The sequence below is a fragment of the Lactiplantibacillus modestisalitolerans genome, from assembly GCF_005405425.1.
Classification (GTDB): domain Bacteria; phylum Bacillota; class Bacilli; order Lactobacillales; family Lactobacillaceae; genus Lactiplantibacillus; species Lactiplantibacillus modestisalitolerans.
In genome coordinates this window covers 115,343-168,990 of sequence record NZ_BJEA01000011.1, presented here as the reverse complement: position 1 = coordinate 168,990, position 53,648 = coordinate 115,343, and the positions used below count along the sequence as shown (strand labels likewise).

The 53,648-nt window shown below is 48.6% G+C and carries 57 protein-coding genes, 1 other RNA gene and 1 other annotated feature (1 of these 59 cut by a window edge); of the genes, 49 read left to right on the top strand and 9 right to left on the bottom strand.

Annotated features, from left to right (window positions below; all coding sequences use genetic code 11):
- The first annotated feature begins 677 nt into the window (after nt 1-677).
- From FFM79_RS07780 to accA, 12 genes are all read left to right on the top strand, one after another.
- Nucleotides 678-1,652, top strand: a complete 975-nt coding sequence (locus FFM79_RS07780; RefSeq protein ID WP_137642906.1) for a mannose/fructose/sorbose PTS transporter subunit IIA — start codon at nt 678-680, stop codon at nt 1,650-1,652.
- A 34-nt stretch (nt 1,653-1,686) separates the two neighbouring features.
- Nucleotides 1,687-2,493, top strand: coding sequence for a PTS mannose/fructose/sorbose transporter subunit IIC (locus tag FFM79_RS07775; protein WP_137642905.1), 807 nt, complete (start codon nt 1,687-1,689; stop codon nt 2,491-2,493).
- 18 nt (nt 2,494-2,511) lie between these two features.
- Nucleotides 2,512-3,426, top strand: coding sequence for a PTS system mannose/fructose/sorbose family transporter subunit IID (locus FFM79_RS07770; RefSeq protein WP_137642904.1), 915 nt, complete (start codon nt 2,512-2,514; stop codon nt 3,424-3,426).
- A gap of 148 nt (nt 3,427-3,574) precedes the next feature.
- Nucleotides 3,575-3,964, top strand: coding sequence for a DUF956 family protein (locus FFM79_RS07765; protein ID WP_137642903.1), 390 nt, complete (start codon nt 3,575-3,577; stop codon nt 3,962-3,964).
- A 183-nt stretch (nt 3,965-4,147) separates the two neighbouring features.
- Nucleotides 4,148-6,976, top strand: a complete 2,829-nt coding sequence (locus tag FFM79_RS07760) for a sigma-54-dependent transcriptional regulator (RefSeq protein WP_137642902.1) — start codon at nt 4,148-4,150, stop codon at nt 6,974-6,976.
- A 53-nt stretch (nt 6,977-7,029) separates the two neighbouring features.
- Nucleotides 7,030-7,446 carry a PTS sugar transporter subunit IIA gene (locus tag FFM79_RS07755; RefSeq protein ID WP_137642901.1) on the top strand — a complete coding sequence of 139 codons (417 nt, stop codon included), beginning with the start codon at nt 7,030-7,032 and terminating at the stop codon, nt 7,444-7,446.
- A complete protein-coding gene (locus FFM79_RS07750) occupies nt 7,446-7,961 on the top strand; it encodes a PTS sugar transporter subunit IIB (protein ID WP_137642900.1) in 516 nt (171 codons plus the stop codon). Before FFM79_RS07755 ends, FFM79_RS07750 begins: the two co-directional genes overlap by 1 nt.
- A gap of 597 nt (nt 7,962-8,558) precedes the next feature.
- Nucleotides 8,559-9,530 carry a ketoacyl-ACP synthase III gene (locus tag FFM79_RS07745; RefSeq protein ID WP_137642899.1) on the top strand — a complete coding sequence of 324 codons (972 nt, stop codon included), beginning with the start codon at nt 8,559-8,561 and terminating at the stop codon, nt 9,528-9,530.
- A 10-nt stretch (nt 9,531-9,540) separates the two neighbouring features.
- Nucleotides 9,541-9,933 carry an acetyl-CoA carboxylase biotin carboxyl carrier protein gene (locus FFM79_RS07740; protein ID WP_137642898.1) on the top strand — a complete coding sequence of 131 codons (393 nt, stop codon included), beginning with the start codon at nt 9,541-9,543 and terminating at the stop codon, nt 9,931-9,933.
- 2 nt (nt 9,934-9,935) lie between these two features.
- Nucleotides 9,936-11,261: an acetyl-CoA carboxylase biotin carboxylase subunit gene (locus FFM79_RS07735; RefSeq protein ID WP_137642897.1), complete on the top strand. Its 1,326-nt coding sequence runs from the start codon at nt 9,936-9,938 to the stop codon at nt 11,259-11,261.
- On the top strand, nt 11,258-12,067 hold the full coding sequence (locus tag FFM79_RS07730) for an acetyl-CoA carboxylase carboxyltransferase subunit beta (RefSeq protein WP_137642896.1): 810 nt from the start codon (nt 11,258-11,260) through the stop codon (nt 12,065-12,067). The genes FFM79_RS07735 and FFM79_RS07730 overlap by 4 nt, the downstream gene beginning before the upstream one ends.
- Nucleotides 12,054-12,854 carry a carboxyltransferase subunit alpha gene (gene accA, locus FFM79_RS07725; protein WP_137642895.1) on the top strand — a complete coding sequence of 267 codons (801 nt, stop codon included), beginning with the start codon at nt 12,054-12,056 and terminating at the stop codon, nt 12,852-12,854. The genes FFM79_RS07730 and accA overlap by 14 nt, the downstream gene beginning before the upstream one ends.
- Before the next feature lie 452 nt (nt 12,855-13,306).
- Here the strand turns inward: accA and FFM79_RS07715 are convergent, their stop codons facing one another.
- Nucleotides 13,307-14,521, bottom strand: a complete 1,215-nt coding sequence (locus FFM79_RS07715) for an LCP family protein (RefSeq protein ID WP_137642894.1) — start codon at nt 14,519-14,521, stop codon at nt 13,307-13,309.
- Nucleotides 14,522-14,799: 278 nt separating this feature from the next.
- Here FFM79_RS07715 and FFM79_RS07710 point away from each other — a divergent pair, with 278 nt between their 5' ends.
- The 3 genes from FFM79_RS07710 (at nt 14,800) to FFM79_RS07700 (ending at nt 17,679) form a co-directional block, all read left to right on the top strand.
- Nucleotides 14,800-15,762, top strand: a complete 963-nt coding sequence (locus tag FFM79_RS07710; protein ID WP_137642893.1) for an AEC family transporter — start codon at nt 14,800-14,802, stop codon at nt 15,760-15,762.
- 81 nt (nt 15,763-15,843) lie between these two features.
- Nucleotides 15,844-16,869: a DMT family transporter gene (locus tag FFM79_RS07705; protein ID WP_225424401.1), complete on the top strand. Its 1,026-nt coding sequence runs from the start codon at nt 15,844-15,846 to the stop codon at nt 16,867-16,869.
- Between the two features lie 132 nt (nt 16,870-17,001).
- Nucleotides 17,002-17,679, top strand: a complete 678-nt coding sequence (locus tag FFM79_RS07700; RefSeq protein WP_137642892.1) for a 2,3-bisphosphoglycerate-dependent phosphoglycerate mutase — start codon at nt 17,002-17,004, stop codon at nt 17,677-17,679.
- Between the two features lie 422 nt (nt 17,680-18,101).
- On the opposite strand, the gene FFM79_RS07695 is transcribed toward FFM79_RS07700, so the two are convergent.
- From FFM79_RS07695 to FFM79_RS07685, 3 genes are all read right to left on the bottom strand, one after another.
- A complete protein-coding gene (locus FFM79_RS07695; protein WP_137642891.1) occupies nt 18,102-19,433 on the bottom strand; it encodes a C1 family peptidase in 1,332 nt (443 codons plus the stop codon).
- Nucleotides 19,434-19,508: 75 nt separating this feature from the next.
- A complete protein-coding gene (rpiA, locus tag FFM79_RS07690; RefSeq protein WP_137642890.1) occupies nt 19,509-20,192 on the bottom strand; it encodes a ribose-5-phosphate isomerase RpiA in 684 nt (227 codons plus the stop codon).
- 57 nt (nt 20,193-20,249) lie between these two features.
- Entirely contained in the window at nt 20,250-20,633 is a 384-nt protein-coding gene (locus tag FFM79_RS07685; protein WP_225424400.1) for a GNAT family N-acetyltransferase, read from the bottom strand.
- A 29-nt stretch (nt 20,634-20,662) separates the two neighbouring features.
- On the opposite strand from FFM79_RS07685, the gene FFM79_RS07680 reads away from it, so the two are divergent.
- The 17 genes from FFM79_RS07680 (at nt 20,663) to rplL (ending at nt 34,355) form a co-directional block, all read left to right on the top strand.
- Nucleotides 20,663-21,199 (top strand): dCTP deaminase/dUTPase family protein, encoded by a 537-nt coding sequence (locus tag FFM79_RS07680; RefSeq protein ID WP_137642889.1) that lies wholly within the window; start codon nt 20,663-20,665, stop codon nt 21,197-21,199.
- Nucleotides 21,200-21,313: 114 nt separating this feature from the next.
- On the top strand, nt 21,314-22,690 hold the full coding sequence (gene radA, locus FFM79_RS07675) for a DNA repair protein RadA (protein ID WP_137642888.1): 1,377 nt from the start codon (nt 21,314-21,316) through the stop codon (nt 22,688-22,690).
- 20 nt (nt 22,691-22,710) lie between these two features.
- Nucleotides 22,711-23,955 carry a PIN/TRAM domain-containing protein gene (locus tag FFM79_RS07670; protein WP_137642887.1) on the top strand — a complete coding sequence of 415 codons (1,245 nt, stop codon included), beginning with the start codon at nt 22,711-22,713 and terminating at the stop codon, nt 23,953-23,955.
- 192 nt (nt 23,956-24,147) lie between these two features.
- Nucleotides 24,148-25,638, top strand: a complete 1,491-nt coding sequence (gene gltX, locus FFM79_RS07665) for a glutamate--tRNA ligase (RefSeq protein WP_137642886.1) — start codon at nt 24,148-24,150, stop codon at nt 25,636-25,638.
- Nucleotides 25,639-26,016: 378 nt separating this feature from the next.
- A complete protein-coding gene (cysS, locus tag FFM79_RS07660; protein ID WP_137642885.1) occupies nt 26,017-27,429 on the top strand; it encodes a cysteine--tRNA ligase in 1,413 nt (470 codons plus the stop codon).
- Between the two features lies 1 nt (nt 27,430).
- Complete coding sequence (locus FFM79_RS07655; RefSeq protein WP_137642884.1) at nt 27,431-27,841, top strand: Mini-ribonuclease 3; 411 nt, start codon at nt 27,431-27,433, stop codon at nt 27,839-27,841.
- Entirely contained in the window at nt 27,813-28,604 is a 792-nt protein-coding gene (gene rlmB, locus FFM79_RS07650; RefSeq protein ID WP_170177412.1) for a 23S rRNA (guanosine(2251)-2'-O)-methyltransferase RlmB, read from the top strand. The genes FFM79_RS07655 and rlmB overlap by 29 nt, the downstream gene beginning before the upstream one ends.
- A gap of 1 nt (nt 28,605) precedes the next feature.
- Complete coding sequence (locus FFM79_RS07645; RefSeq protein ID WP_137642882.1) at nt 28,606-29,151, top strand: YacP-like NYN domain-containing protein; 546 nt, start codon at nt 28,606-28,608, stop codon at nt 29,149-29,151.
- A gap of 184 nt (nt 29,152-29,335) precedes the next feature.
- Nucleotides 29,336-29,905 carry a sigma-70 family RNA polymerase sigma factor gene (locus FFM79_RS07640; protein ID WP_137642881.1) on the top strand — a complete coding sequence of 190 codons (570 nt, stop codon included), beginning with the start codon at nt 29,336-29,338 and terminating at the stop codon, nt 29,903-29,905.
- Between the two features lie 55 nt (nt 29,906-29,960).
- Nucleotides 29,961-30,110 carry a 50S ribosomal protein L33 gene (gene rpmG, locus FFM79_RS07635; RefSeq protein ID WP_137642880.1) on the top strand — a complete coding sequence of 50 codons (150 nt, stop codon included), beginning with the start codon at nt 29,961-29,963 and terminating at the stop codon, nt 30,108-30,110.
- Between the two features lie 11 nt (nt 30,111-30,121).
- On the top strand, nt 30,122-30,307 hold the full coding sequence (gene secE / locus FFM79_RS07630; protein ID WP_137642879.1) for a preprotein translocase subunit SecE: 186 nt from the start codon (nt 30,122-30,124) through the stop codon (nt 30,305-30,307).
- 106 nt (nt 30,308-30,413) lie between these two features.
- Nucleotides 30,414-30,962, top strand: a complete 549-nt coding sequence (nusG, locus tag FFM79_RS07625; protein ID WP_137642878.1) for a transcription termination/antitermination protein NusG — start codon at nt 30,414-30,416, stop codon at nt 30,960-30,962.
- A 48-nt stretch (nt 30,963-31,010) separates the two neighbouring features.
- Nucleotides 31,011-31,892, top strand: a complete 882-nt coding sequence (locus tag FFM79_RS07620; RefSeq protein ID WP_137642877.1) for an alpha/beta hydrolase — start codon at nt 31,011-31,013, stop codon at nt 31,890-31,892.
- 114 nt (nt 31,893-32,006) lie between these two features.
- Nucleotides 32,007-32,432 (top strand): 50S ribosomal protein L11, encoded by a 426-nt coding sequence (rplK, locus tag FFM79_RS07615; protein ID WP_003640942.1) that lies wholly within the window; start codon nt 32,007-32,009, stop codon nt 32,430-32,432.
- Between the two features lie 101 nt (nt 32,433-32,533).
- Nucleotides 32,534-33,223, top strand: coding sequence for a 50S ribosomal protein L1 (gene rplA, locus FFM79_RS07610; protein WP_137642876.1), 690 nt, complete (start codon nt 32,534-32,536; stop codon nt 33,221-33,223).
- A gap of 54 nt (nt 33,224-33,277) precedes the next feature.
- Nucleotides 33,278-33,395: a sequence feature (ribosomal protein L10 leader region), on the top strand.
- Nucleotides 33,396-33,424: 29 nt separating this feature from the next.
- Nucleotides 33,425-33,928, top strand: coding sequence for a 50S ribosomal protein L10 (gene rplJ / locus FFM79_RS07605; RefSeq protein ID WP_137642875.1), 504 nt, complete (start codon nt 33,425-33,427; stop codon nt 33,926-33,928).
- Nucleotides 33,929-33,986: 58 nt separating this feature from the next.
- Complete coding sequence (gene rplL, locus FFM79_RS07600; protein ID WP_125070607.1) at nt 33,987-34,355, top strand: 50S ribosomal protein L7/L12; 369 nt, start codon at nt 33,987-33,989, stop codon at nt 34,353-34,355.
- Nucleotides 34,356-34,441: 86 nt separating this feature from the next.
- Here the strand turns inward: rplL and FFM79_RS07595 are convergent, their stop codons facing one another.
- Entirely contained in the window at nt 34,442-35,329 is an 888-nt protein-coding gene (locus FFM79_RS07595; RefSeq protein WP_137642874.1) for a LysR family transcriptional regulator, read from the bottom strand.
- 115 nt (nt 35,330-35,444) lie between these two features.
- Here FFM79_RS07595 and FFM79_RS07590 point away from each other — a divergent pair, with 115 nt between their 5' ends.
- The 3 genes from FFM79_RS07590 to mprF all read left to right on the top strand — a co-directional run bounded on the left by FFM79_RS07590 (nt 35,445) and on the right by mprF (nt 39,720).
- Entirely contained in the window at nt 35,445-35,990 is a 546-nt protein-coding gene (locus FFM79_RS07590) for a DapH/DapD/GlmU-related protein (protein WP_137642873.1), read from the top strand.
- 72 nt (nt 35,991-36,062) lie between these two features.
- Nucleotides 36,063-36,929, top strand: coding sequence for an aldo/keto reductase (locus FFM79_RS07585; protein ID WP_137642872.1), 867 nt, complete (start codon nt 36,063-36,065; stop codon nt 36,927-36,929).
- A gap of 211 nt (nt 36,930-37,140) precedes the next feature.
- The gene (gene mprF, locus FFM79_RS07580) at nt 37,141-39,720 is read left to right on the top strand and encodes a bifunctional lysylphosphatidylglycerol flippase/synthetase MprF (protein WP_137642871.1); all 2,580 of its coding nucleotides are present in this window, start codon (nt 37,141-37,143) and stop codon (nt 39,718-39,720) included.
- A gap of 65 nt (nt 39,721-39,785) precedes the next feature.
- Here mprF and FFM79_RS07575 read toward each other — a convergent pair whose 3' ends face one another.
- The 4 genes from FFM79_RS07575 to FFM79_RS07560 all read right to left on the bottom strand — a co-directional run bounded on the left by FFM79_RS07575 (nt 39,786) and on the right by FFM79_RS07560 (nt 44,040).
- A complete protein-coding gene (locus tag FFM79_RS07575; RefSeq protein ID WP_137642870.1) occupies nt 39,786-40,361 on the bottom strand; it encodes an LOG family protein in 576 nt (191 codons plus the stop codon).
- Between the two features lie 92 nt (nt 40,362-40,453).
- Nucleotides 40,454-41,473 carry a class 1b ribonucleoside-diphosphate reductase subunit beta gene (gene nrdF / locus FFM79_RS07570; protein WP_137642869.1) on the bottom strand — a complete coding sequence of 340 codons (1,020 nt, stop codon included), beginning with the start codon at nt 41,471-41,473 and terminating at the stop codon, nt 40,454-40,456.
- Nucleotides 41,474-41,498: 25 nt separating this feature from the next.
- Complete coding sequence (nrdE, locus tag FFM79_RS07565) at nt 41,499-43,664, bottom strand: class 1b ribonucleoside-diphosphate reductase subunit alpha (RefSeq protein ID WP_137642868.1); 2,166 nt, start codon at nt 43,662-43,664, stop codon at nt 41,499-41,501.
- 145 nt (nt 43,665-43,809) lie between these two features.
- Complete coding sequence (locus tag FFM79_RS07560) at nt 43,810-44,040, bottom strand: redoxin NrdH (protein WP_137642867.1); 231 nt, start codon at nt 44,038-44,040, stop codon at nt 43,810-43,812.
- A 226-nt stretch (nt 44,041-44,266) separates the two neighbouring features.
- Here FFM79_RS07560 and FFM79_RS07555 point away from each other — a divergent pair, with 226 nt between their 5' ends.
- The 14 genes from FFM79_RS07555 to galE all read left to right on the top strand — a co-directional run.
- Entirely contained in the window at nt 44,267-44,875 is a 609-nt protein-coding gene (locus FFM79_RS07555) for a class I SAM-dependent methyltransferase (protein ID WP_137642866.1), read from the top strand.
- A gap of 1 nt (nt 44,876) precedes the next feature.
- The gene (gene tadA, locus FFM79_RS07550; RefSeq protein WP_137642865.1) at nt 44,877-45,383 is read left to right on the top strand and encodes a tRNA adenosine(34) deaminase TadA; all 507 of its coding nucleotides are present in this window, start codon (nt 44,877-44,879) and stop codon (nt 45,381-45,383) included.
- A gap of 53 nt (nt 45,384-45,436) precedes the next feature.
- Nucleotides 45,437-45,523: signal recognition particle sRNA small type (gene ffs, locus FFM79_RS07545), an RNA gene on the top strand.
- Nucleotides 45,524-45,659: 136 nt separating this feature from the next.
- Nucleotides 45,660-47,351 (top strand): DNA polymerase III subunit gamma/tau, encoded by a 1,692-nt coding sequence (dnaX, locus tag FFM79_RS07540; protein WP_137642864.1) that lies wholly within the window; start codon nt 45,660-45,662, stop codon nt 47,349-47,351.
- A gap of 23 nt (nt 47,352-47,374) precedes the next feature.
- The gene (locus FFM79_RS07535) at nt 47,375-47,683 is read left to right on the top strand and encodes a YbaB/EbfC family nucleoid-associated protein (RefSeq protein ID WP_137642863.1); all 309 of its coding nucleotides are present in this window, start codon (nt 47,375-47,377) and stop codon (nt 47,681-47,683) included.
- Nucleotides 47,684-47,705: 22 nt separating this feature from the next.
- Nucleotides 47,706-48,305 carry a recombination mediator RecR gene (gene recR / locus FFM79_RS07530; protein WP_137642862.1) on the top strand — a complete coding sequence of 200 codons (600 nt, stop codon included), beginning with the start codon at nt 47,706-47,708 and terminating at the stop codon, nt 48,303-48,305.
- A gap of 14 nt (nt 48,306-48,319) precedes the next feature.
- Nucleotides 48,320-48,574 carry a YaaL family protein gene (locus tag FFM79_RS07525; RefSeq protein WP_137642861.1) on the top strand — a complete coding sequence of 85 codons (255 nt, stop codon included), beginning with the start codon at nt 48,320-48,322 and terminating at the stop codon, nt 48,572-48,574.
- 345 nt (nt 48,575-48,919) lie between these two features.
- Nucleotides 48,920-49,579 (top strand): dTMP kinase, encoded by a 660-nt coding sequence (gene tmk, locus FFM79_RS07520; RefSeq protein WP_137642860.1) that lies wholly within the window; start codon nt 48,920-48,922, stop codon nt 49,577-49,579.
- Between the two features lie 2 nt (nt 49,580-49,581).
- The gene (gene darA / locus FFM79_RS07515; protein WP_137642859.1) at nt 49,582-49,911 is read left to right on the top strand and encodes a cyclic di-AMP receptor DarA; all 330 of its coding nucleotides are present in this window, start codon (nt 49,582-49,584) and stop codon (nt 49,909-49,911) included.
- A 12-nt stretch (nt 49,912-49,923) separates the two neighbouring features.
- On the top strand, nt 49,924-50,946 hold the full coding sequence (gene holB / locus FFM79_RS07510; protein WP_137642858.1) for a DNA polymerase III subunit delta': 1,023 nt from the start codon (nt 49,924-49,926) through the stop codon (nt 50,944-50,946).
- Between the two features lie 24 nt (nt 50,947-50,970).
- Nucleotides 50,971-51,318: a DNA replication initiation control protein YabA gene (locus tag FFM79_RS07505; protein WP_137642857.1), complete on the top strand. Its 348-nt coding sequence runs from the start codon at nt 50,971-50,973 to the stop codon at nt 51,316-51,318.
- Between the two features lie 16 nt (nt 51,319-51,334).
- Nucleotides 51,335-52,231: a 16S rRNA (cytidine(1402)-2'-O)-methyltransferase gene (gene rsmI, locus FFM79_RS07500; protein WP_137642856.1), complete on the top strand. Its 897-nt coding sequence runs from the start codon at nt 51,335-51,337 to the stop codon at nt 52,229-52,231.
- Nucleotides 52,232-53,017, top strand: coding sequence for an acyl-[acyl-carrier-protein] thioesterase (locus tag FFM79_RS07495; RefSeq protein ID WP_137642855.1), 786 nt, complete (start codon nt 52,232-52,234; stop codon nt 53,015-53,017).
- A 173-nt stretch (nt 53,018-53,190) separates the two neighbouring features.
- Nucleotides 53,191-53,648 carry the 5' end (the start) of a UDP-glucose 4-epimerase GalE gene (gene galE, locus FFM79_RS07490; RefSeq protein ID WP_137642854.1) on the top strand. The gene runs 538 nt beyond the window's last position, so the window shows 458 of its 996 coding nt (coding positions 1-458); it begins with the start codon at nt 53,191-53,193; its stop codon lies beyond the right edge, outside the window.

The following is a 53,648-nucleotide window of genomic DNA, read 5'->3' as shown; positions in this document are numbered from 1 at the left end:
TTCCGGAACATAGGCCCTAAACTTCTTATCATAAAACATTGATTTAACAACATTCTTATTGACAAGACGTAGAAAAAAAGTTCAAAAAATGCATTTGACCAGGTTCGAACTTGAGAATTAAAATTTAAAACGTTGATATACCGGCGTTTACAAGGCCTAAAAATAAAATTGCATGCGGTGGAAGTTCGAATCTTCTTTGTTTTTTACCGCTAATAGATGGTAACTAAGGCCTCAGTTCAATGTGAATTGAGGCCTTCTTTATATCAGAAGTTGGTCCATACACTTGAACTGTGCATCTACTTTAGCTCTAAATTACACCGGCCTATAATAAAGCTAGCTAACAAACGTCGATCTTTAATAGAAGGGTGGCGGTGCGCGTTAATTTAGTGGGATTAATTTTTTAAAGAAAAGATACTGATTAATAAGTTTGTATTAAGAAATACGCTATTTGATACACAATTCAATATATTTAATACTGTATTATTGATAGTGTATTGACCAAAAGCCTATTATATTGGGACTTTATAAATAGTGTATTTTGGCACGGTAATTGCATGTATATAAGTGAGAGCAAAAAAGATTGCGCTTTCAGTATCAAACAAAATTAGTTACGGTTGTTTTTAGATATTATTTATTCAATTTTATATGACTGTAACGAATCAATAGGAGGTACAAAGATGGTAAGCATTATCATTGCTAGTCACGGCGAATTTGCTAAAGGCATCTATCAATCCGGATCAATGATTTTCGGCGAACAAGAAAATGTTCAACCGGTTACATTGATGCCTAGCGAAGGCCCTGACGACATCAAGGCTAAGTTGGAAAAAGCCATTGCTTCTTTCGACGATCAAGATCAAGTCTTATTCCTAGTCGACCTTTGGGGCGGCACACCATTCAACCAAGTTAACGGCTTGTTTGAAGCACACAAGGACAAATGGGCAATCGTTGCCGGTTTGAACTTGCCAATGCTCATCGAAGCCTACGCTTCACGGTTATCAATGGATACGGCGCACGAAATTGCGACCCACATCATTGAAACGGCCAAGGACGGCGTCAAGGTTCGCCCAGAAGCATTGGCTCCTAAGGAAACGAAGGCTGCGGCCGCAGCACCCGCTGCAAACAACGCTGGCCGTCCTGGGAAATTGGAATACGGTTTGGCCCGAATCGACTCACGGTTGTTACACGGTCAAGTTGCCACTGCCTGGAGCAAGACGATCAACCCAACACGGATTATCGTTGTTTCTGACAGCGTTGCCAAAGATGAATTACGTTCCAGCATGATTAAACAAGCGGCGCCAGCCGGAATCAAAGCCCACGTTATTCCAATCAAGCAAATGATTAAGATTGCTAAGGATGACAAACACTTTGGTGGTCAAAAGGCCCTCGTCTTGTTTGAAAACCCTGAAGACGCATTAACTGCGATTGACGGTGGTGTTCCGATTAAGACGTTGAACATTGGCTCCATGGCCCATTCAGTTGGGAAAGTTCAACCAAACAAGGTTTTAGCTTTCAGTCAGGAAGATATTGATACTTATAAGAAGTTAGCCGACAAGGGCATCGAATTTGATGTTCGGAAAGTGCCAACTGACAATAAGGACAACATGAACAACATTCTGCAAAAAGCACAAAACATGTTGAACGAACAAAAGTAATACAGTCTATCAGAAAAAATGGAGGATTATAATCATGAATTTGAATGCAATTCAAGTGATTTTAGTCGTACTTGTCTCATTTTTAGCTGGTATGGAAGGTATTTTGGATGAATTCCACTTCCATCAACCAGTTGTTGCATGTACGTTAATCGGTTTAGTTACCGGTCAATTAGTTCCTTGCATGATCTTGGGTGGTTCATTACAAATGATCGCCTTAGGTTGGGCAAACATCGGTGCCGCCGTTGCGCCCGATGCCGCTTTAGCCGCCGTAGCATCAGCTATTATTTTAGTATTAGGTGGCCAAGGCCGTGCCGGAGTTGACTCAGCGATTGCGATCGCGATTCCTTTGGCCGTTGCTGGTTTGTTACTTACGATTATCGCTCGTACGCTTGCTACTGGGATTGTTCACATCATGGACAAGGCCGCTGAAGAAGGTAGCTTCAGAAAGCTTGATTTCTGGCAATGGGTTGCCATCTGCATGCAAGGTGTTCGGATTGCCATTCCAGCCGCTTTAATCTTAGCCGTTGGTGCGGGTCCCGTTAAAGCCATGTTAAACGCAATGCCTGACTGGTTGACTGATGGTTTGTCAATCGGTGGTGGGATGGTTGTTGCCGTTGGTTATGCAATGGTTATCAACATGATGGCTTCTCGCGAAATGTGGCCATTCTTCGCCTTAGGGTTCGTTTTAGCAGCCGTTAGTGAAATCACTTTGATTGGTTTAGGTGCCATCGGTGTCTCCCTCGCATTGATCTACTTAACCCTTTCTAAGACTGGTGGTTCCAGCAATGGTGGCGGATCCAATACGGGTGATCCTGTCGGCGACATTATCGACAAGTATTAATAAGGGAGGAAACTAAAAATGGCTGATCAAGTTAAATTATCTAAAAACGATCGTATCCATGTTTGGTGGCGTTCGACGTTCCTCCAAGGTTCTTGGAACTACGAACGGATGCAAAACGGTGGCTGGGCTTATTCATTAATTCCAGCATTAAAGAAATTATATACGACTAAAGAAGACCGGGCCGCTGCTTTAAAACGGCACCTGGAATTCTTTAACACCCACCCATACTTGGCTTCACCCGTTATCGGGGTTACGTTAGCACTTGAAGAAGAACGTGCTAACGGGGCACCAATCGATGACGTTGCGATTCAAGGGGTTAAAGTTGGTATGATGGGACCGTTAGCCGGTGTTGGGGACCCAGTGTTCTGGTACACGGTTAAGCCAATCGTTGGGGCCTTAGCGGCTTCACTTGCGATGACTGGTAACATTTTAGGACCAATTCTGTACTTTGTAGTTTGGAACTTAATTCGGATGGGCTTCATGTGGTACACGCAAGAATTCGGTTATAAAGCCGGGTCAAAGATTACCGAAGACTTATCTGGTGGGATCTTACAAGACATTACTAAGGGTGCTTCCATCTTAGGGATGTTCATCTTAGCCGCCTTAATTGAACGGTGGGTTAACGTGGACTTCAGCCCGGTTAAAGTTTCAACGATCAAACAATCTGAAGGGGCCTACATTGACTGGGCTAACTTACCTTCAGGTGGTGAAGGAATCAAGAAAGCTTTAACTGAACAACAAGCTGGTTTGTCACTTGATAAGTACAAGACCACGACGTTGCAAGACAACTTGAATCAATTGATTCCTGGGTTGGCTGCCTTACTCTTAACCTTCTTATGCATGTGGTTACTCAAGAAGAAGGTTTCACCAATCGTCATTATCTTAGGCCTCTTCGTATTTGGGGTTGTTATGCATGTACTTGGTGTAATGTAAGCAATTGTTTTAATCTGAGTCACAGACTTAGACGCGAAAAGGATGGACTCGTGGAGTTCATCCTTTTTGTTCACGGTCCGGTTTTGCATCCGGTCCCGTAACGCCGTATAATCAGGGTAATCAAGCAAAAGAAATGGAGTCAAGTTAGATGGTTCAATCACTGAATACCAAAGTTGATTTGGTCATGGACGGCAATTCTCATCTGGGACTCACCGACTACGGTAAAATTATGGTCGGCGATAAGGGCTTTGAGTTTTACGATGACCGGAACGTTAAAAACTTCATCCAAATTCCTTGGACGGAAGTTGACCGGGTCGTGGTTTCCGTCATGTTTAAGGGCAAGTGGATTCCGCGGTTTGCCTTCCAGACGAAGAAGAACGGTCAGTTTACGTTTTCTTCAAAGGATCCGAAGCGGGTGTTGCGCGCGGTACGCGTGTACATTCAGCCCGATCACATTGTTAAATCGTTATCGTTTTTCCAAGTTATGGGTCGCATTTTTAAAGGCAAGGGCCGTAACAAGGATAAGTATTTGAAATAGGCGGTTAAGTTAACCGTTGGCGGGATTGAGTGACGGACTCAACCCGCTTTTTTTAAAGCACTTTGAAGCGCTCCCAGAAAAATTGACCGGCATTGATACACTGTGTGGTAGAATGTAGAGTATCAAAGTGTATTAATACACCGGTGTCTAACGCGAAGGGACTTATATAAAGGAGTGGCTAAGTTGTCCAGAAAATCCCGGATTTTTGAATATGTTTGTCAACACAGCGACGCTGCGGGGTTAACCACGGCGATGGTTGCCAATGCTATGGCGATTGCCCGCCCAAATGTTAGTAAGGAACTAAATACGTTAGTACGGGAGGGGCGGTTACGAAAACTGGATGGCCGGCCAGTGCACTACGTTCAAACGACGCTGGCGGCTAATGATTCGGTGGTGACGCCCGCTGCCAATCAGGCGACGCGTTCGCAAGTTGCACCAGTTACGTCGGGGGCGCCTGATATTTTTAGTAATATGATTGGGGCTCACGAAAGCCTTGAAAATCAAGTTGAGCAAGCAAAGGCTGCGATCTTATATCCACCGCGGGGGCTCAACACCCTAATTATCGGGCCAACTGGTTCGGGGAAAACGTACTTTGCCAACGCGATGTACCGCTTTGCCGAAACCCAAAAGGTGCTCACTAATCCGCAGGGGCTGATTACGTTTAACTGTGCCGATTACGCCCATAACCCGGAGCTGTTAATGTCGCACCTATTTGGGTACGTGAAGGGGGCCTTTACCGGCGCTAATGAGGACAAGGACGGCTTGATTCAGGAAGCGGATGGCGGCATGCTCTTTCTCGACGAAGTGCACCGCTTGCCGCCCGAGGGTCAAGAAATGATTTTCTACTTCATGGATCACGGAACCTATTCACGGTTAGGTGAAACGGCCAAAAATCACCATGCCAACGTTCGGTTGGTTTGTGCGACGACCGAGGACCCAGAAAGTACGCTCCTGCAAACCTTTGTCCGCCGGATTCCAATTACGATTCAACTGCCCGCGTTTAACAACCGTTCGGCTAAGGAACGTTTAGAATTGTTGAAAGCGCTCCTATCGATTGAAGCTAACCGAATCAATAAGCAGGTCCGGCTGACGGAAGACGTGGTGCAAGCCCTCCTTGGGTCGGTCACGTTTGGGAATGTCGGTCAGTTAAAATCAAATATTCAACTGGTTTGTGCGCAGGGCTTCGTTAACAGCATTGAAAACGACAGTGAAATCAACATTACAATGGACGACCTACCCCAAAATATTCGGAGTGGTTTAATGACGGTGGCGTCTAATCGGCACGAACTGGGCGCGATTTCTGAATTGTTGGACCCGGTTTTAATCGTGAAACCTAACGACGGGCCCGCGCCAATTCGGAATAAAAACGATAACTATGAGTTACCGTATAACTTATATGAAATTATCGGTGATAAGGCGGCCCTCCTGCGGCGCGAAGGGCTGGATAAGGCCCACATTAACCGGTTTATTACGACCGATATTAACTTACATTTAAAGTCGTTTTATAAACAGACGCAGATGGAAGTGTCACCTGAAAATAAGCTGGCCGAAATCGTTGACCAGGACGTGATTGACTTTACGAAGACCGCCCAGGAGACAATCCAAGAAATGTTGGGCTACAACTTTAAGGATAACTTTATTTATGCGGTTAGTTTGCACGTCAGTTCGTTTATTAAGCGGATTCAAGCTGGTAAACCGATGCGGCAAATGAGCTCGGATATGTTGGCGATGGTGAAGGAATATCCGGCCGAAATTAAAGCGGCCGAGGTTCTGAAGCACGGCTTAGAAGACCGCTACCACTTACCAATTCCTAAGTCAGAGGTGTATTACCTCGCAATTTTGCTGATTTCGCTGAAATCCATGCAACTAAATGGCAAGGTGGGCGTGTTGGTCGCGGCCCACGGGATGAGTACGGCCTCGTCGATGACCCAGGTGGTCGGCCAGCTGTTGGACGATTTTGACGTACGGGCCTTTGACATGCCGCTTGATATGGACCCAACCGTTGCGTACGCCCACGTTAAAAAACAAGTGCAAACGCTAGACGCCGGTAACGGGGTCTTGCTATTAGTAGACATGGGCTCGTTAACGACGTTTGGCGAACGAATTGAGCAGGAAACTGGCATTGCCATCCGGACGATTGATATGGTGACAACGCCGGTCGTCTTGGAAGCGGTGCGGAAAGCCAGTTTAATTGATAGCGATTTGGACTCCATTTACCAAGAACTGGTTGGCTTTAAGGGCTATTCACGGATTTCACGCAATTTACCGGTAACGGACCAGAAGAAAGCCGTGAAGCCAGCGGTTGCGAACCACGATGATACGGCGCAACGGGCAATCGTTGCGATTTGCTCGACCGGGGTTGGTACCGCGGAGCGCATCAAATCGATCTTGGACAGTTTGCTGGCGCAAAACTTTATTGAAGGCATCACGGTGTTCCCAATTTCAGTCGTTAACATGACGGCGCGGCTCAATCAAATTGCTCAGACTTACCAAATTATCGCCGCGACGGGGATCACCCAGCCTAAGCTAGACGTGCCGTTTATCTCGCTGGAGGAATTACTTCAGGGGGGCGGTGAAAAGTTTATTGATCAACTAGCGACCGGATTAGATGCGCCCCAAACAAGTGACGTTGAGGCCCAGGAATTGACACCGGAACTATGTGAGCGTTACTTGGGCGACTACTTTACGTTCCTGAATCCGCGGAAGTTAACGACAATTTTGTGGCAGTACAGTCAAACGATTGAACAGCACATGAACGCGCCGATGACCAATGCGTTTCGAATCGACCTGATCATGCACTTGGCGGGCGCGCTGGAACGAACCGCGATTAAGGATGAAATTACCGCCCCGGCCGAAGAATTGCCGGGCGTTAAGGATTCGGCTTGGTTCCCAGTAGTGCACCAAGCCAATCAACAAATTCAAAATCAATTGCAGTTAACATTTTCTGCCGCTGAAAATTATTACATCGTGCAGTTATTAGAAACGCATCAAGCCCAAGTAGTGGCGCAGTAATTTACTAGCTGATTTATAGGTGAAACTGTTTTAAATTAAGAGGAGGGTCATGCATGTTAGCGTTTGTCGTTGTTAGTCACGGCCAGTTTGCGCAGGGAATCGTGGAATCGTCGTTCATGATTTTCGGGGACCAACAGAAAGTTGCGACCGTGACGTTTCAACTGGATGAAGAACCGGAAGATTTAAACCGGAAGTTGGCTGAAGCGGTGCAGCAGTTTGATGCCACCGACCAAGTCTTGTTCCTGGTCGATCTGTGGGGCGGCTCGCCGTTTAACGCGGCTAGCCAAATTGTTGCCGAACACACTGAACGGATGGGGTTGGTCACTGGGTTAAACCTACCGATGTTGATTGAAGCGTACACGGTTCGGGATCGCCCACTCGCTGAAGTGATTGCCCACTTGGAGGAAACCGGAAAGATTGGGATTAAGCACTTGGAGTTACTCCAAGAACATGGAGATGATCAGTTGTAATGACCATGGATATTCGATTAGCGCGGATCGATAGTCGGCTCCTGCACGGACAGGTGGCGACGGTTTGGACGAAAACGGTGAATCCCAATCGGATTTTAGTCGTTTCGGACATCGTTGCGCACGATACCCTACGAAAGATGTTGATTGTTCAGGCAGCGCCCCCGGGTGTTCGCGCGAACGTCATCACCGTTGATAAAATGATTGAAATTTATCAAAATCCGCTGTTTGACGGGGTTAAACCGTTGTTATTGACGGATACGCCCCAAAATATGGCGCGGTTAGTGGCCGGCGGCATTGATTTAACCGCGACCGGCGTGGATATTGGTAGCTTAGCCTATTCCGCCGGTATGGTGATGGTCACCAATGCGATTGCGGTTGGGCCGGATGAAGCAGCGGCGTTGTACGCGTTATCCACTGCGGGGCTGAAGATTTTTGCCCAGAAGGTCCCAACGGATAAGCGGGTGGACGTGATGCCGTTACTGGCTAAAAACGGTTTTTCGGCACCACAAAGTTAAGTTACATTAATAATTGAAGGTCACGCGCCGGATACGTAAACGGCGCGTGACCTTCTTGACTTTTAGATTTTATAATATATGGTGCTAATCCGCTAAGAAGGTCGCCAGTTGAGTTTTCAATAAGCTCACTGTGACTAGTAAAATAAGCAATATTATGCTTCATTTGATTAAATTTAGTAGTCGTTCTGCAAGATTATCTTTATTGATTGAAACTTACTATAGTAGTCCGTCGAACTCAGTATAAAAGCCAATCTAGCCAGCGGCGGGTGTAACCACGGCTCAACTGCGAAATTATTCTTGGCCGGAAGTGGGCTGCTTCCGGCTTAGAATAAGGCTCGAATTTGAGATTGCTCAGTGCTTTTTCTGAGTGAGCTCAAATCGATGCCCGCAGTGTTCCAGCCACCCGGTTACACCCGCTGCTGGCGGCAACCTCAACACCAATTGGCACAGAACTGGCTTTTAAGGGAGCGGTTAGGAGTTCCTTTTCCGCGGAACAAAGCTTTTTATTAAAAAAGTGGCCGGAAACTTTTAACGGTGCGGGTTTATTGATAAAATTGATACAAATCAACTAATTGAAACGGAAAGTAGGGGCTTAGTATGCCAACTTATACAAAGCTAGCGGCCATGGGGCAGTATGTGCCTGACCGGGTCGTTGATAATGACGAATTGGCGGCAATTATGGATACGAGTGATGAGTGGATTCAAGCGCACACTGGAATTCAAACGCGGCACTACGCAATGAACGGCGAGAATACGTCCGACCTAGCCACGCAGGTTGCCCAGCAGCTACTCAGTAAGAGCGGGGTGGCGGCGAGTGCGATTGACTTAATCTTAGTGACGACCATTACACCCGATGCACTAACGCCGGCTACGGCCTGCATCGTTCAGGCTAACATTGGCGCGGACAACGCCTTTGCCTTTGATCTAAGTGCGGCCTGCGCCGGGTTTACGTTTGGGATGGCCACGGCTGATAAGTTCATTCGCAGTGGGCAGTACCGCAACGTCATGGTGATCAGTGCCGAGGTTAATTCTAAGATGATGGACTTTAAGGACCGGACGGCAGCCGTATTCTTCGGCGACGGTGCGGGTGGCGCCCTATTACAAGCTACCACGGATCCGCACGAAAATAATATTGTGGCCGAAAAACTCCAAACCCAAGGAAACGCGACCGTGATTCACTCGGGGCGGGTGGCACCAATCACCAAAATTAGTGCGGATAACTACCCGCAAACGGACGCCTTTTACCAAGCCGGACGGGAAGTTTTTCAATTTGCAACGACGGTCGTGCCCGAACAAATGCGCGGCTTGTTGGCACGTGAACACGTAGCGTTGAGTGACCTCCAGTTCGTGATTTGTCATCAAGCTAATTTACGAATTATCGAAAAAATTGCGGCAAACTTAGCGTTACCAATGGAAAAGTTTCCGCATAACGTGGAGCGTTTGGGGAACACGTCGTCCGCTGGTGTGGCCATGGCCTTAGCCGGTGTCTTTGACCAGTTGAACGGCCCAACTTTACTGACCGCGTTTGGCGGCGGGTTGGCCTATGGCTCGGTCCTGATTAAGAAGTAGGGGTGGCAAGATGGAATTAAAGGAAATTGATCGGTTAGTTGAAAAGTACGCCCGGCAAGGCTACCAACATATCCGGGTCAAGGCTGGTGAGCTTGAGGTGGAAGTGGCGCGAACCGCAGACCCGGCTACGGCGCCGCAAACGTCAGTAACGCCGGCTGCGGCCGCTAAGCAGGCTACCACTGAAACGGTGACGAGCCCAATGGTCGGCGTCGTTCATCTGGATCAAGATATTCAGGTTGGTCAACGGATTACCGCCGGCCAAGAGCTTGGTCAAATTGAAAGTATGAAGTTGTTTAACCCGCTTAAGAGCCCGGTTGATGGGCAGCTAGCGGCCATTTTGGTAAAGGATAATGCGGCGGTCGAATACCAGCAACCCCTCTTTACACTACGAAAGGACCGGTAAGCATGTTTCACAAGATCTTGATCGCGAACCGCGGTGAAATTGCTGTCCGGATCATCACGGCTTGTCATCAGCTGAATATTCAGACGGTTGCCGTTTGTTCAACGGCCGACCGCGGGGCGTGGTACACGCAGTTGGCTGACGAGGTCGTGTGTATCGGTCCGGCCGCTGCCAATGCATCCTATTTAAACGCCGAGGCCATTTTAATGGCCGCGATTAATACGCATGCGGATGCGATTCATCCCGGCTACGGCTTTTTAGCAGAGAACGCTGATTTTGCCACCATGTGTGCGGAATGCGGCATTACCTGGATTGGACCGCAGACGAGTCAAATTAAGCTGATGGGTGACAAAGCCCAAGCCAAAGAATTTGCCCGGCAACGGGGCGTTCCAGTATTAACCGGTCGTTCCATTCAGGGATTAACGTGGCCGGCGATTAAGCGGGTCGCGCTGCAGATTGGCTTCCCACTCGTTCTCAAAGCGAGTCACGGTGGCGGTGGTAAGGGGATTCGCGTCATCAGCGACGCCCACGATTTACACCAGCGCCTCCGAGTTGCGCGGCAAGAGGCCGCGGCCTCGTTTTTAAACGATTCAATGTATTTGGAACAGTATTTAGACCAAGCCCGGCACATTGAAGTTCAGGTGCTGGGGGCCGGCGCGCAACTGTACATTTTGGGCGATCGCGATTGCAGCTTACAGCTACATAAGCAAAAAGTAATTGAAGAGAGTCCGGCTAGCGTGCTCACGGCGGCCCAGCGGCAGCAACTTTACCGGCTATCACAACAACTACTGGCGGGAACGAACTATCAAAGTTTGGGTACGATTGAATACTTATTCGCGGACGGTGCATTTTATTTCATGGAAATGAATACCCGCTTACAAGTGGAACACGGGGTGACCGAGCTGACTACCGGGGTTGACATTGTTGTGGCCCAAATTCGGCAGGCGGCGGGACTACCGCTGCACTTTTCGGCGGACATTGGACTGCACCCGCGCTGCACCGCAATTGAAGCCCGGTTGACCGCGACGTTACCGGTGAAGCAAACGCGCATCGAAAAGTTAAATTGGCCCCGCGGCGTGCGCGTCGACACGGGTTATCGGACTGGCGATCAACTCGTCACGATGTACGATGGCCTGATTGCCAAACTGATGGTGACTGGACCGACGCGGGCCCAAGCGGTTAGCCACCTGCAAACGGCGCTCGGGCTCGTTCAAATGAGTGGTCCGGCAACGAACTTAGCGTTTTTACGGCAAACGGTGGCGCGACCGGCCTTTGAGCAAGACCGGTTAACGATTCACAGTTTGGCCCAGTGGGAAGGTGAGTACGAATGAGCCATTATCCAAAAAGCGGTACCTGGCAAACCTGCCGGGCGTGTGGCCGCCACGTGCATCAATCCCAGTGGGGTCAGTGGCGGCAGTGTCCGTATTGCCAACATTGGCAACGGCTAACGGCGCGCCAGCGGCTAACCCAGTTAGTTGATCCGGCGAGTTTTCAACCGTTACCGATGCCCGAACAAGCCCACGACGCCTTAGCGTTTCCCGGTTATCAAGAAAAACTCACAACCGCAAGCCACCAAAGTGGGGCTGACGAGGCCATCATCATCGGCACTGCCAAGATTGCGAAGCGACCGTGCGTTTTAGCGGTGATGGATAGTCACTTTATGATGGGGACTTTAAATACGGTCGTTAGTCGCCGCCTTCAACGGGCGTGCGCGGTGGCGCAACGGCGGCGATTGCCGTTAATCGTGGTGACCGCATCGGGGGGCGCCCGGATGCAGGAAGGATTGTACGCGTTGTTTGGGATGAACCTCATCTTGGCAGCCGTAGCCCGGTTAGCGGCAGCGGCCGTTCCGTTGATTACCGTCCTGACTGACCCTACCATGGGGGGCGTTTCTGCGAGCTTTGCTTTTAAGGGGGACGTTATCGTTGCCGAAGCTGGTGCTAAAATTGGCTTTGCGGGACCACGCGTGATTCAACAAACCATGCCGGCCCAACTACCGGCTGATTTTCAAAGTGCCGAGCAACTTTGGCGTCATGGAATGGTCGACGCCGTGGTGGCCCGGCCCGACTTACGGGCGTACTTACAAACAGTGTTAGCTAGTTATGCGATGGGGGGGAACGCGGATGCGATCGACTAAGCAGGAAGACCAACGCTTGACCCGGTTGCGTGCGGCGGATCGGATTAGTGCGCCGGAAATTATCCAAGCGCTCCTACCGACGCTGGTGCGCCAGCGGGGTGACCGCTTGCTCGGACAAGCGCCGGCGTTAACGGCCGGATTTGGCCGGACGACTGACGGTCTGGGCCTCGCCGTGCTCGGAATTGATCGCGGCCACGACCTGGCTAGTCGGCAGCAAAAAAACGGCGGGGCATTGACTGTCGCGGGTTATCGTACTGCGCTGCGGGTCGTGAACCACGCCCAGAAGTTTGGGCTGCCGGTCATTAGTTTGATCAACATGCCGGGTGCTGATGCGAGCCCCGAGTCAGAGCGTTGGGGCCAAAGCCAAGCCATCGCCGATTTGATCATGGCAATGGGGCAGCTGACCGTCCCGAACGTGGCTGTCTTTTTAGGTGAAGGCCATAGTGGGGGGGCGTTGGCGTTTGCCAATGCTAACCGGATCTTGATGCTCGACGATGCGCTCTTTAACGTGGCGTCGCCGGAAGCGGTCGCGGCAATTTTACACGGGCAACAGTCGGTGAGTGCCGCAATTGATTTATTACCAATGACGGCGCCCGAACTCCAGCAGCGCGGCTTAGTTGATCAAGTCGTTGCCCATACGGATGATCAGCTGGTTACCAAGGTCATTCAGGCGGTGCGTACGCAACTGGCACCATTAATGCCGGTGTCGGCCGCCCAACTAATAGCTGAACGGGAAGCTAAGTTTCAACGCTTCGTGGCGGCCTGGCCGCTGGAGAAATCTGAATAAAAAACGGTTTTATAAACATGTGCTGTTGATTTGCTAAGAGGGCTGCCAATTGAATTTTAAATTAGTTCACTGTGACTACCGAAATAAGCAGGCAAGATTACGTTAACTTTAATTAAATAGCCGTTCTGAATCATCTTCATTATTTGAAACTTACTGAAGTAACTCGTGGAACTCAGTATAAAAGCCAGTTTAGCCAGTAGCGGGTGTAACCATGGCTCAACTGCGAAATTATTCTTGGCCGGAATTGGGCTGCTTCCGGCTTAGAATAAGGCTCGAATTTGAGATTACGGGGTGGGTTTCCCCGTGAGCTCAAATCGATGCCCGCAGTGTTCCAGCCACCCGGTTACACCCGCTGCTGGCGGCAATCCTAACATTAAATTGGTACAGAGCTAAATAAACGACTAACCGCAATCATCGGTCAATACCAATGGTTGCGGTTAGTCGTTTGTTTTTTAATACTGGGTGGTGGTGCCTTGCGTGGTAGTGCCTTGATAAGTTGACGTGTCACCCTGGTAGGTCGTCGTCCCGTCGGTCGTGCCCGTCGTCCCCGTATCACTTTGATAAGTGGTTGTGTCGCTGGACGAGCTGCTCGAAGACGTGTCGCTGGAACTACTCGTGGAAACCGTCGCCGTTTCGGTAAAGTCGGCTTCAGATAAGTTGTCAGTTGACAGCTGCAACTGGGTGCGAATCTTTTTGGAAATCTTGTAGCGTTCGGCTGCCGAAGCAACTTGGTAGGATAAACCGTTAATGGTCGAATCGGTTCCTTGAAGGGTGTACGACTTAGCGTGGTGCGTCGCGTTTTTATACTTCGTATCTAACGCGACCATGTCGCCCCAAGTTAAGTCCGTCCGCATGTTATTGGACAGCTCCTTCGTGATCTTTTCAATGTTAGTTAGTGATCCTAACGAATTTGATTGACTGACCATTGACATGATCACTTGGCGCTGGCGTTTTTGCCGCCCGTAGTCGCCGAGCGGATCGTCGTAGCGCATCCGGGAATAGTCAAGTGCGGCGGCTCCGCTAAGAGTGGTTTTAACGCCCTTCTTCACGTTAGCGTGACCGTATTTAAAGGTCATCTTCGGCGTCAACGTGACGCCGCCCATTGCGTTGACGATTTGCTTCAACCCGCCCATATTGATGAGCACGTAAAAGTCGATTGGGAAGTTGAGTAGTTTTTCAACCGATTTAACGGCGCTGCTAGCCCCGTCAATCGTATAAGCGGCGTTGATCTTTTGTGATTGGCCGTCGATATTAACGAGGGTATCCCGTGGAATACTGGTCAGCGTCATGCTTTCCTTTTTCGGGTTGATCGTTGCCACGATCATGGTATCGGTTCGGGCGCTAAAGTCTTTGCCCCGACCAAGTGCCCCGTCATCCGTTCCGAGAAGCAGGATGGAGAAGGGGTTGCCCTTCTTTAAGACGGCGTCGACGTTGCGGGCCTTTTTGGTCCCGGTCGCCTGAAAAGTGGTATTCATCGTATTTTTGGCGTTGTTATAGGTTTTGATGCCCCACCAAGCACCACCGATGATGACCAGCCCCAAAATGACGAGCAGGGTCGTTAGCCACGGGCGCTTTTTGTGCGGACGTAGGTGTGGGTTCCGTTGATGTTGGCGTTCATACCGCCGCCGACGGGGGCCTAATGGTTCGTTATTATTATTCTCTGGCATAATCGTTCCTCATTATTGTTAAGTTTATAATCAAACCCATTGTATGACGGTTAATCCGGCGTGGGGGCTAAAAACAATTGATTTTACAAGAATTTAACAATCAAAATGGGTAGGTGCAGCACAATTGTTTAACTGACCCACAGTTATAAATCACTATAATGAAAATAATAGTGTTCGTCAAACGTTTTCAATTTCGGAAACGGTGCCGAGAGCTGAAAAACAGTGGTATACTTAAGTGATTCTCATCAAATTATTATTTTTCGAAAGGGGTACCGGTATTGCAAGTTTTAGACACCTTTTTACACAGTGTTCAGGGGGTCATGACAATTATTGTGATGATTGCCGTGGGCTACTTACTCGCACGCTGGGGGTGGTTTAACGAGGGAGCAACCAAGTTGATTGCGCGCTTGGTCACCCAAATTGCCCTGCCAGCGTATATGATTGCGACAATTACCGAGCGGTTTACGGCCGAAAAATTACTCGCAACGCTCCCAGGGTTGCGGTTCCCGGTCTTAAACATGGCGATTTTATTCGGCTTATCGTTTGGCGTGATGCGGGCCCTCAACATTAAACGCGAGCACCGGGGCTTGTTTTCCTCGATGTTTTTAAACTCCAACACCGTTTTTATCGGCTTGCCCGTTAACGAAGCGTTGTTTGGTCCCAGTGCGTTGCCATACGTGTTGGTTTACTACATGGCCAACACGACGATTTTTTGGACGCTTGGCGTTTACCTAATTCAACGCGACGGTACGGGTAGCGGTGAATTTAGTTTGAAGCGCACCCTGCAAAAGGTCTTTTCGCCACCGCTACTCGGTTTTATGATTGGGGTCGTCTTGGTCCTATTTAAGATTAAATTACCGCAATTTTTAATGTCCGATTTTTCCTACATTGGGGGCCTAACCATCCCGCTATCGATGATCTTTATTGGGATTTCGATGGCAAACGCTGGGTTGAGCAGTATGCGCTTTGACCGCGATAGCATTGGCATTTTGCTAGGTCGGTTCATTTTTGCGCCGGTGCTGATGACGCTGATGTTGATCCCAATGTCGATTCCGGTTGAAATGAAACAAGTCTTTATTTTACAATCCGCGATGCCGGTTATGACGAACGCGCCGGTTGTCTCCAAGTTATACGGTGCGGATGCCGACTACGCGGCGGTCATGGTGACGGAAACCACACTTCTGAGTTTAATCGTTATCCCAATTTTAATGGTGATCGTGCAGTCCAATTTAATAAGCTAATTTGAAAGCGGCTTGAAAATGGTGCTATACTGGACAGCGTGACTAATTTAACTTTTATATATGAGAGGGAAGCGAAATTTCGTGAAGAAAGCGTATCTTTACATTGCCATTTCCACGTTGATGTTTAGTTCCATGGAAATCGCACTAAAGATGGCCGGAAGTGCCTTTAATCCAATTCAACTAAACTTGATCCGATTTTTTATTGGGGCGGTGATTTTACTACCATTTGCCCTGAAAGCCTTGAAGCAAACGGGGCGGAAGCTGGTTGCGGCTGATTGGCGGTTATTCGCCTTAACTGGGCTGGTCTGTGTGATTATCAGTATGTCCTTATATCAGTTAGCCATTACCGTCGACAAGGCGTCGACGGTTGCGGTGTTATTCAGTTGTAACCCGGTATTTGCCCTGATTTTCTCCTATTTGATTCTCCACGAACGCTTAGGACGGGCCAATTTAATTTCGGTGATTATTTCCGTGATTGGGTTGCTGATCATTGTTAACCCGGCCCACCTGACGAACGGCTTGGGCTTAGTGTTAGCAATTAGTTCGGCGGTTACTTTTGGGTTGTACAGTATCGTTTCGCGTTACGGGTCCATTAAGCGGGGCCTAAACGGCATTACGATGACCTGTTTCACTTTCTTTGCGGGCTCGTTTGAATTATTAGTGCTGGCGTGGTTGACTAAAATTCCAGCCGTAGCGCACTCGCTTACGGCGGCGGGAATGCGCCAGTTTGCGGCGATTCCAATTCTAGTGAACGTCAATATGAACTATTTCTGGTTGTTATTCTTTATTGGCGTCTGCGTTACTGGGGGCGGTTTTGCCTTCTACTTCCTGGCAATGGAACGGACCGACGTGTCGACTGCGTCCCTGGTCTTTTTCATCAAGCCGGGTCTGGCTCCGATTTTAGCAGCAATTATTTTACACGAACAAATTGTTTTATCGACTATTATTGGGATTGTTGTGATTCTGATTGGATCTGTGGTCACCTTCGTTGGTAACCGGATCAAAGTTCGCGATAGTGCGATGGGGACCGTTGCACAGCCGGCGACGCCGGAAACAACGACCGAAACGCAAGCGGCAGTTCATCCCGTATCGGAACGGGACGATTAATTTAATATCGATGCTGAAAGGCGGTGGCTGGGAGTTTCCCATGCGACCGCTTTTTGATTGGCGATGGTCGGACTTTGAAAATGTGGATAAATCGATTATCATAAGAAGTATTAAATTGGCAGGTGTAGAGAAATGACAGAATTGGTATTGGTGCGCCATGGTGAAAGCACGGCTAACCGCGACAATACGTATACTGGGTGGAGTGACGTTCCCTTAACGGCAACGGGAATTGCGCAGGCGCACGCGGCGGGACAACGATTACGCGCGACCGGCATTCAATTTGGGGCGGTGCACACGTCGGTGTTGAAGCGGGCGATTGTGACGGCCAACATCTTAATGGCTGAGATTGACCAGGCGTGGCTGCCGGAATACAAAACGTGGCGGCTAAATGAGCGTCATTATGGGGCACTGCGTGGTCAAAATAAGGATGCGACCCGCCGCGAATATGGGAAGGCGCAGGTGCAACAGTGGCGGCGTAGTTTTTATACGGTGCCGCCGTTGTTGGCACCGTCTGAGCTGGCGCATGACCGGCGGTATTTGAAGTACGGGCCGGGAATTGAGCCGCGTGGTGAAAGTTTAAAGATGGCGTATGACCGGATTTTGCCGTATTGGACGGACCGGATTGCGCCGCAGTTGTTGGCGGGGCATAATCAATTGATTGTGGCGCATGGTAGCACGTTGCGGGCGTTAATTAAGTATTTGGAGCATATTAGTGATCAGGGGATTGATGGTGTTGAGGTAGCGAATGGCGTGCCGATTTGTTACCAATTGGATGAGCGGTTGAGGGTGGTGAAAAAGGAAAGAGTGTGAGGCCCGACGGGTTGGTATTGAGCATTGCCTAGCTAAGGCGTTATCGCGGGTTATGCGATGGCGCCTTAGCGTAGCAAGCGCAGATGCCAGTCGGGCCGAACACGTTTCGGCTATAAGGCAGTAAAGCGTTGCGGGTTTGGCAATAGCTGGTTAGCATAGCAAGCGCAGGTGTCAGCTGGACCGAACACGTTTCGGCTGTATTGCAGAGAAGCGTCGCGGGTTTTGCGTAGTGTCGGTGGCGTAGCTAACCGCAGGACCAAGCTGGGCCGAACACGTTTCGGCTATAAGGCAGGAAGGTGCTGTTGGCGTCAGCGCCCCCTCATCGAGACAGAATGAACTAAAAACAAGGGTAACCACGACGTCATTCAAGCGTCGTGGTTACCCTTGTTAATTTGTGCTAATCAGTGTGAATACTGAATAACTTAGGCTAGGGCTCCCATTGGATCCCATGGTGCCAAAACAGTTGGTGCTTCGGCTTGAGCCTTTTGTAAGTCGGCAGATAAGTACTTCTTGTTAACGACAACTTGGTAGCAGTATTCATCCATCCAAGCATCACTCATAACGAAGAAGCCCTTAGTTCCGACTTTGTCACCCCAGCTGTTTTCGACCTTCCACTTGGTTGGTTGGCCGTCAACTAGGTCGACCCCGGTAATGACCATCGCGTGGGTCATTAAGCTTTCACCATAGTCGAGGCGTTCCGCTTTGGACATGGCTAAGTCAACGTCGAATAATTGATCCTTATTGTAGACGTCGGTTGCCATGACACCCTTTTGCCGGTCTGAAGATTGACCAACGTCACAACCGAACCAAACGCTTTCGCCAGCTTGGAGTTGCTTGATTGCTAACTGTTTAAAGTCGGCCATGCTGACGTTTAAGTGTTTAACGGCCCGACCGCCAACCACGTTACCGAGCATTTCAATCGTGTAAGTGTGGTTGTAAGGTTTGTCATCAGTTGGGGCATTGATAATTGAAACGTAGTCGTCCAGGCTCCAGCCAACGTACTTCTTGAAGAAGCTTTGGGGCGTTAAGCCAGCGTCGCGATGGTATTCTTTGTTGTCATCGCGATATTCCCAGTCAAAGGTGGTGACGGGTTCGCCGAACGCGTAAGCTAACATCCGGTAAACTTCGTTCAACATCTTTTCCTTGCGGTCTTGAATCGCGTCAGCGGACTTGCCGGCGGCGACTAATTCCCGCAACTCAACGGCGTCTTTACGCAACTTTAAGTTTAAAGTGCTATTGATTTCAGCTGACTTAGAGCTGTTGTAAGTTTCGGGCATGACGCTCTTAGGCACGATGCCGTACTTTTGAATTAGGGCAACTAACATGTCCCATTGGCCCCCGTCTTGTTGTGGGGTGGTCATTAACCAAGCCACTTTCCGACTGCTGGTTGGTTGGTCGGCGGTTGCGAGGACGTTTTCATAAAAGTAGTTGGCCTTTTCGAACTTATCCCAGAAGAAAGTGTAGTTTTGGGAAAGTTCAAAGTGTTTTAAGTTAAACTTGTTGGCAAGGTCGTGGCGCATCGTGTTTAATGCGGCGAACATCCAGCAACGACCACTTTGCTTTTGGTTGGCAACGTCACCCGTGTCCAGGTCAATTGAAAAGACCGGGGTGGTTTGTGACATGGCTTGAATATCTTGACTACTTGCTAAAATACCGTTCTTGGTAACGCTCCGTTCGAGGACTTTGGCCTCTGGACGTTGATCTAAATCGGCTTGAAAATTGGCGATTTGATCCAAACTAATGGCTTTACTCAAAAAATCACGCTCCTTTAATCTAATTCTAATTGTATCTGTTAATCGTGGTTGCGACAAGCCGTTTGTTGCGAAAACTCACGGCCGGGCGGTGAGGACCTCGGGACCGTCCGCGTGCCCAACGATAACGGTGTTGACCATGTCTAAGAAGAGACCGTGTTCAACCACGCCGACCATGTGAATTAAATCTTCAGCGAGCACGTGCGGGTCGCTGATGGGGTCGAGGTGTAAGTCGATGATGATGTTGTTGGAATCAGTTCGAACGAGTTCCCCGGCGTGCCGCCGAAATTCTGGATGGTAACCGCGAGCAGCCATCTTTTCGAAAACGTGTTGGCTCCCGTAAGGAATGACTTCGACGGGGAGCCCGAACGCGCCGAGCTGGTCAACCATTTTGCTTTCATCAACGATCCAAATTACTTTATCGGAGTTAATGGCCACGATTTTTTCAAAAAGTAACGCGGCACCGCCCCCCTTAACCCCTTGAAAATCCTTGGAGATTTCGTCGGCACCATCGATGGTTAGGTCGAGGTGGTCAACGTCATCGACGGACTTCATGGGAATCCCTAAACTTTTAGCCTGAGCGGCGGTCCGTTCAGAGGTTGAAACGCCTACAATGTTTAAGTGTTCGTTTTTAACGCGTTCGCCAAGCGCATCGACCATGAACTTAACGGTTGAGCCGGTACCAAGGCCGACTTGCATGCCGTCGTGAACGTATTCAACGGCCTTTTGACCGACGAGTTGTTTCAATTGATCCTGATTCATTAAGTAAAGTCTCCTTATAAGTAAGAATAGCGCTTCCAATTTTTAAGTGCGCGCAAATTATGATACCAAAACGTCCGCAGCTTCTGGGTGGCGGTCAAAGTAACTTTTGGCATAAGTACAAAGGGGTTGAATTTGTTTGTGCTCTTTGCGTGCAGCTTCGATCACGGCCCGGGTGAGTTGGCCCGCAATGCCTTGATGACCAAAGTCTTCGCGAACAAAGGTGTGTTCAATGACCCAAACTTGGTCGTCACCGCGGGTTGGGAAGGTGATTTCACCCGCTAATTTGCCGTCAGCGTCGTTAAAATAAAACCGGTTTTCGTCACGTGTGAATTCCATGGTTGTCACCACCTTTAACTGGTTTGAGATCCTACCGTAATTAAACCGGGAAATCCCCGTTTTGTCAACGAAATCGCGGGTTGAAGTATGGTAAAATATGAACACGAAATTAAAGTAGAAAGTGGGAATTAATCATGGCCCGTGGATTTGAAATTGTCAGCGACTATGCTGACCAACAGTTACATCTGCCATACCGGACGACTAAGCAGGCGGCCGGGTACGATTTTGAGGCGGCAACCGACTTTACGTTGCCGTCAATTTGGAAACTAAACTTTGTGAAGGTCTTATGGCAAATTCGGCACCAGCAAACTAGCCAGCCAGCGGAGTTAGACGCGGCAGCCGCTGCTTTGAAGCCCTGGTTAGTGCCAACTGGGATTAAAGCTTATATGAACCCCGATGAATACTTATTGATTGCCAACCGTTCGAGCAACCCGTTGAAGCGGAACTTAATTTTACCTAACGGGATTGGTGTGATTGATGCGGATTATTATAATAATGCCAAAAATGAAGGCGCGATTTACGTCCAACTAATTAACATGGGGATTCGCGACGTGCACATCAAGAAGGGCGAGCGGATTGCCCAGGGAATTTTTACGAAATACCTCACAGCCGATAACGAAGCGACCGTGACGACGACCCGTTCGGGGGGCTTTGGTTCGACCAATCGATAAAAAAAGGTTAAAGTAAGGCGATTTAACGGCTTTAATTATTAATAATGGTAAAATAAGGATAGTTGTTCGCCCGGCGCACCGGCGTTTGGGCGACGTGGATGGGAGGCCATTTTAGTGGCGAAAGCAAAAACTCAGTTTGTTTGTTCAAATTGTGGCTACTCAACGCCACGGTATTTAGGGCGCTGTCCTAACTGTGGTGAGTGGAATACCTTAACGGAAGAACATTTTGATACGAAGCCGGATCGTAAATCCCGGGTCAGCTTTGCGGGGCAGTCTGCTAAACCGCAACGGCTAAAAGAAGTGACGATGACTAAAACGCCGCGGGTGCAAACGAAGCTCAAAGAGTTTAACCGTGTGCTGGGGGGCGGGGTCGTTCCCGGTTCGTTAGTTTTGATTGGTGGCGATCCCGGGATTGGGAAATCGACCCTACTGTTACAAGTTTCGGGGCAATTAGCCGAAACGGGGGGCTCGGTCCTTTACGTGACTGGTGAAGAAAGTGCGTCGCAGGTCAAAATGCGTGCTGATCGCTTAGCCGTCGATAGCGAGGACTTTTACCTGTATCCGGAAACCGACATGGCCAATATTCGGACGACGATTGAATCGATGAGTCCGCAGTTCGTGGTGATTGACTCGGTTCAAACGATGCAGGAACCCGACATGGATTCACCAATTGGCTCGGTCTCACAAATCCGTGAAATTACGGGTGAGCTCATGCAAATCGCCAAGACGAACGGGATTACGATTTTTATCGTCGGCCACGTGACGAAGGGCGGGGCCATTGCGGGTCCTAAAATTTTGGAACACATGGTGGACACCGTGCTGTACTTTGAAGGTGACTTGCACCACACGTACCGCATTTTGCGGGCGGTTAAAAATCGGTTTGGTTCGACTAACGAGTTGGGAATCTTCGAAATGCGGACGGGCGGCCTATTTGAAGTGGCGAACCCGTCGGAAATCTTCTTGGAAGAACGGCTCAAAGACGCGACCGGTTCAGCTATCGTGGTCTCAATGGAAGGCACCCGGCCAATCCTAGTTGAAGTGCAGGCCCTCGTGACGCCCACCGTGTTTGGAAACGCCAAGCGAACGGCGAGCGGTTTGGACCATAACCGGGTCTCGCTCCTGATGGCGGTGCTCGAAAAACGAGCCAACTTAATGTTGCAAAACCAGGACGCCTACTTAAAGGCGGCGGGTGGCGTTAAATTAAACGAACCTGCGATTGACTTAGCGATTGCGGTTTCGGTCGCTTCTAGTTATCGCGATCAACAAACTCGACCGACCGACTGTTTTGTAGGCGAAGTGGGTCTAACCGGTGAGATCCGGCGCGTTAACCGCATTGAACAGCGGGTCGGCGAAGCCGCCAAGCTCGGGTTTGAGCGCATTTTTATCCCGAAAAATAATTTGCAGGGATGGGACGTGCCTAAAAACATTCAGGTTATTGGGGTGGCGACCCTTAAAGAGGCCTTACAATTGGCCTTACAAGCGCCAAATTAATTTGAAAAGGGGTTGAAGCTATGAAAAAGTTAACGGTCCGACTGGTCTTTATCGTCGTCGGTGGGACGCTGGGGCTGACCTACTTGCCATTCTTATGGGAAGCCCTCTGGTCGCAACCCAGTGCCTTACTCGACAACATTTTTACTAACTTCTTATTAGGTGCATTAGTATTATGGGTGCTTTCGCTCTTCTTGGCGAACGCTGCCATGCACCTAGTGGACCGGGTTGAAAAAAACCTATCGAAACAAAACCCAATGACGTTGCTCTTTGGGAGCATTGGGTTCATTATCGGGTTACTGATCGCTGTTCTGATTTCGCAATTATTCAGTCGTAGTCCACTATTCTTAATGAACACGGTCGTCCCAATTATTTTAATGCTGTTCTTTGGTTACATCGGTGCGCGGGTCGGAACCACGCGAATTGACGAGTGGCGCAAGGTCTTTAATTTCCGCCGCCGCGAGAAGGAAGCGAGTCCGGAAATTACGGATGCGCAACCAGACCAAAACTATCATCATTATAAAATTTTGGATACCAACATTTTAATTGACGGTCGCATTTACGACCTCGTTAAAACTGGCTTTTTAGAAGGGACGCTACTCGTACCGAATTTCGTGCTCTACGAGTTACAGTACATTGCTGACTCGGCGGACAGCATTAAACGGGTCCGCGGGCGCCGGGGATTAGATATTCTGAATAAACTGCAGAATGAAAAAATTATTCCCATTGAAATGTATGAGGGTGATTTTGAAGACATCCCGGAAGTTGACAGCAAGTTGATCCAGTTGGCGAAAAAGGTCAACGGGGTGATTGTGACCAATGATTATAACCTAAATAAGGTAATCGAATTCCAAAACGTCCAAGTTTTGAATATCAACCAACTAGCGAAGTCGTTGAAGCCGCGGGTGATTCCGGGTGAAGCGATGAACGTGATGGTTGTCAAGAACGGGAGCGAACGCCAGCAAGGGGTTGGTTACCTGGATGACGGTACGATGGTCGTCGTGGAAGACGGGAAGTATTACATTAACGAAAAAGTGGACGTCATCGTGACGAGTGCGTTGCAGACGGATGCGGGCCGGATGATTTTTGCGCGTTTGGCCCACGCTAGTCGCGGTTTACCGGACGAAACGGATGCCAAGTCCGATGCGGCGACTAAGAAGGACGCGGGTAAAAAGCACCGTAACCACAACCATACTGGTAATAATCAGCAAAGTGGGAATGGGTCGCATGGTGGCAATGGCAACCGCGGTCAGCGCCGAAAGTCCTAAACCGCAAGCAGTAGTAAGTGAGTTCGGGTCGAAATCGGGCCCAGTCCTTAATTTTTAGTGCTAAACATGGTAAACTGGAAAGGCAAGTGAACGGCGCTTTGGCGACGCTCATTTTGACCAAATACTGGAACTATTGGGATAGTTCTGGTCGTCACAGCGCGTGATAAAAAAATGAAAGAGGCGTTAATCACATTGGCAAAGAGCAAGATTCGTGTGCGTTACGCACCAAGTCCAACTGGCCATTTACACATTGGTAATGCTCGGACAGCATTATTTAACTATTTGTTTGCCCGGCATAATAAGGGAAAGTTTATTCTTCGGATCGAAGACACCGACTTAAAGCGCAACGTCGCTGACGGTGAAAAGAGTCAAATGGATAACCTGAAATGGTTAGGCATGGACTGGGATGAAGGTCCAGATATCGGTGGCGACTATGGTCCTTACCGGCAATCTGAACGGAAAGCCATCTATGATCCGTTGATTCAACAATTGATCGATGAAGGCAAGGCTTACGAGTCCTACATGACGGAAGACGAATTGAAGGCTCAGCGTGAAACCCAAAAAGCCAACAAGGAAATGCCCCACTATGTTTACGAATTTGCCGGCATGAGCGAAGTAGAAAAGCAGGCTAAAATCGACGCTGCTAAGGCGGCTGGGATTCAACCCGTTATTCGGTTCCGCGTTCCTCAAGGTCAGACCTACGCTTGGGATGACATGGTTAAGGGCAAGGTTTCCTTTGAATCGAAGACGGTTGGTGGCGATTTTGTCATTAAGAAGCGTGATGGCATGCCAACCTACAACTTTGCCGTTGTGGTTGACGACCATATGATGCAAATTAGCCACGTTTTCCGTGGTGATGACCACGTTGCTAACACGCCAAAGCAATTAATGATTTACGAAGCCTTCGGTTGGCAACCACCGAAGTTCGGTCACATGAGTTTGATCATCAACACCGCTACGGGTAAGAAGTTAAGTAAGCGGGACGAAACGGTCTTACAATTTATCGAACAATACCGCGAACTTGGTTATTTACCGGAAGCGATGCTGAACTTCATCGTGCTCTTAGGCTGGTCACCAGTGGGTGAAAGTGAATTGTTCACGCAACGCGAATTCATCAAGATGTACGATGAAAAGCGGTTGAGCAAGTCACCAGCGGCCTTTGATGGTAAGAAGCTCGAATGGGTTAACAACCAATACATTAAGAAGGCTGACGAAAACGAAGTCTTTGCAATGTCAATTCGGCAATTGATCAAAGCCGGGCGGTTACCACAACGTCCAGACATGAACCAAATCGAATGGACGCGGACCTTGGTTTCACTGTACAAGAACCAAATGAGTTACACGGGTCAAATCGTGGACTTAGCGGACCTGTTCTTTAACGGGCCAGCGGACATTGACGATGAAGCGCGGGCTGAATTAGATAACGATACGGCCCCAGTTGTCTTGAAGGAATTCCGGAAGCGTATTGATAATATCGACGTCTTCGAAGCAACGGCCATTCAAAAGACAATCAAGAGTATTCAAAAAGATACGAAGATCAAGGGTCGGAAGTTATACATGCCAATTCGAATCGCCGTTTCGCACGAAATGCACGGTCCTGAATTGCCAGAAACGATCGAATTGTTAGGCCGTGAAACGACTAGCAAGCACTTAGATGCCATGATCGCTGAATTAGACAAATAACTGTTTGATAATCAGATTAAATTCAAAGGTAACTTCAGGGAGCGGTGCTGACTGGGACGCCGCGTTACGTTGAATTGAAAGTGCGGTTATCACGAGAAACAGTCGGGCGGCCGTTACCCCGCAAGAGGTCGGGCTAACCGACAAAGCAAGAGTGGAACCGCGTTTCAAAAACGCCTTTTGCATTACGGATTTTCCGTGGTGCAGGGGCGTTTTTGAGTATTTAGACGCTGAATCCAATTGGTGTTGAGATGACGGTTCGATGATAGATGGTGTTGATCTGCTAAGAGGCTGCCCATCAAAGGTTGGCAATGTTCCTTAACAGCAGAACATGGTAAACTAGCAACAACGTGATTATCAATTAGAAAGGGGCGTTGATACATGTTACAAGTTTTTAATACGTTAACTCGAAAAAAAGAAGCCTTTAAACCAATTACACCCGGTGTCGTTAAGATGTACGTCTGCGGCCCCACGGTTTATAACTATATTCATATTGGCAACGCGCGTTCGGCGATTGCCTTTGATACGATTCGGCGGTACTTCGAATATTTAGGTTATCAGGTCGACTACGTGTCTAATTTCACCGACGTGGATGACAAGCTGATCAAGCGGGCGGCCGAAGACCACACGACGGTGCCGAAAGTTGCGGACCGCTTTATTAAAGCCTTTATGGCTGATACGGCGGCGGTCAACATTGAACCCGCAACCGCTCACCCGCGGGCTTCGGAAAACATTCCCGAAATCATTGCGTTTGTTCAGGCGTTGATTGCGAAGGGCTACGCTTATGAATCCGCTGGCGACGTTTATTACCATACCCGTAAGTTTAAGAATTACGGTCAGTTATCCGATCAGCGCATCGATGACCTCGAAGTTGGTGCGAGTCAGCATACGGATGATGAGGAGACGGCCCGCAAAGAAGATCCGATCGACTTTGCGTTGTGGAAAGCTGCTAAACCCGGCGAAATTTCATGGGATTCCCCGTGGGGAGCGGGACGGCCCGGCTGGCACATTGAATGCTCCGTGATGTCAACCAAGTATCTTGGCGATACTTTTGATATTCATGGCGGCGGGCAGGACCTTGAATTTCCCCACCACGAAAACGAAATTGCGCAGAGTGAAGCTAAAACGGGGCAAACCTTTGCTCACTATTGGCTCCATAACGGCTTCGTGACGGTCGGGGACGATAACGAAAAGATGAGTAAGTCGCTCGGAAACTTCGTGACCGTTCACGACATTATTAAAACGGTTGACCCGCAGGTGTTACGCTTCTTCATGGCAACGACCCAGTACCGGCGGCCAATTCAGTATACGCAGGGAAACTTAGACGAAGCGGCGAATAACCTCAGTAAACTTCAAAATGCTTACCGTAACTTGGATTACCGGTTAGCCGACGCTCAGGATGGTGCTGACGCCGAAGTGTTGCAACAATTACAAGCACTTAAGGGTGCGTTTGTGACCGCGATGAATGACGACTTCAACGTCCAGAACGGCGTGACGGCGGTCTACGAACTAGCCAAGTTGGCGAACGTCTACGCGGCCCAAACCACGGTGCACCGCCAAACCGTTGCTAAATTACAGGCGACGCTGAGCGAATTGGCGGGCGTTTTCGGGGTCGCTTTTGACAACCCGGATGAAGGGCTCGCAGACGCGGACATCCAGACGTTGATTGATGAACGCCAGGCTGCTCGTAAAGCTAAGGATTTTGCTAAGGCGGATCAGATTCGCGATGATTTAAAGGCTCAGGGGATTATTTTGGAAGACACGCCCCAGGGAGTCCGGTTTAGAAAGGAATAATATGCAAGTTGATTATCAGCAATTAAACGGGATCGCACTCGCGTACCTCGGTGACGCGGTCTACGAACCGTTTATTCGGCAACACATGCTCGAACTTGGCTATACCAAGCCAACTAAGCTCCACCACCATGCGACCCACTACGTTTCGGCTAAGGCCCAGGCGGCGTTGATTGAGCGGATGCAGGCAGATGACGTCCTAACCGCAACTGAAACGGAAGTTTTTAAACGTGGTCGCAATGCTAAGAGTCACACGTCGGCGAAGCATACCGACGTCTTGACGTACCGGGTCTCAACCGGTTTTGAGGCCGTTTTCGGTTACTTACAATTGACGAACCAGCAAGCGCGCATTGCGACGCTGGCCCAATGGTGTATTCAACAAGTAGATGAAGGGAGGGTTTCAAGTGTCAAATGATGAACGGAACCAAACAAACGCGCCCGCAGACTTTGTGATTGGGCGCCACCCCGCGATGGCGGCAATTAAAAGTGATCAACAGATCAATAAGGTCTTTATTCAGAGCGGGTTACAAGCCGACGTGTTAAACGACATTGCCAAAATTGCGAAGAAACGCAACCTGATTGTTCAGTACGTACCGAAGCAAAAGTTAGATCGGCTAACCGATAATGCGAACCACCAAGGCGTTGCGGTCGGCGTTGCAGCGTTTGAATACGCAAGCATTGACGAGCTCTTCGCGGTGGCTAAGGAAAAGGACGAAGCCCCATTCTTCTTAATTTTAGATAATATTGAAGACCCGCATAACTTAGGTTCCATCATGCGGACCGCCGACGCGGCTGGCGTGCATGGTATTATTATTCCAAAACGGCGGGCTGTTGGTTTGACGAGTACCGTCGCTAAAACGTCGACGGGGGCAATTGAACACGTGAAAGTGGCCCGGGTCACCAACCTGGTTCAAACCGTGAAGCAATTACAAACGCAAGGCTTGTGGATTTTTGGAACGGACATGCACGGGACGGATTACCGGCAATGGGACGCCCATGGTCCGGTTGGCTTAATTATTGGGAATGAAGGTAAGGGCATCGCCCCACTTTTAAAGAAGCAGGTTGATGAAATGTTGACCATTCCAATGATTGGTCACGTTCAGAGTTTGAACGCGAGTGTTGCGGCGAGCCTGTTAATTTATCAGGGCTTTACGTCGCGCCACCCACTTGGAAATTAATATGAAACAACAACTGTTAATCGTAGATGCATATAATATGATTGGTAATTGGCCCGAATTGGCCCACTTAAAAGAGTCGGGGCGGTTACCAGAAGCGCGTGATGAGCTGATTAACGTTTTGACGGAATATAAAAAAATTACCGGCTTAAATATCAGCCTAATATTTGACGCGATGTACGTTCCGGGAAATTCAAAGAGCTACCGGCAAGCAGATTTAGAGATTGTTTGGACGAGCAAGGATCAAACGGCTGATAGTTATATTGAAAAGTACGCGGCTGAAAAGCAGTCCCGTGTTTTACAGGTGACGGTGGCGACGAGTGATCAGGCCGAGCAGTGGGTGATTTTCTCTGAAGGCGCCCTCCGCGTGCCGGCACTTGAACTACGAAAACGTGTGCACATGGCATTGAAAGAAGTCCGCCACGCGGCGGAAGGGACGCAGGTTCAGGGGCGCGTTCGCAAATCACCGTGGAATGAAGACCAGCTGCTAGCGTTGGACCATTATCGTCAGCAGTTGGAACGTGATCATGTTAAACATCATCATAAGTGAAATATTAAGCGCGTAACGGTGCGCTTAACAGGGATTTTATAATCAATAATTAATTAATTGTTTGATTAGTTTTTAGTGTAAATTAAAACGTATGTTCGCTTGTTTTGGGAGGTCGCAGTCGGTATATTGAGACTACGGATTTAGGGATTCGGTTTTGGAAAACCACCGAAATGAGGAATGCCACTTGAATGAACAACAGTTGATCGCATTAGCAGCTCGCGGTGATAATCAAAGTATTCTCAAGTTAGCAAATCAGTATTTACCGGTAGTTTGGAAGTTGCGGCGCCAGTTTTATCTTCGCCAGTTTGACGAAGAGGACTGGAAACAGGAAGCCCGGATTGCGATTCATCGGGCCGCCCAGCAGTACGACAACCAGAATAACTGCTCGTTTGGCGCGTTTTATAAACTTGTTTTAAATAATCAAATTATTGACCTGTTACGGCGCTCGCGGGCTAAGAAGCGTTGCCCAGAACAGGAACTCCTATCGCTGGACGCATCGGATGAAGAGCTCATTGGTCAGTTTGCGGTGCTAGTCGTTTCGCCATTAGACGTGGTGTACGTTCATCAGCAGTTGGCTGCCTTTGCGGACCTGTGCTCGACCTTTGAAGGGGAAGTCTTTGCAGCGCTATTGCAAGGCTTGTCCCCCCAAGCAATTGCCCAGTTGTTGCAAGTTGAGCTGAATCCGGTACTGAACGCAATGGATCGGTGCCGCCGTAAGCTCCGGCAACTTCTGACGCCTGTTTCGACAAATTGACATTCAAAAAATTCCATGCTACTGTTAAACCTGATTAAGTATGGAGGTCATTTGAATGGCTCAGAAAAAAGTTGCCTTAGCCTGCACGGTATGTGGCTCACGGAACTATACGGTTGCGTCGAATCCGAACCGCACAGACCGCTTAGAAGTTAAAAAGTTTTGTAAATATTGTGGTAAACACACACTTCATCGCGAAACGCGGTAGGGGGATTAATTATGCGTTTATTTAGATTCTTTGGTCAGGTCCGCCACGAAATGAAAAACGTGACTTGGCCAACTTGGCGTGAAAACCGGCGCGACTCATGGACTGTGATTTCAACGTCGCTGTTCTTCGTGGCCTTCTTCGCGTTATTTGACTGGATTATCCAGTTACTCTTACAAATGCTGACATCTTGGCATTAATGGTTTTTTATTTAAAAATTTGTTATACTATGGTCATTGAAAGAAAACTTCGTCTTGGCGAGGTTTTTTTATTTTGCCGCAAGCTAATATATAAAGGAGTTTAATCATGGTCGAATCTGTTGAAAAAAAGTGGTACGTCTTACACACTTACGCTGGTTACGAAAATAAGGTCAAAACAAACTTGGAATCCCGGGCCCAATCAATGGGGATGGAAGATAACATTTTCCGGGTGGTTGTTCCTGAAGAAGAAACTCACGAAGTAAAGAATGGTAAGGATAAGGTCGAAATGAAGAAGGTCTTCCCAGGCTACGTCCTCGTTGAAATGGTAATGACCGACCAAGCTTGGTACATCGTGCGAAACACTCCTGGGGTAACTGGCTTCTTGGGTTCCCACGGTCAAGGGAGTAAACCAACGCCACTGTTGCCAGAAGAAGCGGAACAAATTCTGCACCAATTAGGCATGAGTGCTCGGCATACTGAGTTGAACGTTGAAGTTGGCGAACAAGTAACCATTATTGACGGCGCCTTCTCCGGACTTTCTGGTGAAATTACGGATATCGATAATGAAAAGATGAAACTTAAAGTTAACATCAACATGTTCGGCCGGGAAACGAGTACCGAATTAGACTTTGATCAGGTTGACGAAATTCACTAAGGCGCGTTAACAACGCACCAATGATGGTAAAGAGGTTGGTGATGGACGGTGGTTAACGTCATTTTAGCGTTGCTTAGTCTACTAATAGTGATCATCGTTGGTCGCTTAGCGGTCCGCTTTTGGTGGTATGGTCGCCCCCAGCGCTTGGCGCAACAACCTGCGCCGGCTAATGCGGATGATAGTGCCGTGACGCTGTTTATTCCGGGGTATGCGGGCAACCGCTTCTCGTTTGGCGGGATGCTGCGGCGGTTTGTTATTGCCGGGATTGCGAATAAATCGCTAGTTGTGCTAATTGACCGCCATAACCATTTGCGGGTGAGCGGTCAATTGGATTCATACCGGCCGATGGTGCAGCTGATTTTTGCGAATCCGCGCGCCGCGGTCCGTCAACAAGCGGATGGGGTGCTAGCGGTCGTTAAGTATTTAATGACCCATGAGCACGTTCAAACAATGAACCTGGTCGCCCATTCAATGGGCGGGGTGGTTTTATTTCAATATTTGACCGGCGCGGCGAAGCGGGTTAACTTACCGGAAGTGCGCCGCGTGGTGACGATTGGGGCCCCGTTTAACGACCACGAGGTGGGCATCAACACCCACCCAATCGAAAATCACCCGCTAACTGCTGCGGGGCCGACCCAAACGACCCCGGTTTACAATTATTTTTTGCGGACGTTGCAACGGCTGCCGAATACGATTTCGTATTTAAACATCGCCGGTAACATCGGGGATGCCGCGCAGAGTGATGGGGCGGTTGCGGTTAATAGTGCTTTATCCCTAAGGTTTTTATTACCAACCACCCGAACGCAATACCAAGAGTTTATTGTGCACGGCAAAAATGCGCGGCACTCACGGTTGCACGAAAATTACGACGTTGATCGGCGCATCGCCCAGTTTCTGTACCCGCAATTAGGAACGGAAAAAAACGCTTGATGAGCAATAATAGATGTGGTAGAATGCTAAATGTGCGTCACGTATGCACGTTTACGTGGGAGGAGCAAAAACTCAGCTCCATTTACCACATCACGGACTAAGGAGGAATGTCTCGTGGCTAAAAAAGTAGCTAACGTTGTTAAATTACAAATTCCTGCGGGCAAAGCAACACCTGCTCCGCCAGTTGGCCCAGCATTAGGTCAAGCAGGTATCAATATCATGGGATTCACAAAGGATTTCAATGCTCGTACCGCTGATCAAGCCGGTATGATCATCCCCGTTGTGATCACGGTGTACGAAGATCGTTCATTCGACTTCATCACTAAGACCCCACCTGCTGCCGTTCTTTTAAAGAAAGCTGCTGGTGTTGAAAGTGGTTCCGGTGAACCTAACACGAAGAAGGTTGCAACTGTAACCAAGGATCAAGTTAAGCAAATCGCCGAAACTAAAATGCAAGATCTAAACGCAGCTGACGTTGAAGCAGCTATGCGCATGATCGAAGGTACTGCTCGTAGTATGGGATTCACTGTCGAAGGCTAATTCACTACTAATCGAGTAAGTCGGACACTTCATCAAAATGAATGTGTCAAGTGGGAGGAAATCTCCGTTTGAACCACATTTGCAAGGAGGAAAACACTTAGATGGCAAAGAAAAGTAAACAATACCAAGAAGCCGCTAAGCTCGTTGATCGTGACAAAGCTTACGATGTAACGGAAGCGGTAGACTTGGTCAAAAAAATGGATTTCGCAAAGTTTGACGCAACCGTTGAAGTTGCATTCAAATTGAACGTTGATACAAAGCAAGCCGACCAACAACTTCGTGGCGCGGTTGTCCTTCCTAACGGTACTGGTAAAGAACAAACCGTTATCGTATTTGCGAAGGGTGACAAGGCTAAGGAAGCTGAAGCTGCCGGTGCTGACGTTGTCGGTGACGACGACTTAGTTGCACGGATTCAAGACGGTTGGTTAGACTTTGATGTCGCAATCGCAACGCCTGACATGATGGCCAAAGTTGGTCGTTTAGGGCGGGTTCTTGGACCTAAGGGCTTAATGCCTAACCCTAAGACTGGTACGGTTACGATGGACGTTACCAAAGCCGTTAGCGACTCAAAAGCTGGTAAGGTGACTTACCGGACTGACCGCGACGGAAACGTGCACGTTCCAGTTGGTAAGATCTCATTTGATACGGACAAGTTAGTTGGTAACTTCAAGACCATTCAAGATACCATCGTTAAGGCTCGTCCTGCATCAGTTCGTGGGACTTACGTCCAAAACTTGGTTGTTACTTCAACCTTTACTCCAGCAGTTCGGGTTGACTTAGCATCATTTTAAGGATAATTATTTAAAACAATTGACCCCGTAGGTAATCTGTGATAGATTACTAGAGGTTAAGTTATATCTCTACCTAAGACTCAGGCGGCCATCACGGCCTTAATTAATTACCTGCCGAGGACATTGTTTTTTCTCTATGTCTTGGTGGACATAGGGATTTTTTTATAAATCCCTGAACCAAAATTCTGGGAGGTGAATCTGTTGAGTAAAGAAACGATTGCTGTTAAAGCAAAAGAAGTCGAAGAAGTTGCAGAACAATTAAAGAACTCCGTTTCAGCGATTGTCGTTGATTATCGTGGTTTGACAGTTGAAGAAGTGACTGATTTACGTAAGCAATTGCGTGAAGCTGGCGTTAAGATGCGCGTTATCAAGAACAAGATCATGGTACGTGCAGCTGAAAAAGCTGGTTACGACGACTTAAAGCCTGTTTTTGCTGGTCCTACTGCCGTTGCCTTCTCCGAAGAAGACCCAGTTGCTCCTGCTAAAATCTTGGCTAACTTCGCGAAGACCGCTGAAGCCCTTGAACTTAAGGGTGGGATGATCGAAGGTAAAGTTGCTAGTCTTGAAACTGTTCAAGAATACGCTACGATGCCATCACGTGAAGAATTGTTGGCTACGATTGCTAACTTGTTACAAGCACCTGTTCGTAACGTTGCATACGCTGTTAAGGCGGTTGCTGAAAAAGGCGACGAAGACGCAGCTTAAGCTGTTGGTGTAAAAAAATAAAACTAATATAAGTTCATATAAAATGGAGGAACAAAAAATGGCTTTTGATAAAGATGCTATTATCGACTCATTAAAAGAAGCTTCAATTTCAGATTTAAACGACTTAGTTAAGGCTATCGAAGACGAATTCGATGTCTCAGCTTCAGCTCCAGTTGCCGTAGCCGGCGCTGCTGGTGGCGACGCTGCCGCTGCTAAGGATTCATACGATGTTGAATTAACTGAATCCGGTGACCAAAAGGTTAAGGCTATCAAGGCTGTTCGTGACATCACTGGTCTTGGCTTGAAAGACGCTAAGGGTCTTGTTGACAACGTACCTTCAGTTGTTAAGGAAGGCGTTTCAGAAGACGAAGCCAACGATATCAAGGCTAAGCTTGAAGAAGTTGGTGGTGTTGTTACCCTTAAGTAGTCTTCTACTTAACGTAACAATATCTAACCGGGTATTCCGTTGTAATGACGGGATGCCCGGTTTTTTTGTGCGCTCATTTTTGATTTTTATTTTGCGGCCGGTTCAATTAACGTCCGCAACGTCTCAATAAACAACTGGCCCACCCGCGGCAACGGGCGCTCCTTACTCCAAATTAGGGTGACCGGATCACGCAACGCCGGCGTGAGTGGACGAAAGACTAACTGGGAATGGGCGGTCGTATCGATTAAACCGTCGTAGGTTAACGCCATGCACGCACCGGTTTCAACTAACAGGCCAGCGTTGAAGATTAGGTTGTAGCTGCCGACGTAGTTATACTGACTCGTTAGGCCGTTACTCCATTGCTGAAAACGCTGGTTATTCGCGGCTTGCCGCGAAGTCAGTAACGGGCGCCCCAGTAAGTCAGCCGGCGTAATGGCGCTTGCGGTTGCGAGTGGTTCATCCCGGCGCATGAGTAGCCCCCACTGATTAGTCGTGGGCAACTTTAAGTGGTGATAGTTTGGGTAGGGCTTAGCCTCCAGCATGAGGGCGAACTCTAAGTTACCCTGGTCAAGCTGTGCCAGTAAGCTGAGGGCGTCGCCGCTTTGCAGGTTGACGTGAACGGCGGGATACTGGCGGCGGATTTGCTGAATTGCCGTCATGATTGGTTGAACGGCACGGCTCTCACCGGCGCCGATGTCGAGGACGCCACTAAACGTTTCCTGTTGTTGCAGATCGCGGGTCGTTTTATCGACTAAGTGAATGATCTCGGTGGCCCGGTCTAATAGGTAGTAACCGTCCTCAGTTAATTTAAGCCGCCGGTTACCGCGAACGAATAGTTGGGTGCCAAGCTGCGTTTCGAGATCGGCAATTTGGCGTGAGAGGGCTGGCTGCGAGACGTGTAAGCGGGCCGCTGCGTGTGAAATATTCTGTTCCTGAGAGATGGCAATAAAATAGCGTAAGACGCGAACATCCATGGCTATTCCTCCTAGCATAATTAAAAGTAATAGTTACCCATTTTAAATGAGTATTTAACATTATCATAGTGGGCCCGTATACTAGTGTCAATCAGAAAGAAATGGGGTGGAATAGGTGACGAAGCAATTAGATTTAAGTAGCTCGGCCTACGAAGAAATTGACCAAATTGTGGGTCGTAACCAAGCGTTAGTTCAGAAATTGAATACGGGAGTGCGTTCAGCTGATGAGGTTCGGCAGCGAGTGAGTGAAATCACCAATGAGACAGTTGCCGCATCAACCGAAATTCGCTTACCATGGACAACTGACTTTGGCCGCAATATTCATCTGGGTGAGCGGGTGTTCATCAATAGTGGGGCGACTTTTGTTGATCTTGGTGGAATTTATATCGCGGATGACGTTTTGATTGGCCCGAACGTGACAATTGCATCGGTCAGCCACCAAATGGCGCCGGCGAAGCGACGCAACTTAGCGTTAGCACCAGTCTATATTCAGCGCAATGCTTGGCTGGCAGCCAACGTAACGGTGACGCCCGGGGTGACAATTGGCGAGAATGCGGTCGTGGCGGCCGGAGCGGTGGTGACCCATGACGTTCCGGCTAACACCGTGGTGGCGGGAATGCCCGCGCGGGTCGTCAAAACAATCTCAACTACGGAAGACTAGATAGTTGACTTAAAGTACACTTTAAGACGTATGATGAATCTAAATATAATCGATTATAAAGGAGTTAATTGGATGACTATTTTTGATGAAACTTTTAAAATGAATAACGGTTTAACGATTCCCAAATTAGCGTTGGGAGTTTGGGAAATTCCTGATGATCAGGTTGCCCAAGCAGTTGAAGCAGCCGTTCAAATTGGCTATCGTCACATTGATACCGCCCAAGCGTACGGCAATGAACGCGGCGTTGGCGAAGGCGTGCGTAAAGCTGGTGTGGCCCGCGACCAACTCTTCGTTAACTCGAAAGTTGCCGCTGAATTAAAGGATTATGACGCTGCCAAGCGCTCGATTGACGAAACCTTACAAAATATGGACCTCGATTACTTGGATATGATGATTATTCATAATCCCCAGCCGTGGAACGAAGTTAATCAGTCTAACGACCGCCACTTTGAAGGAAACTTGGAAACTTGGCGAGCCATGGAAGACGCCGTTAAGGCTGGCAAGTTAAAAACGATTGGTGTTTCTAGCTTTAATCAAGCGGACCTTGAAAACTTGATTAAGAACAGTGCTACCAAGCCGGCCGTTAATCAGGTGCAAATTCATATTGGTGAGACCCCAATGGACATTATTAAGTATTCGCAGTCACAGGGGATCGTTGTGGAAGCCTTCTCGCCCGTTGCGCACGGTGTGGCGTTGAAGGACGAGCGCATTAAGCAGATGGCAGCTAAGTACCACGTCAGCGTGCCTCAGCTCTGCATTCGCTACGATTGGCAGTTGAACGCCGTTGTGTTGCCGAAGTCAGCTAATCCCGACCACATGCGGGCAAACGCGGAAATTGATTTTGAGATTTCGGCAGCTGACATGCAGACCCTCGAAGCTATTGATCAAATGGATTACTCTGGTGTTGACCAGTTCCCAGTTTTCGGTGGCAAACTTTAATAAAAGACGCGTAACCACAAGCCCCACTAATTTACCGGGGCTTGCGGTTTTTGCGTTCTTTACCGCGGTAGCGGGTCGTGTTAGTGTCAGTAATGCATAATGGGAAGTTGATTAGTTGAGCTTTAAGCTCTGATTAAACCTCTCGTGATTAGTTGTATAAATGGGGGAAGATTGCGATAATAAGGACAATCAAATTACTGGGGGAATTTTTTTGAAGGCAAGTTTACGAAAAATAGGAGCGGTGCTAAATAAACGGATGGGGATTATCAAAGCCCTTTTCGTCTTTTCCGTCCTACTATTTGTGATTACGGAAGTTGGTAAGATTGCGAAGGAAGTCCGGGGCGACCAACTTGCGACCGCTTTGGCGTCCCAGAGCTGGTGGCATTTATTAGCCTTACTAATCGTCGGTCTAATCGCGGTGACGCCAATGCTGACCTATGACGTGATGATTACAAAGTTCTTGCCGAATCACTATTCCCGCTGGTACGTGTTAAAGGCCGGCTGGATAACTAATACGTTTACGAACATTGGCGGCTTTGGCGGGGTCCTGGGTGCTTCGCTCCGGGCTAATTTCTATAATCGGCACGCCACTAAAAAGCAGATTGTTTTCGCTATTTCGAAAATCGCGCTGTTTCTCGTGTCGGGGTTGTCAATTTATTGCATGATTTCACTGGTACTAGTTTACGGATTTGGCATTGGTCAAATGTACGGTAGCTACTGGATCTGGCTCGTCGGCGGCGCACTATACTTTCCCGTTATTTTCATTTTTACACGGGTCAACGATTCCGCCTTCTTTGACGGTCTGACCCTCGGTAACGTTGTCCGGTTACTGAGCGGTTCGTTTGGGGAATGGACGGGGTGCGTCCTCTTCTTCCTATTAATTGGGAACTTTATGGGGTTACCAATTGACTTTGCCGCGGTCGTCCCACTCTTTGTGATTGCGTCGGTCGTGGGGGAAGTTTCAATGGTTCCCGGTGGGATTGGTTCCTTTGACGTTTTCATGATCTTTGGGCTCGCCGCGGTTGGGGTTTCACGCCCCGATGCGGTTGCCTGGCTATTATTCTACCGTCTGTTTTACTACATTATTCCGTTTGCGATTGGGTTAGCGCTTTTTATTCACGATACCGGCCACCGCTTCAACGTTCGCTTAGAGGGCGTTCCCAAGCAGGCCTTGCAACGCTTTGCCCAGATTGCGTTAACGGTCTTTTTATACGCTTCCGGGCTATTACTACTGATGATGTCGACGGTCCCCAACTTTGCCTATAATAATAAAATCTTTTTGCAATTGTACCCGTACACCTTCTTCTTTATCAACCAGGCCAGCAGTATTATCATGGCCTTCCTGTTAATTGGGGTTGCCCTGGGAACGGCCGGGCGCGTTAAGAAGGCGTTTTGGCCCACGGTAATTGTGTTGTTTGTGGCGATTTTAAATACACTGCGCTGGTTATTCGTGTACGATGCCATTTCCGCAAAGTTTGTCATCTTTTTAGTGGTGATCTTGGGATTAGTCGCCCTCTCACGCCGTGCCTACTACCGCGAACGGTTAGCCTTCTCCTGGGGGCAGATGTTGTGGGTGGGCTGCGTTTACGTCGTGACGTTCATCCTGTATACGATTGTTGGAGTTTATAACGCCCCACAAATTCACCACCGGCACGCGATTCCGGCCGCGCTCTTTTTCCCATCCCAAAAGTTATGGGTCTTTGGCGTGATTGGCTTGGTTTTAGCGGCAATGATCGTGGTGATGATGTACCGTTACTTTGCCGGCGGGCACCATCCCCGTATCGGGCAACCCATGATTCCCAAACGGGTTCAGCAGGTTATCGACACCTATGGTGGAAATGAAATATCGCATTTAGCCTATTTAAATGATAAACAAGCCTACTATTATCAGGTTGCGGGGAGCGACCAATTAATTTTTCTGTATCAGCAGAAGGCCGATAAGCTGATCATTATGGGCGAACCGTTTGGCAATCAGGATTACTTACAGCCGGCGCTGGAGCAATTCATGGACGACGCTGACAGTGACGGTTGCTCGCTAGTCTTCTACGAAATTAACGAAACGTTGACGATGCGCTTACACGAGATGGGCTTTGACTTCATCAAAACGGGTGAAGAGGGCCACGTACGGCTAGCCGACTTTAGTTTAGCTGGTAAACGTCTTCGGGGTGAACGGGCCTTGATGAATAAGTTCAAACGCGACCAGTACGAGTTTCGCGTGCTCCACCCCCCATTCTCAGCGGCCCTCATGGCTGAGTTGCGCGCTGTTTCGGATAGTTGGCTCGCTGGTGAAACGGAGAAGGGCTTTTCACTGGGGTTCTTTGACGAGGACTATTTGAACCGGGCGCCAATCGCAGTCGTTTATAACGCGGAGCACCAGTTAGTGGCCTTTGCCAACATTATGCCGCAGGGAAACTCGCAGGTGATGTCCATTGACTTGATGCGCTCAAGTACGGCTGCCCCATCTGGTATTATGGATACAGTTTTTGTACACTTGTTTGAGCAAGCGCGTGATCAGGGCTATGAGACGTTCAATATGGGGATGGCCCCGTTGTCGGGGGTGGGCGTTTCCCGTTATAGTTTCTTTGAGGAAAAGATTGCGCACCTCATTTATGAATATGGCTATCAACTCTATGGTTTTCAGGGGTTGCGGTCGTACAAAGAAAAGTACGTGACCGAGTGGGCGCCGAAGTACATTGCGTACCGTAAACGCAGCTCGCTGATCTTTACGGTGCTCCAATTATTGCAAGTTGTAAATAACCGGGTACACCGCCGTGAACGTAAAAACGGCTAAAAATAGCTTAATGAAAACACGCCTGCCAGTAAAATGGCGGGCGTGTTTTTAATGGTTCTAAATACCTAATTAGTGTATTTATTAGGTAAAACGTGTTGGAAATTTTTAAAGCCGGTGAAAATTTCATCGAGGTTATGACCGTTAATGAATAGGTCGAGGTTGGCTGCCGGGGCAAAGCCCAACGTGGTACTCTTTTTCAGCATCGCCACCAGGTCATCATAGAAGCCGTTGATGTTGTAGAGTGCGATTGGTTTTTGGTGAATATCCATTTGGCTCCATGAAAGCATTTGGATGAATTCTTCAAAGGTTCCAAAACCGCCCGGCAAGACGATGAACGCGTCGGCTAAGTGCAACATTTTTTCCTTGCGTTCCGTCATGGTCTTAGTTTCTACGAAAGTCGTTAAGCCGTCCTGAGCGAGACCCCGTTCGACTAAGAAGCGCGGAATAATGCCAATCACGCGACCGTTAGCGGCCAAAGTAGCCGTTGCAACTTTTCCCATTAGGCCGTGGTCGCCACCACCGTAAACGAGTTGGTAGTCGTGGTCGGCAAGGTAGGTCCCCAGTTCGATTGTTTTTTGACCGAACGCTGGGTCTAATCCAGAGTTTGATCCACAAAACACACAAATATTATGCAATGACATATTAATTCCCCCAGTGTTTGGGCGTTACCAGTAAAAAGCGGATTTCAAGAGGGCTTGAAATCCGCTTTTAAGGCTATCCGCCACAGTATTTATTAATTATTTGGATCGTCAGGCTCACCAATATCATAGTCGGTATCCTGCATGGCTTCAACTTGACCTAATCGATAACCGTTACCAACTTGTGAGAAGAAGTCGTGGTTGGAGGTCCCAGTTGAAATCCCGTTCATAACGACCGGGTTAACGTCTTCCGCAGTATCTGGGAAGAGGGCGTCTTGGCCAAGGTTCATGAGCGCTTTGTTAGCGTTGTAGCGACTAAATGTCAGCACGTCGTCGGACCAACCAATTTGATCGTAGACTAAGTGGACGTAGTTTTCTTCGTTTTCGTAGAGCTTATACAAGAAGTCGAACATCCAGTCCTTAAAGGCCGCTTGTTCCTTTTCAGAACGTTGTTTAAAGCCTAATTGGAACTTGTAACCGATGTAGGTCCCGTGGACACTTTCATCCCGTAAAATCAGCTTAATAATTTCCGCTACGTTTGGTAATTGGTTATGCCCCAAGTAGTACAGCGGGGTGTAAAAGCCGGAGTAAAACAGGAAGGTTTCAAGAAAGACGTTGGCCACCTTTTGCTTCAACGGGTCTTCATCGACGTTTGCATACAGTTTATAGATCCACTGGGCCTTATTTTGAAGGTATTCTTCACTATCACTCCAGTCGAAAATCTCGTTAATTTCATCTGGCGAATTCAACGTTTGGAAAATCGTGGAGTAGCTCTTAGCGTGCACGGATTCCATGAATTGAATGTTATTTAAAACGGCCGTTTCGTGAGCGGTTAAAACGTGTTGCCGCAACGCTTGCATCCCATCTTGGGATTGAAGGGTGTCTAGCAAGGTGAGGCCGCCGAAGACGTGACCAACGACCCAACGGTGGTCGTCGTCTAGGTCGCGCCAATCGCTTAAATCATTGGAAACGGGAATCCGCGTATCCAACCAAAATTGTTCGGTCAGTTTTTCCCAGGTACTTTTGTCGATTGCGTCTGAAACTTGGTCCCAGTTAATGGCTTTATAGTTGCCATCACTGAGTAATTTTTGGTAGTAAGCCAAATCTGTTGCCATGGTTATTCCTCCTAGAAATCGGGTCCTAAATTACGCAGCTTTCACATTCGTTGACGCCGACTTCGCCGTCATCGTCGGTAAAGGTCCGGATATAGTAAATTGATTTGATGCCCTTACGGTAAGCGTAGTTCCGCAAGATGTTCAGATCCCGGGTCGTCATTTTATTCGTTCGGCCATCTTTCCATTCATATAGGCCAGCTGGAATCGTCGAACGCATGAAGAGGGTCAGGCTCATCCCTTGGTCAACGTGCTGTTGAGCGGCTGCGTAAACGTCGATCACTTTGCGCATGTCCGTATCGTAAGCTGACTTATAATAACTTATTGTATCATTTGACAGGTACGGAGCGGGATAATAGATCTTACCAATTTTCTTTTCCTGCCGTTCTTCGACCCGGTTGATGATCGGGTGCAAACTGGCCGTTGTGTCATTAATGTAAGAAATTGACCCGTTAGGCGCAACTGCCATGCGGTTCTGGTGGTACAGGCCGTCTTGCATGACAGCCGTTTTGAGTGCTTGCCAGTCCGCTTTGCTTGGAATCGCGATGCCCTTGAAGAGTGCCGCGGTTTCAGGGTATTTTGGTTGCCAATCTTGTTCGACGTACTTATCAAAATAGGAGCCGTCTGCGTAGGCCGACTTTTTAAAGCCAACGAAGGTGGTGTGGCGTTCCTTCGCAATTTCATTGGAAGCCTTTAAAGTCCAGTAATTTAATAGTAAGAAGTAGATATTTGTGAAATCAACGGCTTCCTTGCAACCATATTCAAGGTGGTTCTTAGCAAAGAAAGCGTGGAGCCCCATCGCCCCTAAGCCAATCGTGTGCGCCTGATTGTTGCCCTTTTGAATTGAAGGCACGACGTCCACGTTGGAGTGGTCCGTCACGAAGGTCAGTGCCCGAACCATGGTTTCTACGGAATGACCAAAGTCGGGGGACTTCATGAGGTTGACGATGTTGGTGGAGCCTAAGTTACAGCTAATATCGGTTCCGAGTTTTTCGTAGTGTTGTTGATCATCAATTAATGATGGTGTTTGCACCTGCATGACTTCGGAACAGAGGTTACTCATGACGATTTTTCCGTCGATTGGGTTGGCGCGGTTAGCCGTGTCGATATTAACGACGTATGGGTAACCAGATTCTTGTTGCAGTTTACTAATTTCGTTTTCGAGGTCGCGGGCTTTCAGCTTCGTTTTGCGGATGTTCGGGTTCTTGACCATGTTGTCGTATTCCTTAGTAATATCCACGTAAGAAAATGGCACGCCGTATTCACGTTCAACACCGTACGGGCTAAACAGGTACATGTCGGCATCGGCCTTAATGAGTTCGTAGAACTTATCGGGGACCGTGACGCCTAGGGAGAGCGTTTTAAGCCGAATTTTTTCATCGGCGTTTTCTTTCTTAGCCGAAAGAAAAGCGATGATATCGGGATGGAAGACGCTCAAATAGACGACGCCGGCCCCTTGGCGTTGCCCTAACTGATTAGAGTAGGAGAAACTGTCTTCCAAAAGTTTCATAACGGGGACGACCCCGCTAGCAGCCCCGTCAATGTGCTTGATTGGATCACCGGCCCCGCGCAAGTTGCTCAGGTTGATCCCAACCCCACCACCAATGCGAGAAAGCTGGAGGGCGGAGTTAATCGTCCGGCCAATGGAATTCATGTCGTCAGTTGATTGAATGAGGAAGCAGGAAATAAGTTCTCCCCGTCGAGCCCGGCCCGCATTTAAGAAACTTGGCGTTGCGGGTTGGTAGCGTTGGTGGACGATTTCATCGGCCAGGGCTAACGCTAAGTCCTCATTACCGTCCGCGAAGTCTAGTGCGTTCATTGCGACCCGGTCGATAAAGTTTTCGAGGTAGTAATCGCCGTCATCCGTTTTGAGGGCGTATTGGGCGTAGAACTTGTACGCAGCCATGAAAGTTTTAAAGTGGAAGTCTTGTGAACGTAAATAAGCGTAGAGTTTTTCGATGAAGCTTAGGGAATACTTATCCAGCATCGACGTTTCTACGTAATCGTGTTCGCGTAGATAATCAAACCGAGCTTGTAAGCTATCAAACGTCATGGTATTCGGCCGAACGTTTTGGTCAAGAAACGCCTCTAGGGCTTCTTGGTCCTTGTTCAACGGGATCTGGTTGTTGACCGGAATGTTAATCTCATTGTTTAAGTCGTAGTACGTGACGTCTTTCAAATCTTTTAAGGTCATGAAGTCTCCTCTTTCTATCAATAATGTGACGACGGGCGAACTAAACGAACGACCCACAATCAGTTAGGTACGATTGATTGTGGGTCGTTTATAAATAGTCCGTGCAAAGCTTGGTATGTAAGACGCGCAACCCGCGCCGTTGACATTAAACGGCCAGTTGCTTTAAAGCGTCGGGACGAAAACCAGTGATACTTGCTTCCCCGCTAACTTCAACGACGGGAACTGCGTGGAATCCTTGGTTTTTTAAGTAGTCGACATACTCTGGGTTCGTGTTGATATTCTTTTCCTCAAAGGCTACGTGGTGGGCAGCGAGGAACTTTTTAGTCATTTTGCATTGCATGCAGTTATTCTTAGTAAAGACGGTTATTTTTTTCATTGTTGATCACCCTTAATTCGTTTTTTCAATAATCACAGTATACAACATCGGACGGAAAAAACAATTAAAAAACACAACATCTGGGGGCTGTAAAAAGACAAAAACCACAAGATGTTGTGTTGCTGACGGGCGTTTAACCGCGTTCAAAATTGTTTTAAAATTATTGTTGTTCTTTCTAAGAATCAGTTATCATAGATGTAGACCAGAAATTAGAGGAAAACAAATTATGACCAACTATTATTATACACACAATCCGGATATTGTGCATGATGAAAAGCAATGGAATTTTGAACTTTACCACCACCAATTTCAGTTTACGACCGATAACGGCGTCTTCTCAAAGCGGACGGTCGACTACGGGTCGCGGACACTATTAGCAGCCTTTGATCCGCGTGATTTACCAGCGGGGCCGTTTTTAGATTTGGGGACCGGTTACGGGCCAATTGGGATGGCGTTAGCCTACCAATCCCCGGAACGCCAAGTCGACATGGTCGATGTTAATGAACTGGCACTAAGCTTAGCACGGCGGAACGTTGCGTTGAATCAACTCACAAACGCGACCGTCTTTACGTCCGATTGCTACGACCAAGTGACGGCGACTAATTACGCGGCGATTGTTACGAACCCCCCAGTTCGCGCGGGCAAGCAAGTGGTAGCTGCAATGCTGACGGGGGCGTTAACGCACTTGATGACCGGCGGTACGCTGACGGTCGTTTTGCAAAAAAAGCAGGGGGCGCCTTCCGCGAAGAAGTTAATGCAGGTGACCTTTGGCAATTGTCAGGTAATTAAGAAGGACAAGGGGTATTACATTTTGCAAAGTGTGAAGGAGGGGTAGTTTGACAGCGCAAACGGCGGAAGATTGGATGCAAGAGGCGTTGCACGAGGCTAAAATGGCCTACCTAATTGGGGAAGTCCCGATTGGCGCGGTCATCGTGCACGATGGTGAAATTATTGGCCGCGGCCATAATTTACGGGAGCACGGGCAGGACGCAACCCTGCACGCGGAGGTCATTGCGATTCAGGAGGCCTGTGAAGCGTTGCATAGTTGGCGACTTGAAGATTGTCAGTTGTACGTCACGTTGGAACCGTGCTTAATGTGTAGTGGGGCGATTATTAACGCCCGGATTCCCGAAGTTTATTTTGGTGCCCGTGATCCTAAGGCGGGGGCGGTTCGGAGTCTGTACACGGTTATGGATGATGACCGACTGAACCACCAAGTGACGGTTCACGAGCGGGTGTTGGCTCGGCCAGCGGGAATGTTGCTCGAAAACTTCTTTAAAAACATTCGTAAACGGCAAAAGGCGGCCAAGAAGGCGCGCCGGGATGCAGCTCAAAAAAATTAAACCGATGGCTGGTAATTTAGACCTGAATCGTGTATGATAGTATTTGCCGCAAGGCCTTAAGGCAAGGGTGGATTTACGAATCGTGTCAGGTCCGGAAGGAAGCAGCACTAAGTTTGCTTCATCTTGTGCCTTAAGTTTTTATGAAATGTAACAGCTCTTAGCCATCTGGTTGAGAGCTTTTTATTTAAAAAATTATGAAATTAAGCAGCGATGGATAACGCTGAGCTTAGGACGGATGCGGTGACCAAAAGCCGCCAGTAAGAAAGGAAGATTCGCATGTATCGGGCATTATATCGGGTGTGGCGCCCACAACGGTTTGATGAGATTGTCGGCCAGCAAATGATCACCCAAACGCTAAAAAATGCCATCATGACCCACCAAACGAGTCATGCGTATTTATTTACTGGCCCGCGGGGGACCGGGAAGACTTCCGCTGCGAAGATTTTTGCGAAGGCGATTAACTGTCACCACTTGGTTGATGGCGAACCATGTAATCAATGTGACACTTGTCAGGCGATTACCAAGGGCCAATTAAACGACGTGATTGAAATTGATGCGGCTTCCAACAATGGGGTCGAAGAAATTCGGGATATTCGGGATAAGGCGAAGTATGCGCCTACCGAGGCGGACTATAAAGTCTACATTATTGACGAAGTCCACATGTTGTCGACGGGGGCGTTTAACGCACTTTTAAAAACGTTGGAAGAACCACCGGCCAACGTAATCTTTATTTTAGCGACGACCGAACCGCATAAGATTCCACTCACAATTATTTCGCGGACGCAACGTTTCGACTTTCGGCGGATTACCGCTAAGGATAGCTACGCACGCATGGAATATATCCTTAAACAAAAGGACGTGACCTACGATGAAAAGGCGCTACGGGTCATTGCCCAGGCGGCTGAAGGTGGGATGCGGGACGCGTTAAGTATTTTAGACCAAGTCATTTCTTTTGGGGATAACACCGTGACGCTCGACGACGCCTTAATGGTGACCGGTAGCGTGACTAAGAAGCTGATTGCCGACTACGTTGAGGAAGTGACCAACCACGTCACGAAACCCGCGCTGGAAACGATGCGGGAAATCTTACAAGAAGGTAAAGATGCTAACCGATTTATCGAAGATTTGATTAGTTATACGCGCGACGTGTTACTCTATCAACAGGCACCGGAAATGGTCGATAGCGTTGCAATGGGTGAAAATGACCAGCGTTTCAAGGACTTTGCGGATAGCATTGATGCCGAAGTGCTGTATCAAATGATAAAAACGTTGAACGATATTCAGCAGCAGATGCGATTTACGACCCATCCGGACGTGTACCTCGAAGTGCTGACGGTTAAGCTAGCGCAATTGGACGCGCAACCGCAAGCCCAAGCAACGGCGACGCCCGTCAGCGCGGATGATCCCACGGTTAAACAACTGGCGGCCAAGGTTGACCAGCTTCAAGGGGAGCTTAAAACGCTTCGTAACCAGGGTGGTGCAGCCTCGAAGACCGCGCCGGCGAAACCACGGGCGGCCAAACCGACCGTTAAGAAGGTTAACGTTAGCCAGATTTACCCAATTTTGGGGGCGGCGACGAAGAACGATTTACTGAAGGTTCGCGACGTTTGGACCGATTTAATGAACATTTTGAGCGTGACGCAACGGGCATTGATGCACGTCGCTCAGCCAGTAGCCGCGAGTGCGTCTGGGGTTGTGGTTGCGTTTGATTATGATTTTATTTATCAAAAGGCCATTGATGACCAAACCTTAATTGATGCACTGGGCAACGGCTTAGACCGATTAATGGGACAGGCGCCTAAAATTGTTTACGTGCCTAAGGATCAGTGGCCAGAGATTCGAAAAACTTACCTAGCGACCCACCAACCCGGTGGCACTCAGGCGGAGCCTGCAAAGCCGCAGTCAGCACCGGTCGTGGATCAAGCGAAGCAACTGTTCGGGGATTTAGTAGAAGTTAAACCAGATTAGGACATTTGAAAGGATGAAGACACATGATGCGTGGAATGGGAAATATGCAAAGCATGATGAAACAAATGAAAAAGATGCAGGCGCAAATGACGGCGGAACAAGAAGCCCTCAACGCCCAGCAATTTGAAGGGGTGGCGCCGGACGAAATGGTCAAGGTCACTTTTACGGGTGACAAGCAGATGCAAGACATCACGATTGACCCGAAAGCGGTCGATCCCGACGACGTTGACATGTTGCAAGACCTCGTCTTAGCGGCCGTTAACGACGCACTGACCAAGGTCGACGCCCAAACTAAGAGTACGATGGGTAAGTATACGCAAGGATTAAAGTAAATCGATAGAATGAGGTAAGCACATGCAGTATCCAGAACCAATTGCTAAGTTGATTGATAGTTATATGAAGCTACCCGGCATTGGTGGTAAGACTGCAACCCGGTTGGCGTTTTACACGATCGACATGGATGGTGACGACGTGACCGAGTTTGCTAAAGCGCTGGTTGCCGCCAAACGGGATCTCCATTTTTGTAGTATTTGTGGCAACATTACTGAAGATGACCCCTGCGTCGTTTGTCGCGATAAGTCCCGGGATCAAAGCACCGTCTTAGTGGTTGAAGAACCGAAAGACGTGATGGCCATGGAACGAGTCAAGGAATACCACGGCTTGTACCACGTGTTACACGGGGTGTTGTCGCCAGTTGACGGTAAGGGCCCGGAAGATATTAACATTGCCAGTTTGTTAAAACGGCTGCAGAAAAATGAAGCCATTAAGGAAGTTATCATCGCGACCAACGCCACGCCGGAAGGGGAAGCAACCGCGATGTACATTTCACGATTAGTGAAGCCCGCTGGGATTAAAGTGACGCGCTTAGCGCACGGATTGTCAGTTGGTAGTGATATTCAGTACGCGGACGAAATGACGTTATTTAAGGCCGTTGAAGGCCGGCAGGAGATGTAACGGGGGGATTGCGAATGCTTTTTAAACGTAGTGGCAAGATCAAGCACCCGAAAGACGTGTTCGACCAACAGTTACTTGATACACTGAACGCGGCTAAGCTCGATTGGGACCGGGCTAAGCAAAATGAACAGGCGATTTATGATAGTAATACGAGCGAATTAGTGACTAGAACGGCGCTCGCGCGGGCGAAGTACTTGTACTTATACCGTGAGGCTCGTCGGCGCCAGGTGCATGGTCAGACGATTCAGCCGTCGGTGATTGATTCGTAAGGATTAGTTTTGAATGCGGTAGCGTTGTTATCAACCTAAAATAAGCGAATGAGGCTAGTGAGCGATTGTGCTTACTGGCCTTTACTTTAAACTTTTATGTGCTGAGCGCTAACCAGGGATGTTTTTGAAACGTATGAAAATAGTAAGCTGTTCAAATAATCTGGTAGTTTGTTGATAAATTAAGCTGGGAAGCAATTTTATTTATAAACCACAATTGGTAGTGGCAATCCTGGTTTTTTTCTGCCGAAAAATACCGCCACTAGTGGTGGGTGCATTAGACATGCCACCCGCAATCAAGTACAATTAACACATATACGAAAAAAGTGAATTTAGATGGGATTGGGAATGTTGACAGGAAAATTAGTAACCTTTGAAGGGCCGGATGGCGCCGGAAAAACGTCAGCTTTGAACGCCATCGTGGCCAAATTAAAGCCGCGGTTGGGGGATCGGTTAGTTGTGACGCGTGAACCTGGTGGTAACCACATCTCAGAAGCGATTCGGACCATTATTTTAGATCGAAACAATACGATGATGGATGATCGGACCGAGGCATTGCTTTATGCAGCGGCGCGGCGCCAACACATTGTGCAAGAAATTTTACCCGCCTTAAAACAAAATCAACTCGTTTTATGTGACCGCTACATTGATAGTTCGGTGGCGTACCAGGGCGCAGGGCGTGAGATTGGGGAGCAGGCCGTTTACGACATGAACCAGTTTGCAACTCAGGGCTTAACGCCCGATTTAACCCTGTACTTTGACGTCGATGCGGCGGTTGGTTTAAAGCGAATTCAGACGCACCGTCAAAATGAAATTAATCGGTTAGATGTTGAAGCACTTAGTTTTCACCACAAAGTTCAGGCGGCCTATTTGCGACTCTTAGCAGCCAATCCAGAACGGATTAAGCGTGTGGATGCCAGTCAGCCACTTGAAGCCGTTGTGAGTGAGGCGCTTCAAATCATGACCGCCCAGTTACCAACTTATTTGACCACTGAAGGGAAGTCGTAACGATGAAATTAATTATTGCAATCGTTCAAGATAAGGATACCAATCGACTAAGTAGTCAATTTATTGAAGCGGACGTTCGGGCAACTAAGTTATCCACGACCGGTGGTTTTCTCCGCTCGGGGAACACGACGTTTATGATTGGGATTGAAGACGAACGGGTCGAGGAAGTTCTGAACATGATTAAGGAAACCAGTCACGCCCGGGATCAATTTATGACGCCGCCCGTTAATTTGGACGTGACGATGGATGGGGCTTCGGCCTATCCCGTGGAAGTTCAAGTTGGCGGTGCGACCGTCTTTGTATTACCAATCGAACAATTTCATCAATTTTAAGGGTGGTAAGTAATGGTAGCGGCCGAGACACTGTCGCAGACGTTGGTTGCGAAGCAACCGCGCTTATTGACAGCTTTTAAACATATTATTCAACAAAAGCACTTAGCGCATGCCTACCTGTTTACGGGAATGGAGGGCGCTGGTCAGGCCGAACTGGCGCAGTGGATCGCGCAACGGCTCTTTTGCCTCCACGTTGTTGACGGCGAGCCTGATGGGACCTGCGAGGAGTGCGTCAGAATTGCTAACGGTTCGCACCCGGACATTGTGACGGTGGCGCCGACTGGTAAAAGCATTCACGTTGAGCAAGTACGGTACTTGAAGGCGGAATTTTCCAAGAGTGCCGTCGAAGGAAACCGGAAACTTTTCATCATTTCGGATGCGGAAAAAATGACCGCCAGCGCAGCCAATAGTTTATTGAAGTTTATTGAAGAGCCGAGCGGTAATGTAACGGCGTTGCTCCTCACGACCAATAAGCAGTTGATGCTGCCGACGATCATCTCGCGAACTCAGGTGATTGAATTTCCACCGCTAAACGCACAGGCCCTGCAACAAACCTTTGAGGCGGCTGGAATTCCGTCCGCGCAGGCCCAAATGTTACGGGGACTGACGAATAGTGTGACGCAGGCCCAAGCGTTATTGGCGGATGATTGGCTCCCGCAAGCGGCCGAGGCGCTGTGGCGCTGGTTTGAACAAGTCGTGGCGGGGGAGGCCCGCAGTTTTGTGGCCGTGCAAGTCCATTTAGTTGGGTTGGCTAAGGAAACGAATCAGCAAGCGGTAATGCTCGATTTAGTTGCCGCGCTATTTCAAGATTTACTCCAGTTGCATTTTCAAGTGGATGCCGCCAACGAGTTGACGTTTGGTCAGTACCAACAGGCGCTGACGAAGCTAACGACCAATTTAAGTGCGCGGCAATTAATTGAGGCGACCGAGTTAGCTTTAACGGCTAAGCGCCAATTAGCTAGTAATATTAGTTTTCAAAATGTAATGGAAGGTCTAACGTTACAGTTATGGCCGATTTTTCAGATAAACGCTTAATAAAAGGAAAACGAGGGTGAGCGTGTGGATAAGCGTGATTTATATGATAGTTTTGGTGGTATGGAACAACAAATGCGGCAGATGCTCGATAAAATGGCCAAGTTACGTGCGGATATGACGACCGTGTTGGAAAAAAACGCGGAACTAGTCATTGAAAACGAACGGCTACGTGAGCACATGGTCGAATTAGAAAACGAATTGCCGAAAAAGCCCGTTGGCACAACGACGCTTTCAAAATCGCGCCAAAACCTAGAGAAGTTATACGACGAAGGGTTTCACGTTTGCAACCAGTTTTATGGTAAGCGGCGTGACGATGACGAATCCTGCGTTTTCTGCCTAGAAGTGATCTATGGTGAACGGGAACGGGCTTAGTAGTAGGGAGGAACACATGCAGACGCAACAAAGTTTTGCACCGCACGCGCAGACGGGGACGTTATACTTGGTCCCAACGCCAATTGGTAATTTACAGGACATGACTTACCGGGCGGTTGAGACGTTAAAAACCGTTGATTTAATTGCTGCGGAAGATACCCGGAATACACAGAAATTATTGAACCACTTTGAAATTACAACTAAACAAATTAGTTTTCATGAACATAATACCCAGGAACGCATTCCCCAATTATTAGCGGACTTGCAGGCGGGTCAATCGGTTGCGCAAGTGAGTGATGCTGGGATGCCGTCAATTAGTGATCCGGGTAAAGAATTGGTGGCAGCTTGCATTCAAGCTGACGTTCCCGTTGTGCCGTTACCGGGGGCTAATGCGGGGTTAACGGCGCTGATTGCGTCGGGATTGGTACCGCAACCGTTCTACTTTTACGGGTTCTTACCAAGAAAGAAACACGAGCAACGCGACGCCTTAGCTGCGTTGGCCCAACGGCCTGAAACGGTTATTTTATACGAATCACCGTTCCGGGTGGCGAAGACGCTGGCGGCGCTCGCCACGGTTTGTGAAGGAAGCCGACCAATTGTGGCTTGTCGTGAGCTAACGAAGCGCTACGAGGAGTTTGCGCGGGGCACTTTGACCGAGCTCGTTGCGTGGTCGCAAGATCATCAGCTAAAGGGTGAGTTCGTGTTACTGATTGGTGGTAATCCAAAGCCCGCTACGCCGGCGGAAGCCGACGAACTAGCGGAATTACCACTTAAAGCTCAGGTGGAGGCACTCGTGGCGGCTGGTCAGAAGCCGAATGCCGCGGTTAAGGTGATTGCGAAACGTCGGGGCTTGGCTCGCCAGGTGGTATACAACGCGTTTCATGAAATTGAATCGAATAATGAGGGAGAATAAATGACAACGATTGGGGAAAACGCAACGATTTATCGCGAACAACACCGGGTAACCTATTACGAATGTGATCAAACTGGGCGGGCGACGCTAGCGACGTTGATTAACATTGCGGTGTTGGCCTCGGAGGATCAGAGTGACGCGTTGGGTCTAACGACAGCTCACGTTCAAAGCTATGGCGTGGGCTGGGTCGTGACTCAGTACGCCATTGACGTCACCCGGATGCCCCGGCAGGACGAGACGGTCACGATTGCGGTTCGGGGTTCCGCGTATAATCCGTACTTTGCGTTTCGTGAATTTTGGATTCAGGATGAGCAGGGGGAGCAACTGGCTTACATCACAAGTATTTGGGTACTGATGAGTCAGGAAAAACGGAAAATCGTCAAGATTATTCCAGCGTTAGTAACACCGTATCATTCGGAAGCGGTTAAACGGATTCCACGCCTGCCGCGTCCAATTCACTTTGAAGCGGACACGCAGACGATTAGTAAGCCTTACCGGGTGCGGTTCTTCGATATTGATCCCAATCGGCACGTCAACAACGCCCACTACTTTGACTGGCTATTAGATACGCTGCCAGCGGCGTTCTTGTTACAACACGATCTCCAGCACGTGGACGTTCGCTACGAAAACGAGGTTCAGTATGGCCATACGGTGACGGCGCAGGTGAACCAGTTACCGGTAGCTGAAGACGGCACGGTTACGACGAGTCACGTGATTCAGGTTGGTGAGGAAAAGTGCTGTGAAGTCACGATTCGGTGGCAACCAACGACCCAACCGCAAGCTTAATTTGATTATTGAAACTGTCAGCCGTTCTACGGTTTGGCAGTTTTTTGTGTCCAATTAACTTTACGAAGTTAGTGGCTGAAATGCAGGTGTAACCGTGATTTTACCGCAAGTTTTAACCGCAAGTTGGGCTAGTTATGCTATCATTAAACTATCTTTGTAGGGGAGGAAACACTATGTCAATTCTAGTATTAGGGGGAGCCGGCTACATCGGATCTCACATGGTTGACCGGTTAGTTCAAAACGACCAGGACGTGGTCGTTGTTGATAATTTGGTCACGGGACACCGCGCAGCGATTAACGCGGCAGCTAAATTTTATCAGGGGGACGTTCGCGATAAGGACTTCATGAACCACGTATTTGATGAAGAACCAATTGAAGCGGTCGTGCACTTTGCGGCGTTCTCAGTTGTCCCAGAATCAATGGCTAAGCCCCTTAAATATTTTGATAATAACACGGGCGGAATGATTACGTTGCTCGAAGTGATGCAGGCCCACGATGTGAAGCGCATCGTCTTCTCATCAACGGCGGCAACCTACGGAACGCCTAAACAGATTCCAATCAAGGAAACCGATCCGCAAGAACCAATTAACCCGTACGGCGCAAGTAAGCTGATGATGGAACACATCATGCA

Excerpts from the sequence above, each read along its gene's own strand:
- FFM79_RS07780 (WP_137642906.1), top strand. The coding sequence starts at position 678 with ATGGTAAGCATTATCATTGCTAGTCACGGCGAATTTGCTAAAGGCATC.
- FFM79_RS07775 (WP_137642905.1), top strand. The coding sequence starts at position 1,687 with ATGAATTTGAATGCAATTCAAGTGATTTTAGTCGTACTTGTCTCATTT.
- FFM79_RS07770 (WP_137642904.1), top strand. The coding sequence starts at position 2,512 with ATGGCTGATCAAGTTAAATTATCTAAAAACGATCGTATCCATGTTTGG.
- FFM79_RS07765 (WP_137642903.1), top strand. The coding sequence starts at position 3,575 with ATGGTTCAATCACTGAATACCAAAGTTGATTTGGTCATGGACGGCAAT.
- FFM79_RS07755 (WP_137642901.1), top strand. The coding sequence starts at position 7,030 with ATGTTAGCGTTTGTCGTTGTTAGTCACGGCCAGTTTGCGCAGGGAATC.
- FFM79_RS07750 (WP_137642900.1), top strand. The coding sequence starts at position 7,446 with ATGACCATGGATATTCGATTAGCGCGGATCGATAGTCGGCTCCTGCAC.
- FFM79_RS07745 (WP_137642899.1), top strand. The coding sequence starts at position 8,559 with ATGCCAACTTATACAAAGCTAGCGGCCATGGGGCAGTATGTGCCTGAC.
- FFM79_RS07740 (WP_137642898.1), top strand. The coding sequence starts at position 9,541 with ATGGAATTAAAGGAAATTGATCGGTTAGTTGAAAAGTACGCCCGGCAA.
- FFM79_RS07735 (WP_137642897.1), top strand. The coding sequence starts at position 9,936 with ATGTTTCACAAGATCTTGATCGCGAACCGCGGTGAAATTGCTGTCCGG.
- FFM79_RS07730 (WP_137642896.1), top strand. The coding sequence starts at position 11,258 with ATGAGCCATTATCCAAAAAGCGGTACCTGGCAAACCTGCCGGGCGTGT.
- accA (WP_137642895.1), top strand. The coding sequence starts at position 12,054 with ATGCGATCGACTAAGCAGGAAGACCAACGCTTGACCCGGTTGCGTGCG.
- FFM79_RS07715 (WP_137642894.1), bottom strand. The coding sequence starts at position 14,521 with ATGCCAGAGAATAATAATAACGAACCATTAGGCCCCCGTCGGCGGCGG.
- FFM79_RS07700 (WP_137642892.1), top strand. The coding sequence starts at position 17,002 with ATGACAGAATTGGTATTGGTGCGCCATGGTGAAAGCACGGCTAACCGC.
- rpiA (WP_137642890.1), bottom strand. The coding sequence starts at position 20,192 with ATGAATCAGGATCAATTGAAACAACTCGTCGGTCAAAAGGCCGTTGAA.
- FFM79_RS07680 (WP_137642889.1), top strand. The coding sequence starts at position 20,663 with ATGGCCCGTGGATTTGAAATTGTCAGCGACTATGCTGACCAACAGTTA.
- FFM79_RS07670 (WP_137642887.1), top strand. The coding sequence starts at position 22,711 with ATGAAAAAGTTAACGGTCCGACTGGTCTTTATCGTCGTCGGTGGGACG.
- cysS (WP_137642885.1), top strand. The coding sequence starts at position 26,017 with ATGTTACAAGTTTTTAATACGTTAACTCGAAAAAAAGAAGCCTTTAAA.
- FFM79_RS07655 (WP_137642884.1), top strand. The coding sequence starts at position 27,431 with ATGCAAGTTGATTATCAGCAATTAAACGGGATCGCACTCGCGTACCTC.
- rlmB (WP_170177412.1), top strand. The coding sequence starts at position 27,813 with ATGAAGGGAGGGTTTCAAGTGTCAAATGATGAACGGAACCAAACAAAC.
- FFM79_RS07645 (WP_137642882.1), top strand. The coding sequence starts at position 28,606 with ATGAAACAACAACTGTTAATCGTAGATGCATATAATATGATTGGTAAT.
- rpmG (WP_137642880.1), top strand. The coding sequence starts at position 29,961 with ATGGCTCAGAAAAAAGTTGCCTTAGCCTGCACGGTATGTGGCTCACGG.
- secE (WP_137642879.1), top strand. The coding sequence starts at position 30,122 with ATGCGTTTATTTAGATTCTTTGGTCAGGTCCGCCACGAAATGAAAAAC.
- nusG (WP_137642878.1), top strand. The coding sequence starts at position 30,414 with ATGGTCGAATCTGTTGAAAAAAAGTGGTACGTCTTACACACTTACGCT.
- rplA (WP_137642876.1), top strand. The coding sequence starts at position 32,534 with ATGGCAAAGAAAAGTAAACAATACCAAGAAGCCGCTAAGCTCGTTGAT.
- rplL (WP_125070607.1), top strand. The coding sequence starts at position 33,987 with ATGGCTTTTGATAAAGATGCTATTATCGACTCATTAAAAGAAGCTTCA.
- FFM79_RS07595 (WP_137642874.1), bottom strand. The coding sequence starts at position 35,329 with ATGGATGTTCGCGTCTTACGCTATTTTATTGCCATCTCTCAGGAACAG.
- FFM79_RS07585 (WP_137642872.1), top strand. The coding sequence starts at position 36,063 with ATGACTATTTTTGATGAAACTTTTAAAATGAATAACGGTTTAACGATT.
- FFM79_RS07575 (WP_137642870.1), bottom strand. The coding sequence starts at position 40,361 with ATGTCATTGCATAATATTTGTGTGTTTTGTGGATCAAACTCTGGATTA.
- nrdF (WP_137642869.1), bottom strand. The coding sequence starts at position 41,473 with ATGGCAACAGATTTGGCTTACTACCAAAAATTACTCAGTGATGGCAAC.
- nrdE (WP_137642868.1), bottom strand. The coding sequence starts at position 43,664 with ATGACCTTAAAAGATTTGAAAGACGTCACGTACTACGACTTAAACAAT.
- FFM79_RS07560 (WP_137642867.1), bottom strand. The coding sequence starts at position 44,040 with ATGAAAAAAATAACCGTCTTTACTAAGAATAACTGCATGCAATGCAAA.
- FFM79_RS07555 (WP_137642866.1), top strand. The coding sequence starts at position 44,267 with ATGACCAACTATTATTATACACACAATCCGGATATTGTGCATGATGAA.
- dnaX (WP_137642864.1), top strand. The coding sequence starts at position 45,660 with ATGTATCGGGCATTATATCGGGTGTGGCGCCCACAACGGTTTGATGAG.
- FFM79_RS07535 (WP_137642863.1), top strand. The coding sequence starts at position 47,375 with ATGATGCGTGGAATGGGAAATATGCAAAGCATGATGAAACAAATGAAA.
- recR (WP_137642862.1), top strand. The coding sequence starts at position 47,706 with ATGCAGTATCCAGAACCAATTGCTAAGTTGATTGATAGTTATATGAAG.
- FFM79_RS07525 (WP_137642861.1), top strand. The coding sequence starts at position 48,320 with ATGCTTTTTAAACGTAGTGGCAAGATCAAGCACCCGAAAGACGTGTTC.
- tmk (WP_137642860.1), top strand. The coding sequence starts at position 48,920 with ATGTTGACAGGAAAATTAGTAACCTTTGAAGGGCCGGATGGCGCCGGA.
- darA (WP_137642859.1), top strand. The coding sequence starts at position 49,582 with ATGAAATTAATTATTGCAATCGTTCAAGATAAGGATACCAATCGACTA.
- holB (WP_137642858.1), top strand. The coding sequence starts at position 49,924 with ATGGTAGCGGCCGAGACACTGTCGCAGACGTTGGTTGCGAAGCAACCG.
- rsmI (WP_137642856.1), top strand. The coding sequence starts at position 51,335 with ATGCAGACGCAACAAAGTTTTGCACCGCACGCGCAGACGGGGACGTTA.
- FFM79_RS07495 (WP_137642855.1), top strand. The coding sequence starts at position 52,232 with ATGACAACGATTGGGGAAAACGCAACGATTTATCGCGAACAACACCGG.